A 55615-nucleotide genomic window follows, 5' to 3' on the forward strand; every position below is an offset into this window, starting at 1 on the left:
GTCGGCTGGTCCGGGTGCAGTCCGTGCCGCCGGAGCAACTCGGCCCGCACGTTGACGACGTACGTCCCGTACCAGTGCCCGTCCGGCCGCTTGCCGCAGATCAGGTCGATCCTGACGTCATGCTGGTCGAACAGCGGCCAGTCGATGCCCCTGTCCCGCAGTCAAACCGCCAGCAGGCGGCCCGGCCGCGGGCAGCCGGCCACGTTCTCGTAGTGGAAGAGGCGCACCCACTCGGGGGTCGGGTCATCGCTCATGCCCGCCATCATGCCGCAGCGGGTCGGTCGACGGCCCGTCGATTTCCCGCGGAGGACGGTTCCCCGCTCAGCGGTGCTCGGCCAGCGCGCGCAGCAGCCCCGCGATCAGCTGACGAGCCGCCAGGACGGACGGAACCCCGGCCCCAGCGAGCACAGTTCACGCTCCGTCAGCGGCGGCTCCCCCGGCGGGCCGGCGGGTGCGGGCCCCGGGTGGCGGGGCGGACGGGCGGCCGGTCCGCGGCCGGGCAGCAGGGTGCGCAGCAACGGGCCGGCCAGTTCGCCGGGGCCGCCCTCCAGGGTGCCGAGCCGGATCAGCGCCGCCAGCACCCCGTCCGCCGCGCCGCCACCGCCGTCGGCCCGGGCGGCGGTGGCCAGCAGCCGGTCGGCCAGCCGGGCGCTCAGCCGGTCCGCGCGGGTCGGCAGGGCGCCGCGGACGTCGGGGACGTGGATGTCCTGGGCCGTGGCCAGCGTCCAGGCCGCCCGGGTGCTCCGCAGCAGGGCCCGCTGGGCCTCCCCGCCGAGCGTTCCCGGGTCGGCACCGTCGCGCTCCAACAGCCGGGCGAGGGACTGGAGTCCGGTGGCCGCGACCGACATCCCGTGCCCGTAGGCGGGGTTGGTCCGGGCGACGGCGTCGCCGACCACGACGAATCCCCGGGGCCAGCCCCGCAGCCGGTCGTAGCGCAGCCGGCGGTCGGCGGTGTTGCCGAAGCGGCGCACCTCGCCGAGCGGGCGGGCCGCCGCCAGCAGGTCGGCGATCACCGGGTGCGGCAGGCCGCGGGCGAAGGCCCGGAACTCGGCCAGGTCGGCGGGGGCGGCCCGGCCCCGGGTGGCGGAGAGCGTGACCAGCCACTGACCGTCCTCGATCGGGAAGACGACGCCCGCCCGGCCCGGTCCGGTGCCCGGCACCGGCTGGATCGCCACCGCGGGGAAGTCGGCGACCGGGGCGCGGACGGGCAGCGTCGCGTAGACCAAGCCGCTGTCCACCGTCTCCTCCGCGACCTGCGGCAGGCCGAGCGCGGTCAGCCAGTGGGCCGCGCGCGAGCCGCGCCCGGTGGCGTCGACCACCAGGTCGGCGCGGATCGTGCCGCCGTCCGGGGCGCCGTGGCCGCGCACCTGGACCCCGGTCACCCGGTGGCCGTCACCGCGCAGCCCGTCCACCCGCAGGCCGGGGCGGAGCCGGATCGCGGCGTCGGCCGCCACCCGTCGGCGCAGGGTCCAGTCCAGCAGGTCGCGGCTGAGGCTCCAGCCGTGCGAGGCCTCGCCGGTGCGCGGCAGCCAGCCATGCGGGGTGAGCGTGAGCACGTCGTCCGGCATCGCAAGCCTGCGGGCGCCCGCGGCGGCGAGCGAGTCGGTCAACCCCGGCAGCAGGTCGTCCAGGGCGGCCGCGCCCGCCGCCATCAGCAGGTGCCCGTGGTGGGCCTGCGGCAGGCCGGAGCGCGGTCGTGGCCCGTCCGGGAGGCGGTCGCGCTCCAGGACGACGACCTCCGCCGCGTGGCGGGACAGCACGGTGGCGGCGAGCAGGCCGGCGAAGCCGGCGCCGATCACCACCACACGGCCCTGCCCGGCGGTGCGGGGCGCGTCCGTGCGGTGGTTGTTGTACGGGTGGGTCATCGGGCACCTCCAGAGGTCTCTCGCTCCCGGCGGGCGACGTGAGTCAGGTCCATGCGGGCACCCGCCCGGCGCGCGGGTCGGGCAGGCCGAGCTGGTGCAGCCGGTCCAGCGCGGTGAACGGGCGGATGCCCAGCCCGGCCAGGTTGTAGGTGGCCTGGAAGCGCAGCCGGGGGTTGCGGTCGATCCGTCGCAGCAGCTGACGGCCGATCAGCCGGCCGGTCCAGGACGGGCGGGTCACCATCAGGGTCGCGTCGTGGCTCATCAGGTCGATGTGCCGGACCCAGGACCGGCGCCGGCCGTGGTAGGCCAGCAGCGCGCGGTCGGCGGCGGCCGCCGACGGGCGGTCCGCGAAACCCTGCTCGGCCAGGCAGTCGGCCAGCGCCGCGGCGTCGGCGATCGCGGTGTTCATGCCCTGCGCGGCCATCGGGTGCACGCAGTGCGCCGCCTCGCCGGTCAGCGCGAGGCCCGGCACGGCGAGCCGGGCGACCCGGTAGCGCCACAGGCCGAGCAGTTGGCGGCTGCCGAGACCCGCGCGCACCTGCTCGGCGAGCGGGCGCAGGGCGGGGGTCCCGTCCAGCAGGCCGGACGCCCAGCCGCGCAGCTGCGCCGGGTCGGCGCCGCGCAGCGCGTCGGGCGGCACCTGGGCGTAGAGCCGCAGCCGGTGGCCGGGCAGCGGGTAGGCCAGGCGCAGCCCCTGGTCGGTCAGGTAGCTCGTCACCTCGGGGGCCTGCTCGGGCACGTCGGCGAGCTCCAGCGAGAGCAGGCGGTGCGGGTAGGCGACCGGGCGGGCCTCGATGCCCGCCGCGGCCCGCAGGCGCGAGGAGCGGCCGTCGGCGGCCACCAGCAGTGGCGCGGTCAACTCCCGGACCCGGCCGCCGTGCCGCACCCGCACTCCGGACAGCCGCCCGCCCGCCGGGACGGCCGCCTCGACCAGGGCCCCCGGCCACACCTCGACGCGGTCCCGCAGCGACTCGCGCAGCGCCGCCAGGATCAGCGGGTAGTCCAGCGCGAGCAAGCCGCGGTGCGCTCCGGGCAGCGCCAGGTAGTCGAAGAGCATCAGGCGCCGGCCCGCGCCGTCCCGGACCATCAGCCGCTCCAGCGGGACGGCCCCGCGCTCGGCGAGCCGTGGCAGCACCTGCCAGCGCTCCAGGACGTCCAACGAACTCGGCTGCAGCACCTCGCCCTTGGCGATCGGCGCCGGGGCCCGCTGCTTCTCCAGCACCAGCACCCGCAGGCCGAGCAAGTCCAGGGCGCGGGCGGTGGCGAGCCCGGCCACGCCGGCCCCGCAGACCACGGCGTCCCAGTCCCCGTGCCCGGCGCTCACCGGGCGCCCGCCATCCGCTCGCAGGCCGCGAGCGCCGACAGGGCCAGGCCCTGGGCCATCAGGAAGTCGCTGTAGTGCACGTGGTCGCGGATGTACACGCAGGTCCGGCCGGGCTCCCAACTGCCGTCCGGGCGCTGCCGGTCGACCAGCCACTCGGCGCCGCGCAGGGCCGCCTCGGTGTCCCCGCACTCGGCCAGTGCGCGCACGGCCCGGCCGGTCTCGTCGGCGGTGCCCGGCTCGGTCAGGTCGCCGGTGGACCAGGAGCCGTCGGGGAGTTGGGCCGCGAGCAGCCGGCTGCGGGCCCGGCGGGCCGGGGCCTCGTCCGCGCGGCCGAGCGCGGTCAGCAGCCGCAGCACCGCGGCGGTGCCGGGCACCGCGCCGCGGTGCCACAGCGCGGGGAAGGACCCGTCGGTCCGCTGTCGCCGCAGCAGCCAGCGCAGTCCGCGGACCACCCGGGGGTGGTCCGGCGGCAGGCCGGCGCCGAGCAGGACCTGGAGCGCCCGGGCGGTGATGTAGGGGCAGGGGCCGTCCAGCGGGACCAGCGAGTCGCGCACGAAGGTGCTCCACGAGCCGCGCCGGTCCTGCCGGTTGAGCAGCCAGCCGATGCCGCTGCGCAGCGCCGGGGCCTCGGGCTCGCCCTGGAGCAGCAGGTCCAGGACGGCGAGCGAGTCGAGCACGTTCGGCCACCCCGTGGCGCCGGACCAGGTCCAGCCGCCGGGCGGGCAGGCGTACAGCGGGAACGGCGCGGTCTGCTGGAAGTCGGCCAGCCGGCGCCTGGCGGCGGCCGACTCGCGGTGCCCGGCGAGACCGGCCTCGCCCAGGGCGGCCGCCGCGAAGGCCGGGCCGGTCACCTCCACCCGTTCCACCGCCATGCCGTGGATCATGTGCCAGGAGCCGTCGGGCTGTGCGGTGGTGCGCAGGTAGTCGAGCCCGGCGGCGACCAATCCGCCCGGGCCGGCGCCGGCGGTGGCCAGCGCGCTCACCACCAGCCCGGTCAGCCACGGGTCGCCGCCGTACGACCCGACGCCGCCCTCCTGCCGCTGCACCTCGCCGAGCAACCGCACCGCGGCCGGTCGGGCCACGGCCAGCGCGGCGCGCGAGAGCCGGCCGGGCGCGCCGAGCCGCGATTGCAGCAGGGCGAGGGCGATGAAGGGCGGCGAGAGGTAGGAGAGCACCCGGCGCCGCAGCGCCGCCGGGAGCAAGACGAGTTCGATCGGCACCCGGGGCGCCCGCGACCCGTCGGCCAGTCCGGCCAGGGCCAGGACCAGGCAGCAGAGTTGCCGGACCGTCGGATCGGCGATGGCGGCCGGGCCGCCGTCGGCCCGCAGGCGGGCCAGGGCCGCGGTGACGGCCGGTGCGGCCACAGCGGCCAGCGGGTCGTCGCTCGGCGTCAGCGCGAGCGCGGCGGCGGCCATGCAGCTGGCCACCGTGTCGGAGGGGAAGCCCTCCAGGGTGCCCCAGCCCCCGTCGGCGTTGCGGACCCGCAGCAGCCAGGCCCGGCCGTGGGCGGCCAGCGCCCGGTCGGCCGCGGTGCCCGCGAGGTGGAGGGCGAGCACGGCACCGGCCGTGCCGCTGACCGCTGCGGGGCGGGGGTTGGTCCAGGTGCCGTCGGGCGACTGCGCGGCCAGCAGCTCCTCGCTCGCGGCGGCGATCGCCGCGCGGATCCGGGCCCGGCGGTCGGCGGGAGCGGCGGGGGTGCCGGGGGTGCCGGGGGTGCCGGGGGTGCCGGGATCGAAGGAGTTCGGGTTCGGGTTCGGCAGGAGCGACATCGGTTCTCCCAGGGACGATGCTCGGTGTTCGCGGGCAGGTGGTGCCGACCGGGTGTCAACTCACCCGGGCCAGCAGGGCGTCGGCGAGCGCGGCGTACTGCGCCCGGACGGCGGGCACCATCGGGACGGCGTCAAGCACGGCGCCGGCGCGGGCCAGCGCGGCCGCCGCCTCGCGCTCGCAGGCCTGCCGGCCACCGCACTCCTCGATCAGCTCGGCAGCGGCGCGCAGCCGGGTGTCGGGGGTTTCGGGGCCGCCGGCCAGCAGCTCCGCGAGCCGGCGGGCCGCCGCTGCGGAACCGCTCGCGGCCACCACCACGGGCAGGCTGCGCTTGCGTTCCCGCAGGTCGCCCCAGACCGGCTTGCCGGTGACGGCGGGGTCGCCCCAGATGCCCAGGACGTCGTCGATGCACTGGAAGGCGAGGCCCAACTCCCGCCCCACCGCGTCGAGTGCGGCGGTGGCCGGTTCGGCGGCGCCACCGAGCACGGCACCGGCCGCCCCAGCGGCGGCGAGCAGCGCGCCGGTCTTGCCCGCGGCCATGGCACGGTACTCGGCCACCGTGACCGCACCGGGCCCGGTCCACGGGCGGGTGGCGAAGCGCAGGTCGCGAGCCTGGCCGTCGACGAGTTCGCGCAGCGCCGCCGCGAGCCGGGCGGCGGCGGCCGGGCCGGCCGGACCGCCACGGGAGAGCAGCAGGTCGAAGGCGAGCACCTGGAGGGCGTCGCCCACCAGGATCGCCGCGGTCACGCCGAACTCCCGCCAGACGGTCGGCCTGCCGCGGCGGTGCCGGTCGCCGTCCATCACGTCGTCGTGCACCAGGCTGAAGTTGTGCACCAGTTCGACGGCGACCGCGCCCGGCAGCGCGGCGTCCACGGAGGCACCGACGGCCTCGGCCGCCAGCAGTGCGAGCGCCGGGCGCAGCGCCTTTCCGGAGTCGAAGGTCCCCGGGTTGCCGTCCGCGTCCGCCCAACCGAGGTGGTAGGCGGCGATCCTGGTCATCCAGGGTTCCAGCCGGGCGACGGTCTCGCGCAGCAGCGGCTCGGCGAGTTCGCGGGCCCGGTCCAGGGTGGCCGGGGCCGGGGCGGGCTGGTGGGAGGTGTGTGCGGTGATCGTCATGACGGTCCGTTCCTGCCGCCCAGCGGCGGCTGCGGGGAGAGCGTCGGGTCAGGAGGTCCGGCGCGGCAGGTTGCCGCGCACGGCGCCGGCCAGCCACACCAGGAAAGCGGCGAGCGCCACGCCGTAGACGGCCGGCCAGGCGCCGCGCACGGGCTGCCCGGCGAACAGGCTCAGCGTGATCGCGCAGGTGGTGAGCGGCAGGTGCACGGAGGCCCAGAAGGTGACGGCGTTGGCCGTCTCGCTCCGTTCCAGCGCGCCGGCCAGCAGGCGCCGCGCGACCCAGGCCGCGATCGGCCCGGTCGCGGCGACCGCGAGCGCCCCCGACCAGGGCACGGCCCCGGTCACCGCGAGGGCGAACGCCGTTCCGGCGACGACCAGTTGGCCGACCAGGTAGAGCCTGGTCAGGCCCGGCGGGCGGAGCAGCACGGCGAGGGTGCGCTTGCCGGTGCGCCGGTCACCCTCGATGTCGGCGAGGTTCATCACGGACATCCGCAGGAACTGCAGGGCGCACACGGCGCCGACCCAGACCAGGTCGGCCCCGGTCGGCGCACCGGCCTGCAGCGTCCGGGCCAGCACCGGGCCCAACCCGTAGAGCACCACGGCGCAGGCGGCCTCGCCCAGCGCGCGGTAGTTCAGCCGCAGCGGCGGGGCCGTGTAGAACCAGGAGAGCGCGGTGATCACGGCGGCGACGGCCCGGGCACCCGCCGTCGGCATCGCGGCGATCAGCCCGACGGCGGCGAACAGCAGCACGAAGGCCGCGCCGAGGCTGACCTGCGGGCGCAGCAGCCCGCTCACCAGCACCCGGCTGCCGCCGGTCCACCCGGTGGGCGCGGCGTTCGCCCGGTCCGCCTCCAGGTCGAAGTACTCGTTGCAGTAGTGCGTCATCAGGTGCGTGCACCAGGCGAACAGCAGGGTGAGCACGAAGCGGGCCGGCCGGAACGCGTGGCCGTCGTGCACCGCCAGGGTGACTCCCAGCCCGACCACCATCATGCTCTGCACCAGGAACTTGGGCCGGCCCAGCCGGATGAAGGCGCGGACCCGGCCCGCTGAGCTCTCCACGGGTTCCACGGGTGGTCAACTCCTCGGTCGGTCGGGCGTGGTGACACTGGCTCGGCGCTGCGGCGGCACGGAGGCCGACAGCGCCGGGCGGCGCGGACGGGACCAGCGGCCCATCGCGGGCAGTTCGACATGACGGTGCATCAGGCGCGCGACCAGCAGGGCCAGCAGCAGGAACCCTCCGGTGGCGCCGAACGCGACCGGCGTGCTCCACCGGCCGCCGCCCAGCAGCCAGTGGGCGATCATGATGACCGGCCAGTGCACCACGTAGAAGGCGAAGGACTCGGCGCCGAGCCGGACCAGCCGGGGTCGGGCGAGCCAGGTGCGCCGTCCGGCCCGGTCCGCCGCGGCGGCCGACAGGATCAGCGCGGCGACCGGTACCACCGTGACGGCCGCGGGCAGGAAGGCGAACGGCAGGGTGCCGAGTCCGGCCCCCAGGGCGAGCACCAGGGCCAGCGCCGACCACCCGATCCCGGGCGCCACGGCGCGTCCGCTCCGGGCCAGCCGGGCCAGCAGCATGCCGAGCACGAACTCCGGGAGCCGCCCGAGCGGGAAGAAGTACGGGATCCAGAACTCGTACTGGGAGACGCCGACATCGGGCACGGTGCGCCCGCCGTGGCAGAGCGAGGCGACCACGGCCACCAGCCAGACCGTCAGCACGGCCGCGCCGGCCGCCGCCCACAGCCACCGCTCGGGCAGCCGGCGCACCTGCCGCAGCAGGAACGGGAAGAGCAGGTAGCAGAACGCCTCGACGGCCAGCGACCAGGTGACGATGTTGAGGCCGGCGGTGTAGGCGGGATCGGGTGACCAGGCGTGCAGCAGCAGCAGGTTGGCCAGGGCGGGTAGCCAGGGAACCCCGCTGCCGTGGCCGCCGGTCACCGCCGATCCGGTCACTGCCACGAAGACCAGCAGCACCACCCAGACCACCAGGTGGTTGGGGTAGATCTTGGCCGCCCGGCGCCGCCAGAAGGCCCGCGCCGGCTCCTGCGGGCGCGCCGACCAGGTGAGCACGAAGCCGCTGAGCACGAAGAACACCGACACGCCCACCATGCCCAGCGGGAGCACCGCCTTGACGCCCTGTCGGATCCGGCTGTCCCGGAAGACGTCGGCGACGTACCAGGCGTGCGTGAGGAACACGGCCAGTGCGCAGAGGAACCGCAGGCCGGTGAGCGAGGGGAACTGCTGGACCGGCGCGCTCGACCGGTGGTTGGACCGCTCGTCGATCACGAGCGCTCTCCTTTCGCCGTGCATTCTCAGAAGGGGTTTTGAACTGACGCAGCGTCAGAGGTTGCCGCGGCGCTCCTGCTCGCGCTCGATCGCCTCGAACAGCGCCTTGAAGTTGCCCTTGCCGAAGCCCGCCGAGCCGTGCCGCTCGATCAGCTCGAAGAAGACGGTCGGCTTGTCCTGGACCGGCTTGGTGAAGATCTGCAGCAGGTAGCCGTCCTCGTCCCGGTCGGCGAGGATCTTCAGCTCGCGCAGCTCCTCGATCGGCACCCGGGTCTCGCCGACCCACTCGCCGAGGGTGTCGTAGTAGCTGTCCGGGGTGTCCAGGAACTCGACGCCGGCCGCGCGCATCTGGCGGACCGTGTTGACGATGTCGTCGGTCGCCAGCGCGATGTGCTGCACGCCGGGGCCGCCGTAGAACTCCAGGTACTCGTCGATCTGCGACTTCTTCTTGGCGATGGCCGGCTCGTTGAGCGGGAACTTCACCGTGCGGGTGCCGTCCGCCACGACCTTGGACATCAGCGCCGAGTACTCGGTGGCGATGTCGTCGCCGACGAACTCCTTCATGGTGCTGAAGCCCAACACCCGCTGGTAGAAGGCGACCCACTCGTCCAACCGCCCGAGTTCCACGTTGCCCACGCAGTGGTCGATCCCGGTCACCAGCGGCGGCGCGGTCGGCCCCGGCGGGTCGAGCGGCCGGTAGCCGGGCAGGTAGCGGCCGCGGTAGCCGCCGCGTTCCACGAAGGTGTGCCGGGTGTCGCCGTAGGCCGCGATGGTCGCGGTGCGCACGCTGCCGTGGTCGTCGCGCGCCGTGCTCGGCGCCCGCAGGCCCCGGGCGCCGCGGGCGAGCGCCAGTTGGTAGGCCCGCGCCGCGTCCGGCACCGCGAGCGCGACGTCGAGCACGCCGTCGCCGTGCGCGGCCACGTGCCGCTCCAGGAAGACGGCGTACTCGCTGGACGCCCGCACCACGGAGGTGAGCACGAACCGGACCGAGCCGGCCTCCAGCACGTACGAGGCGGTCTCCGGGGAGCCGGTCTCGGGGCCCCGGTAGGCGACCGGCCGCAGGCCGAACGCTCGGGCGTAGAAGTACGCGGCCTGCCGGGCGTTCCCGACGGCGAACTCGACGGCGTCCACGGCCAGCACCGGGAACGCCTCGACGGGCGTGTCCGGTGCGGCCGCGGACGGCAGGGTGTCGGTCATGGGATCCTCCGCGTTCCGTGAGGCGGTTGCGGTCCCGACCCTGCCCGGTGACACTTACACAGCTGTCACAGTCGTCTTACGTCACGTCAGCTGCCGCTCCTGGAGGCCGAGTTCACGACGGCGTCGAGGGTGGCCGCCGGCGCCGGACCGCCCAGCCGCTCGGTCAGCTCCCGGGCCAGGCGCTGGTGCTCGGCCGCCTGGCGCCGGTCGCCGCCCTCCTGGTGGATCAGGCCGAGCGTGCGGTGCACCGTGGCGCGCAACTCGGGCCGATTCTCCTGAGATCGCATCAGTTCCAGGGCCCGGTTGGCGTGTTCGAGGGCCGCGCCCGGCACCTGGAGGCGGCGCAGGGTCTCCGCCATCTCGACCAGCGCCTCGGTCTCCCCTGCCAGGTCCTTGCACTCCCGCACCGCCGCCAGCCCCTGGCGCAGCCGGTCCAGCGCCTCGCCGAGCCGGTCGAGGGCACCCAGGGTCTGGCCGAGGCCGATCAACGCGTGGCCCTCGCTGCGCCGTTCGCCTGCCTCCCGGGAGACCGCCACGGCCCGGTCCAGCACCTCCAGCGCCTGGTCGTGGCGCCCGACCAGGCCCAGGGTGTAGCCGAGGTTGGCGAGCGCGTTCGCCTCGTCGCGCAGGTCGCCGAGTTCGTGCAGGACCGGCAGCGCCGCGCGGAAGCTCTCGATGGCCCGCTCCGGGTCGCCGCCGGCGGCGTGCACCACGCCGAGCCGGATCAGGCAGGCGGCCTGGCCGCCGGCGTCGCCCAGCTCGACGGCGAGCGCATGACTGCGGGTCAGGGCGTCGGCCGCCTCCGGGTAGCGGCCGGACTGCCAGTACGGCATGGCGAGGTTGGCGAGGCAGACGAACTCCGCCGCCCGGTCACCGAGCCGCCTGGTGGCGGCGACGGCCAGCAGGTGGCTGTCGACGTACTCGTCGACGTGGCCGCCGAGCCGGAAGTACTGCGCCATGTTGCGGGCCAGCTGCCAGGTGAAGGAGTCCAGGCCGAGGTGGGCGGCCTGGCGGCAGGCGGCGAGCAGGTTGGCCCGCTCGCCGTCCAACCAGTGCACCGCGGCCGCCCGGTCGGGGAACGGCAGCCGCTCGGCGGCGCCCCCGCCGCTGCCGCCGCTGCCGTCCTCGTCGTCGGCCGCCAGGTCCTTGCGGCCCGGGTTCAGCTGGGCGGCCGCGGCCGCGGTGGCCCCGCGGAAGAAGCCCAGCAGGCGGTGCACGGCCTCGTCGCGCACCTCGGGGCTCTCCTCCTGGTGCGCCGCGTCCCGGGCGTAGGCCCGCAACAGGTCGTGGAACCGGTAGCGGCCCGGGTGGCCGGCTTCCAGCAGGTGGGCGTCGACCAGCGACTCCAGCGCCTCCTCGACCGTGGCGAGCGGCTGGTCGAGCAGCGCGCCCGCGGTGCTCAGGCCGATGGTCGGGCCGGTCACCAGGCCGAGCAGCCGGAAGGTCCGGGCCAGCCCGGACCCGTGCGCCGCGTCCGCCTCGCGCACCGAGGCGTAGGAGAGCGCGAAACTCGCGGCGACGGCGAGGTCGCCGACGCGCAGCTCGCGCAGGCGGCTGCTCTCGTCGGTCAGCCGCGCCGCCAGGTGGGCCATGCTCCAGCTCGGCCGGGCCGCCAGCCGCGCCCCGACGATCCGCACGGCCAGCGGCAGGCCCGCGCACGCCTCCAGGATCTCCCGCACCGCGTCCGGCTCGGCCTCCACCCGGGCCCGGCCGACCGACTTGGCCAGCAGGGCGCGCGCCTGCTCGGCCGGGAGCACGTCGAGTTCGAGCAGTGCGGCGCCGGCGATGCCCGGGAGCCGGTCCCGGCTGCTGACCAGCACGGCGCAGCCGGGACCGCCCGGCAGCAGCAGCCGCACGTCGGCGATCTCGCGCGCGTCGTCCAGCACCACCAGCACCCGGCGGTCGGCCACCAGGCTACGGAACAGCGCCGCCCGGTCCCCAGCCGCCACCGGCACGGCGGCCTGGTCGAGCCCCAGCGCGAGCAGGAACGAGCCCAGCACTTCGCCGGCCTGGCGCGGCGCGCCGCTGTGCCCGGCGAGCGCGGCGAACAGCTGCCCGTCGGGGTAGTGGTCGCGGACCCGGTGGGCGGCCTGCAGGGCCAGGGCGCTCTTGCCGAGCCCGCCGCAGCCGGAGATCACCGCGACCGCCACGCCGTCCACCGGCGCGGACAGCAGCTCCACCAGTCGCTCCAGCTCCACGTCACGGCCGGTGAAGTCGGTCAGTGCCGAGGGCAGTTGGGCCGGTACGACGGTGCCGACCAGCGCGGGGCGGTCGGCCTGCGGCGGCTGCGCGGACCGGGCGGCCGCCGGCGCCGGCCGTGCGGCGACCACCGCGGGCGCTCCGGCCGGCGGGTCCTGCGCGTGCGCCGGCTGCGGCCCGCCGCCGAGGATCCGGTCGTGCAGGCGGCGCAGCACCGGGCCGGGCTCCACCCCCAACTCCCGTACCAGCGCCTGGCGCGCCGCACGGTAGGCGGCCAGGGCGTCCACCGTGCGGCCGTCCTGGTGCAGCGCGAGCATCAGCCGCTCGTGCAGGCGCTCGTCCAGCGGGTGCTCCTGGCAGAGCCGGGTCAGCCGGGGCAGCAGCTCCACCTGCCGCCCGGCCTGCAATCCGGCGTCCACCAGCTCCAGTTGGACGGCCAGCAGGCGCTGCTCCAGCGGCTCGACCCAGGCCTCGCGCAGTGCCGCCGATGCCACGTCGGCCAGCGGCGCACCGCGGTGCAGTGCGACGGCCTCCGTCAACGCTTGGTAGGCGACCGCCCATTGACCGCGGGCGGCGGACCGGCGGCCGCGTGCCGCGGCCGCCTCGAAGCGTTCCAGGTCGACCTCACCGGGTGCGGTGATCAGCCGGTAACCGGGCGCTCTGGCCACGATCCTGGCGCCGCCGGCCGGTCCGAGCTGGGCCCGCAGCCGGGCCAGGCAGGTGTGCAGGGCGCCGCGCGCCCCGCTCGGCGGCCGGCCGTCCCACACCGCCTCCACCAGCCCGTCGAAGGAGACGGTGTCGCCCCCGTGCACCAGCATCGCCGCCAGCAGGTTGCGCTGCCGCCCGCCCGCTATCGCCACCTCTCGACCTTCGTCGCGCACGAACAACGGTCCCAGGACACCGAATTGCATGCCACACCCCCGTGCCGAGCCCCCGTGACCCGCCGCCCTCCGCAGCGCGGTGACCGCGCGACCCTACCGTTCCCGACCGACAGGCAGAAATGGATTCGGGGCCGGACGATCAGGCGTAGCTACGGTCGACAGCCGTGGCGACCCACAGGTGGTACTGCCCCGGGGCGATCGCGGGCGAGGGGTCGGAGTCGGGGCCGACGGCGCCGAGCGGGAAGAAGGTGACCCCGCAGCCCCGGCAGAGCCAGCCCGACTGCCACACCCGCTGGAGCTGCTGCCAGCGCATCTGCTGACCGTACGTCAGTTGGGCGGCGGCCTGCTGGCCGCGCGCCAGCGACCTCGACCGCAGGACGAGCGCGATCACCAGCAGGATCACGGGCAGCACGAACGGCCCGATGGCGTATCCCGTGCGGTAGGCGTCCGAGTAGCCCGACAGGTCGGCGGAGCTGTTGTGGATCTCGGTGAAGAGCCCGAGGACGCCGAGGGCGCCGCCGATGCTGAAGAGTACGGTCGCCGCGGTGCTCTGGCGGACCGGGTCCTGCTGCGGCGCGGGCGGCGGGGCCAGCGGGGCGCGGGCGTCGGGGGCGATGGACGGGTCCGTGAGGATCTGCGGTACCGGAACGGCGTGGTCCGGCGAGGCGCACTGCGGGCAGGCGGGGGCCATGTGGGGGACTGCTCCTGGTTGTGTTCGAACGGTGAGCAGGTAGTACATCACGTTCCATGATCCGATTGAATGCGTTATCAACGGCCCTTCACCATCCGACGGTGCGGGGCGAGGAGACGGAGGATCAGTGGACGAGCTCGGTGCCGTGCTGGCGGCCAATCAGTACCCGGGGCGCGGCGTGCTCTGGGGCCGCACCGGCGACGGGGCGGTGGTCGGCGCCTACTTCCTGACCGGCCGCAGCCCCGCCTCCAAGGCGCGCGAGCTGCGCCGGGTGGACGGCGAGCTGGTGGTCGCGGCGACGGGCACGGGCGAGCACGACCACCTGCGGCACTACACGGCCGTGCGGCACGGCGGCGAGCTGCTGGTGTACGGCAACGGCGAGCAGGTGGCCACCGTCGCGGGCCGGTTGGACCAGGGCGCGGCCCCGGCGGCTGCCCTGGACGGCCTGGACTACGAGCCCGACCCGCCGATCTTCACCCCCCGCCTGACCGTGGTCGCCGACGGCCGCGGCACCGGCCGGGCCTGGTTCGGCGCCGCCCGCCGCAGCGCCGGCGGCCGCAGCGTGACCGACCGGCTGCAGCTCCAGGTGAGCGCGCCGGACCCGGGCGAGGCCGTGCTGATGACCACCTACCAGTACGACGGCACCGAGCTGCGCACCGGTGCGCCGTTCGTCGAGGTCCGTCTGGAGGCGGCCGACCAGCAGCAGCTGCTGTCCGCGATCTGGGATGCCCTGCCCGCCCAACTGCGGGTGGCCGCAACCGTGTTCGCGCCCGACCGGGTCGACGAGGCGCTGATCGCGATTCCGACTACCGGATGATCCGGCTCTCCCCCAGAATGGGGGCATGACCCGGCGGACCCGGAGGTAGGGTGGCATGACCCGTTACTGCGTCGATCCCGAGCGGCACGAGCTGATCGCCACCTGGAGCACCGGCGGCGGCTCGCTCGCGACGCGGATCACGGGACTGCCCGCCACGGCGGAGCCCACCCTGCTGCTGCGGCTGGCCAGAGCGCTGACCCAGCTGTCGGCGGCGGCCTGGGCCACCTACACCCACCCGGCCTCCTCGGCGGGCTCGTTGGACTCGGAGAGCGAGGGCTGGCGGCGGGAGCAGGAGCGGCAGGCGTTCGCCGAGGTGGCGCGGGCGCTCACCGATCCGCACCTGCCGCAGGACGGCTCGCTGACCGTCTCGTACAGCCCGCTGATCGAGTCCGCGCACCGCGCCGGCCGCGCCCTGCACGTCCTCGCCGAGCGGGAGTTGACGGCGGCGGTGCTGGCCGAGGCGGCCACCGAGCTGGCGGCGGTGGAGCAGGCGGAGCTGGGCGACCTGACCGGGCGGGCCCAGCAGGCCGTGGCGCTCAGCCGGGAGGGCGCCTCGCCGGCCCAGGTCGCGGCGGCGGACCGGCTGTTGGACAAGGACCCGTTCGGGCCGGCCACGATCTTCTCGGTGATCGACCCGACGGCCGCCGCCGTGGCCGCCGCGCACTGGCTGGGCGCGGCGGCCCAGGTGGCGGCCGAGGTCTCCGGCGAGCCGCCGGCCGAGGTGGTGCTGGAGGCGGACGCGATCGAGGAACTGCCGCACGAGACACCGACCTTGGTGCTGGAGCTGCTGGAGGCCGGGGTCTCGCCGTACGACACGGTGACGGGGCTGGTCCGGCACGCCATGCTGGTGGCGGACGGCACGCTGCCCGATCCGTCCGCGCTGCGCGAGCAGTTGGAGGCGCTGGAGGAGGACCTGGCCGACTGCTCCGAGGAGGAGCGCGCCGAGGCGCTCGGCCCGGGGCTGCGGCTGACCCCGCTGGACCCGCGCCGCCCGGCCCGCGACCTGCTGGAGGACCTGCTGGCCGGGATCCACGGCTGCTGGCTGCTCTTCGACGACCACACCGAGCACACCGAGCCGGTGGCGGCGGGCGACGAGGAGGGCGAGCGGGCCGAGCAGTACCGCAGCCGGGAGCGGTTCGCCGGGCTGGTCCGCGAGCGCGCCGCCGCCCACCGCGACCGGCTGATCTGACGATTCCGGGCTGGCGGATCCGAGCTGACACCGCCTCAGCAGCACTGCTAGCGTGCGCCGATGGAGATCCGTGTCGCGACGGCCGAGGACTGGCCGCGCATCTTCCCGTTCTACGCCTCGACCATGGCCGAGGGCCGGACCTACGCGTTCCCGCTCCGGCAGACCCTGGAGGAGGCCCGCTCCTGGTGGATGGAGCAGCCGCCCGGGCGCACCGTGGTCGCGGTCGAGGGCGGCGCGGTGGTCGGCTCGGCCAAGATGGGCCCGAACCGGTCGGGCCACGGCGCGCACATCGGCACCGCCTCCTTCCTGGTCGATCCCGCGCACCGGGGCCGGGGCATCGGCCGGGCGCTGGGCGAGCACGTGATCGACTGGCACCGCGCCGAGGGCTTCCACGGCATCCAGTTCAACGCCGTGGTGGCCGCCAACGCCCCGGCCGTGCACCTGTGGCAGTCGCTGGGCTTCGAGATCCTCGGCACCGTGCCGGAGGCCTTCGCCCACCCGGACCAGGGGCTGGTGGGGCTGCACCTGATGTACCGCAAGCTCTGACGCTCAGTCAGCCGGCCGGAGCAGTCCGGTGCGTTTGACCGAACTGAGGATCGGCGTCACCTCCAAGGCCCGCACATCGTCGAGCGCGCCGACGGTGCCGGTGAGGAAGTCGTAGAGCCCGCCCAGGTCCTCGGCGGCCACGGCGACCAGCAGGTTGGCCGCGCCGGTGGTCGCGGCGGCGAACCGCACCTGCGGGTGCCGGCTGAGCCGCTGCCCGGTGCCGTCCAGGCTGCCGGGTCCGGTGGTGATCCAGAGCAGCGCCTCGCTGCCGACCCCGAGCAGCCGCAGGTCCACCTCGGTGGCCAGGCGCAGCAGGTGCGCGCCGAGCAGCAGGTCCAGGCGGCGGCGCACGGTGGTGGCGGAGCTGCCGAGCCGGGCGGCGAGTTCGGTGCAGCCGGCCCGGGCGTCGGCGGTCAGCTGGTCGATCAGCCGGGCGTCCAGCGGTCCGGGCTCGGGCGCGGGGGCGGGCTCGGGCGGGACTGGGGTGAGTGCGGCGTACTGGTCCTCGGTCAGCAGGCCGGCGCTCCAGCTGAAGCCGGCAGGGTGCACCTTCATCAGGTCGTGGGCGTCCCAGGACAGCACGTCGGCGGTGGCGGGCAGGTCGCGCAGCAGCAGGGCGGTGCGGGCCTGCGGGCCTTCGAGGAAGAGCACGCTGCTGATCTCGTTGCCGCCGCCGAGCACGTCCACCCACACGGTGTCGGGCCGGCGCGCGAGTCCGGCGGCGATCGCCTTGATCCGGCTGGGCCGGCAGCGGATCCGCAGCGCGATCGGCACCAGCCCGGGATGCCGGGCGGGGTTGCGGACGGCGGTCGGGCGCAGCACCCCGGAGTGCAGCAGCGGGGCGGCCCGGCGGACCACGGTGCGTTCGGAGACGCCCAGCACCTCGGCGACGGTGCGCCAGGAGGCCCGGGGCGCGGCCATCAGCACGGCGGCGATCCGGCGGTCGATGGCATCCAGCACGGGCTGCACCTGTCTCACTTCCGTCGGATTTCCATGATCGTTGGCGTACTTCGCGAAGCCGACACCTGGCTCCTCGCCGGTATCCGCCGTCCGACTGTAGACCTGAGGAGTCCCCGGCCAACAGGGCAACGACCAAGAGGGCGAGGACCAACGGGGCTACGACCAGCGGGGCGACGACCAGCGGGACGACAGGAAGGGCGGCAGCGATGAGCACGAACGAACGGCCCGTGGTGGAGACCGAGTCGGGCAGCGTCCGGGGGGTGGTCGAGGGCGCGGTCGCCGCGTTCCGGGGCGTCCCGTACGCGGCCTCCCCGGTGGGCGTGCGGCGGTTCGCCGCGCCCGCGCCGCACCCGGGGTGGCCGGGGGTGCGGGACGCGGCCCGGCCGGGACCGGCCGTCCCGCAGGACCCGTCCCGGCTGGAGGCGGTGATGGGCACCCGGGTGCCGGACTGGGCCGAGGACGGCTCACTGACCGTCAACGTCTGGGCGCCGCGCGGGGCGCAGGACCGGCCGGTGCTGGTCTGGTTCCACGGCGGCGGGTTCACCAGCGGCAGCGGCGGCTGGAGCTGGTACGACGGCGGCCGGCTGGCGGCGGCCGGCGACGTGGTGGTGGTGACCGCCAACTACCGCCTCGGGCCGCTCGGTTACCTGCACCTGCCGGAGGAGGGCGTGGAGAACCTGGGGGTGCGCGACCAGGCGGCGGTGCTCGGCTGGGTGCGGCGCAACATCGCGGCGTTCGGCGGGGACCCGCGCGGCCTGACGGTGGGCGGGCAGTCGGCCGGGGCGTTCTCCGCGCTCTACCTGGCGCTGGATCCGCTGACCGGCCCGCTGGTCGACCGGGTGATCACCCAGAGCGGCCCGTGGGGGCTCGCGCCGCAGGACCCCGGCGAGGCGGCGGAGCGCAGCCGCCGCCTGCTCGCCCTGCTCGGCGTCACCGGTGCGGCCGCGCTGCGCGAGGTGCCGGCGGACCGGTTGCTTGCCGCCTACCGCGAGCTGGCCGGCGAGCTCTCCCGAGCCGGCGACGTGGCGCCGCCGCTCTACCCGGTGCTCGGCGGGTTCGGCGTGCCCGAGCGGTGGGAGCGGGCGGTGGCGGCCGGCCGACTGGACGGCAAGGCGCTGCTGACCGGCACCACCGAGGACGAGATGACGGCCTTCTTCGCCTTCGACCCCCGGGTGCGGGCCCTCACCTTCGAGCAGGCGCGGGCCCTCGCCGGCGACCGGGCGGGCCGGTTCGACCAGTTGGCGGCGGCCGGCCCGGCCGCGGCCCTGACCGGGGTGGCGACCGAGCGCTTCTTCCGCGACGGCACGACGGCCATCGCCGACCACCACGCGGCTGCCGGGCACCCCGCCTACGTCTACCAGTTCGACCGGAGCCCCGACCCGGACCCGCAGCGCCTGGGCGCCGCGCACTGCGCCGAGCTGCCGTTCTTCTTCGACACCCTCGACGCCTACCCCGACAGCCCGATGCTCGGCGCCCCCTCCCCCGCCGCCCGCGAGCTGGCCCGCACCTTCTCCCGGGCGGCCGCCTCCTTCACCGCCACCGGCCGCCCCGAGGCCCCCGACTGGCAGCCGTACCGGCCGGGGGACCAGCTGACGGTGCGTCACTTCGGCTGAGCAGTGATCAACTCCCGCCCTGCGCCTCGCCGATCAGCGGGAGCCGCACCACCAGGTGCGCGCCACGGCCGACGGGCGGCTCCTCGGCCGCCACGCTGCCGCCCAGCGTGCCCGCGATGGTGCGCACCAGGGCCAGGCCCAGGCCGGCGCCGCCGGCGGCCCGGTTGCGGGCGGTGTCCAGCCGGACGAACCGGTCGAAGATCCGCTCGCGGTCGGCGGCCGGGATGCCGGGCCCGTCGTCGTCCACGGTCAGCTCGGCCCAGCCGTCGGCGGTCCGCAGCCGCACCGTCACGGTGCTGCCGGCGTGCCGGGCGGCGTTGTCCAGCAGGTTGCGCACCAGCCGTCCGACCAGCACCTCGCGGCCCGGCACGGTGGCCTCGGCCAGCTCGAACCGGTAGGCCGGCACCCGGTCGAGGTGGGCCCGCTCGGCGAGCTGCTCCGCCACCAGGTCGTGCAGCTCGACGCTCCCCGGCTCCCGCGCGACCGCACCGGCTGCCCCCTGCGCCCCCGCCCGGCCGGCCTCCTCGGTGCGGGCGAGCAGCAGCAGGTCGTCGGCCAGCTCCTGGAGCCGCTCGGTCTCGGCCAGCGCGCCGGCCGCCACGGCCGGCCAGTCGGCCTGCTCCGGGTGGGCGAGCGGCACTTCCAGCGAACTGCGCAGCGCGGCCAGCGGGCTGCGCAGCTCGTGCGAGGCGTCCGCGACCAGTCGGCGCTGCTCGGTGAGCGAGCGTTCCAGCTGGTCCAGCGTGTCGTTGGTGGTCTCGGCCAGCCGGGCGATCCGGTCCCGGCCCGGGGGCACCGGCACCCGCTCGTGGTAGGCGCCGTCGCCGATCTCGGCCATCCGGCGCCGGATCGACTCGACCGGCCGCAGCGCCAGGCCGGTGACCAGCCAGGCGGTGAGCGCGACGCAGAGCGAGGCGGCGGGCGCGAGGTAGCGCAGCAGGCTGGTGACGGCGGCGGCGGTCTTGTCGGCCTCCTGCGGGTCGACCATCACGTAGATGGTGAGCGACTGGTTGGGCAGGCCGACGACCCCGGAGTACTGCGCGATCTGGTCGCTGCTCAGCGGGTTGGTGACGCCCCGGTAGAACTGCAGGGTGCGGCCCTTGAGCGCGCTCGACTCCGGACCGGGTCCGAGGCCGGGCGGGAACGTCGCCGTGATCGGGCCGAAGGGGTTCACCCGGTCGGGGTGTTCCGTCATCTCCTGGTCGAGCGCCACCTCGTCCTGCGGGGTGAACGGCACCAGACCGGTGCGGTAGGCGCCGGTCTCGTACACCTGGAACATCTTGTTGGACCGCAGCCAGCGTCCGTCGACCGTCATCACCACGTAGGTGGCGTCCTGGTAGGACTCGTCGGGGCTGTTCGGGATCTTGGACTGCACGTTCTCCACGGCCGTCCCGGCCCGTTCCCGGGCCCGGCCGAGCAGTTGGCGGTGCACCGAGTCCTCGACCCAGAGCGCGATCACCGAGAAGGCGATCGCCGAGGCGATCAGCGCGCCGAGCGCGGCGCGGGCCCGCACGCCCGGCCAGGGCAGCCAGGACGGTATGCCGAGCGGCCGCCTTCCCATCGGCCTGCGGTCACCGCTCATGCCGCACCAGCCGGTAGCCGATCCCGCGCACGGTCTCGATCAGGCAGCCCGCGCCGGCCCGGTCCAACTTGCGCCGCAGCGCGGCCACGTAGACCTCCACGATGTTGACGTCGCCGCGGAACGCCGAGTCCCACACGGCGTCCAGGATCTCGGTCTTCGGCACCGCCTGGTCCGGCCGCCGGGCCAGGCACTCCAGCACGCCGAACTCCTTCCCGGTCAGCGGCAGCAACCGGTCGGCCACGGTGCAGCGGTGGGCCACCGGGTCGATCCGCAGGTCGGCCACCGACAGCACGCTGGGCCGGGTGGCCCCGCCCCGGCGCAGCAGGGCGCGCAGCCGGGCCGTCAGCACGACGTAGGAGAACGGCTTGGCGAGGAAGTCGTCCGCACCGCAGTCCAGCGCCTCGGCCTCGTCGTACTCGCCGTTCTTCGCGGTCAGGATCAGAATCGGCACCGCATTGCCCTCGTTGCGCAGTTCGCGGCAGACCCGGAATCCGTTGAGGCCGGGCAGCATCAGATCGAGCACGATCGCCGCGTAGTCGCCCTCGCGGGCCCGGGCCAACCCGTGCAGGCCGTCGCCGACCACGTCGACCGCGTAGCCCTCGGCCCGCAGGCCCTGGCCGAGCGACTGCGCGAGCCGCTCTTCGTCTTCCACCATCAAGAGGCGCATTCCCGCATCGTAGGTCAATTCCGCATTCCCGTGGAATCCCCTTGACCGATCCGCCGGGAAGGTCCGTCCTGAAAAATCCTCAGGTTCTTTCAGAATCCCTTCAGCGGCCTTTTCCTAATGTCGTCCGGGTGACTCGTGAACAGCCCGACGACAACTCCTGGCCGGTTTCCCTGATTTCCCCGTTCCGCCGAACGGCACGGACTTCTCCAGCATCCTGGAACTCCCTGATCCCGTGGCTGGGCGCACTCCCGATCGGCCTGTACTTCCTGGCGCTCGCACTGCCGCGCCAATGGCGGATGCAGACCACCGGGTTCGACCTCGGGATATTCGAGGAGGCGGTGCGCGGCTACGCCTCGGGCCACGCACCGGTGGTGGCGCTCAAGGGCGCCGGATTCGACCAGCTGGGCGACCACTTCAGTCCACTGCTCGCGGTGCTCGCCCCGGTCTACCGGCTCTTCCCGGGCGCGCAGACCCTGTTGGTCGCCCAGGCCGTGCTGTTCGCCCTCTCGACCGTGCCGGTCACCCGGACCGCCGTCGAACTTCTCGGCCGCGCGAGGGGCTTGGCCGTCGGTCTGGCGTACGGGCTGTCCTGGGGCCTGTGCCGGGCCGACCTGTTCGACTTCCACGAGGTGGCGCTGGCCGTGCCGTTGGCCGCCTGGTCGGTGGCGGCGCTGGTCCGGGGACAGCACCGGGCGGCGGTCTGCTGGGCGCTGCCGCTGCTGCTGGTCAAGGAGGACCAGGGGCTGCTGGTGGCCGGGATCGGCGTGCTGGTCTGGTGGCGCGGCGGGCGCCGGCTCGGCGCGGCCACCGTGCTCGCGGCGGTCGCGGGCACGCTGCTCGCGGTGCTCGTGCTGGTGCCGGCGTTCAACCCGGGCGGCAGCTACACCTACGCCGCCAACGGCGCCTGGCACGGCGACCCGCTGAACCGGCTGCTGCTGCCCGAAGCCAAGTGGCACACCGTCAAGCTGCTGCTGGCACCGACCCTCTTCGTCGCGCTGCGCTCCCCGCTCTGCCTGCTGACGGTGCTGCCGCTGGCGGCCCGGTTCTGGACGACCAACCCCACCTACTGGAGCACCGGGCTGCACTACAACGCCGTGCTGATGCCGGTGCTCTTCCTGGCCCTGGCGGACGGGCTGCGCCGACTGCCCCGGTGGACGGGCCCGGCGGCCCGCGCGATACCGGCGCTCGCCTTGGTGCTCGCCCTGGCGCACGCGCCGCGCCCCGACCTGTCCGGGCCCGACCCGCAGGTGCGCCAGGCCCGGCAGGTGCTCGCGGTGATCCCGGACGGCGCGACGGTGGCCGCCGCCAACCAGCTGGCGCCGCAACTCACCGACCGCTGCACGGTCTCGCTCTTCCCCTACCTGACCTACCCCAACGCCGCCGGATCGGTCGGACGCCCGGTGGCCCGCTGGGTGGCGGCGCTCGACCGCCCGGGCGACTTCCCGGTACCGGAGCCCGACCAGCTCACCGCGCTGGCCGCACTGCCGACGGCCGGCTACCGGGTGGTGGCGGCGGGCGGCGGCGTGACGGTGTACCAGTGGAACGGGAATTGACGACCAGTCAACTGCCGTCAAGGGTTGAGGGCGTAGAGCTTCCCGTCCCGACTGCCCGCGTAGAGCACGCTGTCGGCGAGCAGCAAGTGGCCCTGCACGGCGCCGCCGGTGGCGGCGGACCAGCGCTTCGCACCGTTCGCCGTGCCGACGGCGTACACGCTGTGGTCGTCGCTGCCGACGTAGACGGTGCCGCGACCCACCGTCGGCGAGGAGTCGATCGGCCCGCCCGTGGCGAAGGTCCACCGCAGGTGGCCGGTGGCGGCGTCGACGGCGTACAGGCTGTGGTCCTGGCTGCCCACGTAGACCGTTCCGTCGGCCACCGCCGGCGAGGAGGCGCCCATCGGCCCGGTGGTGTAGGCCCACTTCTGACTGCCCGTCGCCGCGTCCAGCGCGAACACCTTTCCGGCGTTCGCCGCGACGTACACCGTGCCGCCGTCGACGGCGGGCTGGTCGAGGACCGGGCTCGCCAGGTCGGCGGACCAGACGAGCACGCCGATCGGCGCCTCGAAGCAGTACACCTCGCCGTCGGTGCCGCCGAGGTACAGGTAGCCGCCGACCACCGTCGGCGACGCGGTCAGCTGGTCGTTGGTGCTGTAGGTCCAGTCCTGGCTGCCGGTGCCCGCGTCCAGCGCGTAGAGGACGCCGCTGCGGGCGCCGACGTAGACGAGTCCGCCGGCCGCCGTCAGCGCACCGGTGAGGGAGCGGCCGGTGAACGACCACTTCGTCACGCCGGTGGCCGGGTCGAGCGCCCGGAGGTCGCCGTCGGCCACCTCGTAGACGCTGTCGCCGTCCCGCGCGACGGCGGACTCCGCCTGGGACGCGGAGGCCACGTGCTCGGCCCACCGCTGGTGGCCGACGGTGTCCAACGCGTAGGCCGTGCCGTCCTCCCCGGCGGCGTACACGGTGCTCGGGGAGACCGCGGTGGTGAGCCCGGGGCCGCCCTTGGTGACGAAGGACCAGCGCACCCTCGGGGCCGTCCCGTTGGCCAGCGCCGCGACGGTGCCGCCCGCCACGGCCAGCGCCGCGACCACGGCGGCGAGGACCAGCAGCGGGCGGCGACCGCCCCGCGCCGGGCGGGCGCTCCGCCGGAGCCTGACGGTCGGTTCGGCCCGCTCGACGGCCGCGCGCCCCACCACCACGGTCGGCGGGTGCGCGGGCGCCGGCGGCGCGGCGAGCACGGCCCGCAGTCGCGCCGCGACCTGCGCCGCCCCGGCCGGCCGGTCCGCCGGATCCTTCGCCAGCAGTTGCGCCACCAGCGCGTCCAGCCCGGCCGGCACGCCGGGGCGGCGCGCGCTCGGCGGCTCGGGGGTGCGCCGCAGGTGGGCGAACATCAGCGCGCTGGCCTCGACGTCGGCGAACGGGCCGGCGCCGGTGAGCAGTTCGTGCAGCAGGCAGCCGAGCGAGTAGAGGTCGCCGCGGGTGTCCTGGCGGCCGGACTCGAAGCGCTCCGGCGGCATGTAGGCCAGGGTGCCCATGATGGTGGTGCTGGTGGTGCCGCCGCCCGCCAACGGCCGGGCGATGCCGAAGTCCAGCACCTTCACCGCCCCGGACGGGGTCAGCATCACGTTGCCGGGCTTGAGGTCCCGGTGCACGATGCCGGCGCCGTGGGCGGCCTCCAGGGCGTCGGCGATCAGCGCGGCCCACTCCACGGCCGGCTCGACCGGCGGCGGGCCGTCCTCCCGGAGCACCTGGGCCAGGGTCCGCCCGTGCACCAACTCCATGACCAGGAAGAGCGTTTCGTCGCCGTCCCGGCCCAGGTCGTGCACCGTGACCACGCCGGGATGGTTGAGCGCGCCCGCCGTCCGGGCCTCGCGGAAGAAGAGCTGGGCGGCGCCCGCGTCGTCCACCGGCGAGCGCAGCAGCTTCACCGCGACCTCGCGCCCGAGCATGGTGTCCAGGGCCGACCACACCTCGCCCATCCCGCCCCGACCGAGCAGCGCGCGCAGCTCGTAACGGTCCGCCAGGACCCGCCCCATTCGTCCCCCGTGGTGTGCTTGCCGCCTCATCGTCCGTCAGATCCGGCACATCCTAGGAAGCCTGCGGCGCCGGGCGCCTCAACCCTCGGGTTGAAAGATCGTGACAGCTGTACCTACTAGTATGTACAGTGATGCGGCAGGCCACCCACCCAGAGAGAGCGAGACGACACGTGCCCACCTCCCCCCGGTCGACCGCCGGTGCCCCGAACATCCCCGGCCGCACCGCGGCCGTCCTGCTGGACCAGCCGCTGCCCGCCCCGGTCACGGCGCACCGGGTGCAGATCCGCCGGATCACCCTCGCCCCGGGCACGGCCGCCGGGCTGCACGTCCACAACACCCCGGTCTTCGGCAACATCGAGACCGGCTCGGCCGTCTACCAGCTCGAAGGCGGACCGGCCGTGGTGCTGACGGCGGGCGACGTGTTCTACGAGCCGGAGGGCGCCCGGGTCGCCCGCTTCGACGCGCAGGACGCCGGGGTCACCTTCCTCGGCTACTTCCTCCTCGACACCGACCAGCAGCCCGAGATCGAGCAGCCCGAACAGTGACCTGGTGAGTCGTCTCTTGAACCGGCGAGCCGTCAGGCCGCCAGCCGGGCCTGGCGCCGGTAGCTGCCCGGCGCCTGGCCGTACTCCCGCTTGAACGCCTTGCCGAGCGCGTACTCCGAGCCGTAGCCGGTCTGTTCGGCCACGGTGCTCAGCGGGATGTCGCCCTCGCGCAGCAGCTTGGCGGCGGTGGTCATCCGCCAGCGGGTCAGGTAGGCGAGCGGGGGCTCGCCGACCAACTCGGCGAACCGGCGGGCGAACCCGGCCCGGGAGAGGCCCGCCTCGGCCGCCAGCGAGGCGACGGTCCACTGGGCGGCGGGTTCGGCGTGGATCGCGGTGAGGGCGGCCGCCGTGGCCGGGTCGCGCAGCGCGCCCGCCCAGCCGCCGGCGCTGCTCACCGGCTGGTCCTCCAGCCAGGCCCGCAGGATGTAGAGCAGCAGCGAGTCGATCAACAGCGGCACGATCCCGTGCGAGCCGGCCCGCGGGTTCTCCAGTTCGCCGCCCAGCAGCTGGACGGCGGCGGTGAGTTCGGGGTGCGCCCCGGGCCGGGCGGGCAGGTGGATCAGCGCCGGCAGCTGGGTGAAGAGCGGGTGCGGGCTGCGCCCGGTGTCCAGGTGGTAGGCGCCGCAGAGCAGGTCGGCCGCCACCCCGTCACCGCCCAGGGTGATCCGGGCGATCGGCCCGTCCTGCGTCTTCTCGTACCCTTCGGGCCCGACGGCGGGCGTGCCGGGGTGGTCCGCGAGCACGTGGCCGCGCCCGTCCCGCAGGAAGACCACGTCGCCGGGGCCGAGCGCGAGTCTGGTGCCGCCGCCCCCTTCGCTGTCGTCGAGCAGCCAGCAGGTGCCGCGCAGCACCACGTGGAAGCTCGCCCCCGGCACCGGCGCGAGTTGCAGCCCCCAGGGCGCCCGGCCGGCGGTGCGGGCGGACACCGGCGAGCCGGTGCGCATGGCGGCGAGCGCCTCGGTCAGGACGTCCATCGTGCCTCCCCAGGATGGGTGCCGGGCGGGCCGCTCGGCGCGGCCCGCCCGGCTGTTGCCGTTGTCGGTGCTGTCGTCAGTCGGTGCTGTCGTCAGTGTGGCTGTCGTCAGTGTGGCTGTCGCGGGTCAGACCGTCAGCACGATCTTGCCCTGCACGTGGCCGTCCTCGACCAGCGCGTGCGCCTTGCCCGCCTCGTCGAGCGGGAAGGTCTGCTCGACGAAGGGGCGGATCTTGCCCTCGTCGACCAGGGCGGCGATCGCCTCCAGCCCCGCGTAGTCGGGCTCCACCGAGACCCCGACGAACCGCCGCCCGGCCGCCCTGACCTTGGCGGCCAGCTCCTCGTCGCGGTGCTCCAGGATGGTGACCAGGGTGCCGCCCTCGCGCAGCACGGCCAGCGAGCGCTCGCCCTCGGCGTTCGAGTCGAAGACCACGTCGACGTCCTTGAGCACCGAAGTGAAGTCCACCGCACGGGAGTCGATCACCTCGTCGGCGCCCAGGCCCCGGACGAACTCCTCGCGGGCCGCGCTGGCCAGCGCGATCACGTACGCCCCACGGGCCTTGGCGATCTGCACCGCGAGGTGGCCGACGCCGCCGGCCGCGCGGTGCACCACCACCTTGTCGCCCTCGCCGATCTTCGCCAGGTCGACCAGGCCCTGCCAGGCGGTGAGCGCGGCGAGCGGCAGCGCGGCGGCGTGCACGTGGTCCAGCGAGGCGGGCTTGAGGGCGAACTGCCGTGACGGGGCGGCGACGTACTCCGCGTAGCCACCCGCCTGGCGGGGGAAGAACGGCATCCCGTAGACCTCGTCGCCCACCTCGTAGCGGGCGCCGCCGGCGGCCTCCACGACCACACCGGAGACGTCCCAGCCGAGCACGAACGGCGGCTCGCCGAGCAGCGGGAAGGCACCGGAGCGGACGAAGGTGTCCACCGGGTTGATCGCACTGGCGTGCACCTTGACCAGGACCTCGCCGGGCAGCGGGGTGGGACGCTCGGTCTCCACGACCTCCAGCACCTCGGGGCCGCCGAAGGTCTTCTGGGTGACAGCGCGCATGGTGTCCACTTCCTTCTCGGATCAGGGGAGTTGGTACGGCTGCGGTTCGTTGCCGCAGTTCGTCAGCTCGTCGTTGCTGCGGTTCGTCCGCTTGACGTGGTCAACATTAGGCCGGGGCCCGTGGACGGAAAATGGCCTCGGGTCCAGGTTTCATGTCCGAGCGTCTAGGCGACTGCGGGCCTTGGCCATCCCGCTCGCGCATGCTGACAGTTCGTCAACTCTGGCGCAGTGAAATATCACATGGTAGACATGTTCCCATCAATGCCCGCCCCGTCGTCTCCACCCTCCCGAAAGGACCAGGCCGTCATGCTCCGTTCCGTTCTGCTCGCCGCCGGCGCCGCCTCGATCGCGCTGCTCGGAGCCGCTCCCGCCATCGCCTCGCCGGTGGTGCCGGCCTCCCCCGTGGTGCCCGCGTCCCCCGTGGTCCCGGCCTCGCCGGTCGTGCCCGCGTCCCCGGTCGTGCCCGCGTCCCCCGTGGTCCCGGCGTCACCGGTCGTGCCGGCCAGCCCGGTCGTGCCGGCGATCCGCTACTGACGCCGACAGCACCGCCGTTGACCGGGGAGCGGCAGCACCGCTCCCCGGTTCCTCGACAGTTCGGCAACCGAACCGTCGCGACCGGCCCCGCTCCCCCACCCCTCGGCTACGATCCGGCCCGTGGACTCCCTGATCGGCAGTCAGACCGCGGCCTTCCCACCGCTGTTGCCCGAGGACCCGGCGGAGATCGGCCGCTACCGGCTGCTCGCCCGGCTCGGCGCCGGCGGGATGGGCCGCGTCTACCTGGCCCGCTCCGCCACCGGCCACACCGTCGCCCTCAAGGTGATCCGCGCCGAGTTCGCCGAGGACCCGGAATTCCGCCGCCGGTTCCGCCGCGAGGTGGCGGCCGCCCGCGCGGTCGGCGGGGCCTACACCGCCGCCGTGGTGGACGCCGACACCGAGGGCCCGCTCCCCTGGCTCGCCACCGCCTACCTGCCCGGCCCCAGCCTGGCCGGCGTGGTGCGCAGGTCCGGCCCGCTGCCGGAGCACACCGTCCGGGCGCTCGCCGCCGGGCTGGGCGAGGCGCTCGGGGCGATCCACCGGTGCGGCCTGATCCACCGCGACCTCAAGCCCTCCAACGTGCTGCTCGCCGTGCCCGGGCCGCAGGTGATCGACTTCGGGATCGCCCGCGCCGTCGAGGGCAGTGACCTGACCTCCACCGGGATCGTCATCGGCACGCCCGCCTACATGTCCCCCGAGCAGGCCGCCGACCAGGTGCTGACACCGGCCTCCGACGTCTACTCGCTCGGCTCGGTGCTGGCCTTCGCCGCGACCGGCGCGAGCCCGCACGGCAACGCGGGCCACGGCGCCGCCACGCTCTACAAGGTGATCCACGAGGACCCCGACCTCGGCGACGTCCCGCCCCCGCTGCGGGAGTTGATCGGCGCGCTGATGTCCAAGCGGCCGGCCGACCGGCCCGACCCGCGCGCCGCCGCCCGCCTGCTGGCACCCGACGGCGCGGCCGCCCTCTTCACCCGGGCCTGGCTGCCGACCGAGGTCGCGGGCGAGCTCGCCCGCCACGCCGCCGTCGCGCTCGACCTGGCCGCCCCGCTGCGCGCACCGGCGGACGCCGAGCCAGGCGCACCGGCGGACGAACCCGCTGCCCCGCCCGCCGACGCCGCTCCCCTGGTGAAGTCGGCCCCACCGCCCCGCCCCCGCCCCGCCGTGCCGCAGTCGCTGCCCCGCCGACTGCTCGTCAGGACGGGCTTCCTGGCCGCAGTGGGCGGAGCCGGCTGGCTGGCCATCAGGATGAACGCGCCCTCCGCGCCGTCCCCGGGCCCCTCCAGCAGCCCCGACGCCTCCCCACTGCCGGCCCCCGAGTCGGGCGGCACCCCGCCGGCGCCGCTCTGGCACCAGGCCCGCGACAGCCTCGCCACCGTGCTGGTCGCCCCGGCCGACAAGACCGTCGCCGTGCTGCTCGGCACCGTCGAGGCGCTCGACTCCACCGACGGCACCACCCGGTGGCACTCCGGCCTGAGCCCCGACTCCTCTGCGGTGGTGGACGGTTCCGCGCTCTACGTCTGCGACGGCGAGACCGGCGAGACCCGGGCCTTCGACCTGACGACCGGTCAGCAGCTGGAGAAGCTGGTCCGGGGCGAGGGCGAACTGCTGGCCGTGGACGGCGATGTGGCCTGCTTCCGCGCCGCCGCGTCCGCCGACCGGAAGACCTACCGGCTGACCGGGCACTCCTTCAGCAGCTCCCGGACCTGGCAGAGCGAGCCGCTCGACGGCACCGTCTACCCGAGCGCCGGCACCCTGATCACCAACCGGACCGGCAAGGTCGTCGCCCTCAACGAGCTGGACGGGTCGGTGAAGTGGTCCACCGCCACGGTGGACGCCGGGGTCCAGGTGCTCGCCGCCGACTCCGGCACCTACTTCACCGCCGACCCGCTGCCCGACGCCACGCTGACCGCCTACGACCTGGCCTCCGGCACCGTGCACTGGTCCACGGCGGCGCCGGGCGTCTCCGGCCGGATCACCGGCGCGGGCGCGGCGAACGGCATGGTGTACGCCGTCCTGCAGTTGGACGATCCCTACGGTGCGGGCGCCGTGTTCGCCATGCGCACCTCCGACGGCTCGCCGCAGTGGCTCTGGACCTCCCCCGTGCGGCTCGCGGCCGCCGCGCCCGTGGTGGTCGGCGACAAGCTGATGGTGCTCGCCGCCGGCACCGACGGCGCGAGCGTGGTCGCCGTCGGCCTCGCCGACCACCGCACCGCCTGGGTCCACCGCAGCCCCGCCGAGGGCAGCGCGACGCCGCTCGGCCAGCCGAACGCCCGTGGCCTGAGCACCGACGGGAGCGCGGCGATCTTCTGGAACAACGGCTACATCACTGCCCTGCCCGCCTGAACTACCCTGCCGGCCTGAACTACCCTGCCGGCCTGAGCCGCGCCGCGTGCACCCGCACCGGCAGCCCCGAGCGGCTGACCGCCGTCCGCTCGAAGCCCAGCCCGATCTTCTCGGCGACCCGTTGGGAGGGCAGGTTGTCGGGGTGGATGAGGGCGATCAGGCGGCTCACCCCGAGCACTTCGCGGGCATGGTCCCGGCAGGCGGCCGCGGCCTCGGTCGCGTAGCCGCGCCCCTGCCGATCGGCCCGGACGTGGTAGCCGACCTCGATCTCGGTGACGCCCTCGACGAGTTGCGGCGTCAGGCCGCAGTCGCCCAGGTACTCCCCGGTCGCCGTCAGGCGCACCGTCCAGAGCCCGAACCCGCGCTCCGCGTAGAGCCCTCGGTTCCATTCGAGCCAACCGCGCGCCTCCTCCCGGGTCTTGGGACGCGGGTAGTACCGCATCACCTCGGGGTCGGCGAGCAGCGCGGCCAGGTCGTCGAGGTCGCCCTCGACGATCTGACTGAACGTCAGCCGTTCGGTGGGAGGCGGGAACCGGGTCGCAGCGATCACGACCGGCCAGCCTACGCGGCCGCTCAGCCCACCGTCTCCTCGCGCACCCACTCCAGGTACCCGGGCGCTCCGGCCACCACCGGCACGGCGATCACCTCCGGCACCTCGTAGCCGTGCCGCTCGCCGATGAACCCGGTCAGCGGGCCGGCCAGGTCGGCCCTGGTCTTGAAGTCGATCCGCCACTCCCCGGCCTCCTGCACCTCCCCCTCCCACCAGTACACCGACCGCACCGGGTACACCTGCGCGCAGGCCGCCAGCCGCGCCTCCACCACCTGCCGGGCGAGCGCCCGCGCCTTCGGCTCGTCCTCGTGGGTAGTGGTCACCACGACCAGATCGGCGTTCGTCGTCATGGGGCGCAGGCTACTCGGGCCGGGCTGCTGACGGTCGATTTGTGGCCCCGTCGGCGCTTCCGCCATGATCCCGGACGTGCGAATACCCATGTCTCTCCGGATCACCGCCGTCGCCGTCGCCCTGGCGGGCGCGCTGACGGCGTGCGGGCCGGACCGGTCGGCCTCGCCGGTCGTCGCGTCCTCCGCCGCGCCGAGCGTGTCGGCCACGGCGGCGCAGCCGTCCGCCCCGTCGGCGCCATCGACCTCCGCCTCCGCTTCGGCCACTCCCAGCATTGACCCGAGCTCCAACCCGGCGGGTGCGGCCCTGACGGCGAGTCTGCTGCCGCTGCCGGCCGGGGCGCACGAGTGGCCGGACCAGACCGGACTCCAGGACGTCGACGGCTTCGTCAAGCTCCTGTACGCGCCGTCCGCCCAGCAGGGCGAGCTGCCGATCATGACCCGGCGCGGCTTCGTGGTCGCGGCCACCAGGGCCTGGCGGGCCCAGGACGGCACCCAGGTGCACGCCTACCTGGTCAAGTTCACCGCCCCCACCGGCGCGGCGAGCTGGTACGACGGGATGACCGCCTCCTGGCGGGACAACCCCGACGAGGGCACCGTCTTCGAGGACTCGGCCGACCAGGCCACCGGTCTGTCCGTCACCAAGCTGGACAAGCTCGGCAACGCCGGCGCGATCCTGATGGCCCACCAGGGCGACACCGGGATCTACCTCCACTACTTCACGGCCGCCACCCCCGACCAGGCCGGTGTGAGCGCCCTGATGCACCAGCAGCTCAACCTGCTCGCCCACCCGGCGGCACCCCCGGCCGCCTGAGCAGCGCCAATCGCCCCTCAGCCGGCCTGGTCGAGCGTCAGCCGGCTCCGCACCGGCCGACTGCGCCACATCGCCACCAGCTGCGGGTACCCATGGACCAAGGCGCGCGCCCCGGCCAGCGCGGCGGCGCGCGCCGGGCCGGTCGCGGGGAAGTCGAAGCCGGTGTCCTGGACTTCGAGCGCGCCCACTCCGGCGAGGTCGGGGCGGGCGGCGAAGCAGAGCTCCAGGTCGACCCGCCAGTACTGCGGCTGCCCGCCCGCCTCCCGGTCGGGCACGGCGAACTGCCGCCCGAAGCAGAGCGAGGGCAGGCCGTCGTTCCAGGAGTAGCTGCCCCACTCGGCGATGAACCCGTCGCCGTCGTCCGCAACGTCGGCCACGCCGACGACCGGCACCTGGGCGAACTCCTCGAACGCCGCCCAGGCCGCCTCGACATCGTCGACCGCCTCCGGATCGAGCCCGTGGCGGCGCAGGATCCCCGCGAACAGCGCACGACTGGCGCGCCAGTCGACGGGCCCGGCGGTCACTCCTCCTCCGGCAGCAGCGGGAAGACCCGGGACACCACGGCCACCGGCCGGGCCCGCCCCGGCCGCCGGGCCGGGTCGCCCTCGCGGCCCGCGTACGGGGTGAGCAGGCGGCGCACCTCCCCCGAGACCAGGGCCATCTCCTCCGGCGTCAGGTAGAGCACCGCGCTGAACGCCTCGTCCTGCCGCCACTCGGGCTCGGCCGCCGCGCGGCGGGCCAGCCAGCGCCGGTAGCTCTCGTCCTCCAGCCCACGGGCCAGCTCGCCGAACTCCCCGCTCGCATCCCCCGCCGCCGCTTCGCCCTCGGGGCGCCGCAGCCGCCAGGGCCGGGCCCGCCCGTCCGGGGCCGGCGCCTCCTCGATCAGCCCGTACCGCGCGAGCCGGCGCAGGTGGAAGGAGCAGAGCCCCGAGCTGTAGCCGAGCCGGGCGGCGGCCGTGCTGGACGTGGCGGTCCCCTCCTCCGCGAGCAGGCGCAGCAGGGCGGTGCGCACCTCGTGCTCGGGCAGTTCTTCGACTGCGGGAACCTGCTGATCTTCAGTCACTTTGCAAAGTCTGCTACTTTGCAAAGCCGATAGCAAGCAATCGCAGGCGATCGCAAGCAGTGGAAGCCGCCCGAAAGGCCGTCAGATGTCGAGCCCCACCCCGTCCCGCCCCACCGTGCTGCTCCAGGGCTCCCCCGTCCCGGACCACCCGGTCGTCCCGCCCACCGGCGAGGTGCTGCGGATCACCGAGGTCGGCGAGCAGGTGCTGCACCGCCGGTGCCGCGAGGCCGGCCCCGCCGACTTCGGCAGCCCCGAGCTGGCCAAGCTGGTCGACGACATGTTCGCCACCATGTACGTCGCCGAGGGCGTCGGCCTGGCCGCCAACCAGGTCGGCGTCGACCTGCGGCTCTTCGTCTACGACTGCTACGACGAGGAGGGCGTGCGGCACGTCGGCCACGTGCTCAACCCGGTGCTGGAGCCGACCCCGCTGCACCGCCGCCGCCTGGTCGAGGAGCAGGAGGGCTGCCTCTCCGTGCCGGGCGCCAACCGCCCGCTGGTCCGCCCGGACCACAGCGTGCTGCACGGCGTGGACCAGCACGGCCAGCCCGTCACCATCGAGGGCACCGGCTACTTCGCCCGCTGCCTCCAGCACGAGACCGACCACCTGCTCGGCCGGCTCTACCTGGACCGCCTCGGCAAGCGCGACCGGCTGAAGGCCATGCGCCAGTGCTCCGAGAACCGCGAGACGGTCTTCGCCGAACGCGCCGCCCGGGCCGACCAGCTGGACCTCGACCGGCGCTGACCGCTGTCCCGGCCCGGGGCCTGCGGACCCCCGCGTCCCGGCGGTCCGACCGCGCGACATACTGTCGTTACCATCGGCCGGGCCCACCGGTGCACGAAGGGCCCGGGCGGGCAGACGGGAAAGAAGCGGGAAAGAAAGCGGAGAAGGCGGAGATGGCGGAGCAGCGGCCCCCGAGCGGGCGCAGAGCGTCCGGGGAGCTGGAGGGCAGCGTCCTGGCGGTGCTCTGGGCGGCCCCGGGCCCGCTGACGGCTGCTCAGGTGAACGAGCGCCTGCCCGGCCGCCTCGCCTACACCACCGTGGTGACGATCATGTCCCGGCTGCACGAGAAGGGCACGCTGCGCCGCGAGCGGATCGGCCGCTCCTTCGCCTACGCTCCGGTGCGCGACGAGGCCGCGCACACCGCGCGGCAGATGCACTCGCTGCTGCAGCGCGGCTCGGACCGGGAGGCGGTGCTGGCCAGGTTCGTCTCGGACCTGACCGACGAGGACGAGGAGCTGGTGCAGCGGCTGCTGGCCGGCCACCCCCCGGTCCCGCCGCCGGTCGAGCGAGAGGACCGCTGACGCGTGGGCCCGAGCTTCCTCACCCCCCTGGTGGTCAGCGGTGCGCTGGCCCTCGCCGCGCCGCGGCTGACCCGGTCGATGGCGCCGGCCCCGGCCGCCCGGGTGCTGGCCGCGGCCGGGGTGGTCGCGGCCACCTCCTGGCTCGGCGCGCTCGGGCTGCTGGCCTTCACCGGGCTGGGGCAGCTCCGGGTGGTGGCCGACGCGGAGCTCTGGTCGGTCTGGTACCTGCACTCGCAGGAGCCGTTCGGGCTGCTGCTGGCGACGCTGTGCGGGCTGGCCCTGGTGGTCGGCACGGCGCGGGCGGCGCGGCTGGCCCGGCGGCGCGGCGGCGTGCTGTTCCAGGCGTGGCGCCGGTGCCGTGCGCTGCCGCGCTCCGGCGGCGACCTGACGGTGGTGGAGGATCCCCTGCCGGAGGCGTTCGCGCTGCCGAACCTGCCCGGCCTGCGGGGCCGGGTGGTGGTCTCGACCGGGATGCTGCACGCCGTCGAGGGGGCGGAGCTGGCCGCGCTGCTCGCGCACGAGCGGGCGCACCTGCGCCACCGTCACCACGTCTTCCTGCTGGCGCTGCAGCTCTCGGCCGCCGCCTGTCCGCTGCTGGGCCCGCTGGCCCGGGAGGGCGGGTACGCGATCGAGCGCTGGGCGGACGAGGAGGGCGCGCGCGAGGTCGGGGACCGGGCCGTGATGGCCCGGGCGCTCGGCCGGGCCGCGCTGGCCCGCAAGTCCGGTGACCGCTCCGGTGACCGCTCCGGGGATGGTCCGCCGGGTGCCCGGCCGCCGTCGGCCGGGCCGCCCCGGGGACGGCCGGAGCCGCTGCTGCCGGCCACCGGCGGTCCGGTGCCGCGGCGGATCCGGGCGCTGCTGGCGCCGCCCGCGGCGACCCGGCGGGCTCCGCTGGTGGCCGCGGCGCTGCTGACGGCGGCCTGCTGGACCAGCCTCGGGTTCGCGGCGAGTTCCACCCACGACCTGTTCCACACCGCGAAGCAGGTCTACGTGCTGCGGCACCCGACCGCCCCGCACGGCTAGCGGGGTCGGGCCTCGGGGGTTCCCCCTAGATCGGCCCCGAGCTCTCCCGGATTTCCGGGTGCGGGCCCGGAGCCGAACTACTACACGTTGTAGATTGACCAACGGCCCCGCGATCTCCGACCGACCGCACCACGCGCACGCGCACCTGCCACGCGCACCTGCCCCCGTCCACCGACCCCAGGACCAGTCCATGACGCTCACACCCACCCACCGGCCACCGACCACGGCGGCGGATCCGGTCGGCCGGCGCGCCGGGCGCGGCCTGCTCCCCGCGAGCTGGCTCCGGGTCGGCCGGCCCGCCTGGTGGGCCGAGCTGCTCCTGATCGGCGCCGGCTGGATGCTCTACAACGCGACCCGCAACGCCGTCCCCACCCACAAGGACGCCGCGCTGCAGCGCGCGAGCGACCTGCTGAGCCTGGAACGCCACCTGCACATCAGCTTCGAGCTGTCGGCGAACCACGCGGCGAACAAGATCACCTGGCTGATCGTCGGGATGAACTACTACTACGCGACGCTCTACATGGTCGGCCTGGTCGGCGTGCTGCTGTGGCTCTACGTCCGCCGGCCCGAGCAGTACCGGTCGGCGCGGACGGCGCTGTGCGTGGCCTCGTTCAGCGCGCTGGTCGGCTTCTACTGCTTCGCGCTGGCCCCGCCGCGCTTCCTGACCGGCGAGGGGTTCATCGACACCACCGTGGTCCACCACACCTGGGGCTCCTGGGCCTCCAGCTCGGTCTCCAGCGTCTCCAACCAGTACGCGGCGATGCCCTCGATCCACATCGCCTGGTCCACCTGGTGCGGCGTGGTGATGTTCAAGCTGGCGAAGAGCCGGATCATGCGCACGCTCGGCGTGCTCTTCCCGTTCTGCACCTTCGCGGTGATCATCTGCACCGGCAACCACTACGAGGCCGACGCCGTCATGGGCGCGCTGATCGTCGTGGTCGGCTTCCTGGTCCAGCGCCTGCTGACCGGGCGCCCGGCCTTCCCACCACGCGACTGACACCCGGTCACCACACGACACGAACGGCCCGACGCACCCCGCGCGGGCCGTTCGCCGTTGTGTCCCGTGGCAAGCTGGCCCTGCCCTGTCAACCCACCAAGGAGCACCATGACCTCGGTCAAGCTGCAGACCAACCACGGCGACATCGTCCTCGAACTGGACGAGGAGAAGGCGCCGCAGACCGTCGCCAACTTCCTGGAGTACGTGAACGCCGGGCACTACGACGGCACGATCTTCCACCGGGTGATCAACGGCTTCATGATCCAGGGCGGCGGCTTCACCCCCGACATGCGGCAGAAGCCGACGAAGCCGCCGGTCCAGAACGAGGCGAACAACGGCCTGAAGAACCAGGCCTACACCGTCGCGATGGCCCGCACCAACGACCCGCACTCGGCCACCGCGCAGTTCTTCATCAACGTCGGCGACAACGAGTTCCTCAACCACACCGCGCCGAACCCGACCGGCTGGGGCTACGCCGTCTTCGGCCGGGTCACCGAGGGCCAGGACGTGGTGGACGCGATCAAGGGCGTCCGCACCGGCTCGGCCGGCGGGCACGCGGACGTGCCGAAGGACGCCGTGGTGATCGAGAAGGCCACCGTCGTCGGCTGACCCACCGTCATCGGCCGACCCGACGCCGCCGATGGCCCGGTCGCCGGATTCCGGTTGCCGGGCCATCGGAAATGAGAAATTCCGATTTCCCAATACCGGGGCCCTGACTCCTCGCTACCCTCTGGGCGCATGGAGGACGACAGAACGGCAACTGAGTTCGGCGGCATGCTGATCGGTGCGGCGCTCCTGGCCGTCGCCCTGTTCCTCCCGGTCCTGAGTTTTCGTTACGCACCGCCCGGCGGCGCGGGAATCGTGGCCGGCCATTCGATCAAGGCCTTCACCGACCCCATCACCGGGTGGCAGCTCGCCCAGCAGAGCTGGTCGCACATCCGGCTGTTCTTCGGATTCGTGATCGTTCGCCTGCTCCTCCCGATCGCCCCGGGGCTGGCGGCGCAGGTGCGCCGGAAACTCCAGGTCAGCGCCTCCTACTCGCACGCGCTGGTGCACATCCTCTTCGTCGTCGCGCTGCTCGCGATGATCGGCCTCGCCGTCGCCGTCGGCACCGTCGTCATGCCCGCCAACGGCGAGGCCGGAATCGCGGACTCGCTGCACAACACCAAGTCGATCATTCCGGGCGACTCGGTGCCGGCGGACGCCAACGATCCCGGAACTCCCTACCTGGCCGCCTCGCTGGGCGCGGGCTTCTACTTCCTGGCGGCGGGAATGCTGGTGAGTGCGGTCAGCATGTGGCGCAAGGTCGTGCTCGCGTTCGTCGCCCTGATCGCCGTCATCATCGTGCTGAGTTTCATCGACGGGATCGCCGGCGCCCGGCTCAACGAGTCCTTCCTCCACCATCTCGACGGATTCCGCTGATCCGGCTGGATCAGCGGAGTCCGACCGCACGTCAGGAGTCGAAGCCCAGCCCGAACCGGTCCAGGGTGCGCAGCCACAGGTTGCGCCGGCCGGCGCTGCGGTCGGCCAGGTCCAGGGAACGCTTCGTCAGCTCGATGCCGATCCAGCGCACCGGCTCGGGCGGGAACGGCAGCGGCTTGCGGCGCACCATCTCCAGCGCGGTGCGCTCGGTGCGCCCGCCGGCCAGCAGGTCGAGCATCACCTCGGCGCCGAAGCGGGTGGCGCCCACGCCGAGGCCGGTGTAGCCGGCGGCCAGCGCGACCTTGCCCCGGTAGGCGGTGTCGAAGAAGGCCGAGAACCGGGTGCAGGTGTCGATCGCGCCGCCCCAGCTGTGGGTGAAGCGCAGGCCCTCCAGCTGCGGGAAGGTCTGGAAGAAGTGGGTGGCCAGGGTGCGGTAGGTGCGCGGTCGGTGGTCGTACTCGGCGCGCACCCGGCCGCCGTAGTGGTAGACGGCGTCGTAGCCGCCCCACAGGATCCGGTTGTCGGCGGAGAGCCGGTAGTAGTGGAACTGGTTGGCGCTGTCGCCCAGGCCCTGGCGGCCCTGCCAGCCGATCGAGGCGAGCTGCTCGGCGCTGAGCGGCTCGGTCATCAGCGCGTAGTCGTAGACCGGGACGGTGTGCGCGCGGGTCCGCTTGACCAGCGAGGGGAAGACGTTGGTGCCCAGCGCCACCTTGCCGGCGAAGATCCGGCCGTAGGGGGTGCGCACGGCCATGCCGTGGCCGTGTTCGGCCAGGTCGGTGGCCCGGGTGTGCTCGAAGATCCGCACGCCCTGCTCGGCGCAGGCCCGCTTGAGGCCCCAGGCGAGCTTGGCCGGGTTGACCATGGCGACGCCCTCCTTGTCCCAGAGGCCGCCGAGGTAGGTCGGGGAGTCGACCTCGGCGCGCATCGCGTCGCGGTCCAGGAAGGTCAGTTCGCTGCCGAGGCCGGCGGCCAGTTCGGCGACCTCGTGCAGGTCGTCCAGCTGGTAGGGCTCGGTGGCGACGTCGATCTCGCCGGTGCGCTCCCAGTCGCAGTCGATCGCGTAGCGCTTGACGCTGTCCTCCATCTCCTGGAGGTTGCGCTCGCCGAGCCGCTCCAGCCGGGCCAGCTCGTCGGGCCAGCGCTGCTGGCCGTTGCCCAGGCCGTGGGTGAGGCTGGCGGCGCAGAACCCGCCGTTGCGGCCGGAGGCGGCCCAGCCGACCTCCTGACCCTCGATCAGCACCACGTCCAGGCCGGGGTCGCGCTCCTTGGCGATCAGCGCCGTCCACAGTCCGCTGTAGCCGCCGCCGACCACCAGCAGGTCGCACTTCACGTCGCCGACCAGGGCGGAGAGCGCCTGCGGCCGCCCGGGGTCGTCCAGCCAGAACGGGGTGGGCTTGGCGTCCTGGAGGGAGCGGACGGGATCCATGGTGTTCCTTCGCTGCCGTGCGGGGGTGGGGGTGGGCCTGGTGGGGGGTCAGGCCGGGTCGTCGGTCTCGGGCAGGGTGAGGGCGTAGGCCTTGCGGAGGGTCTCGTGCACTGTCCAGACCGTCCGGTCGCCCTGGTGCAGGACGCCGGCGTCGCCGGGGCCGACTTCCAGGGTGGGGCCGCCGGCCACCTCGATGGTGGCCCGGCCGCTGAGCACCACGAAGAGTTCGTCGGTCTCGGTGTCGGTCACCACGCCCGGGGTGATCTGCCAGATCCCGCGCAGCTGGCGGCCGTCGGCGGACTCCCAGAGCACCCGGCCGGTCACCTCGGGGGTGCCGGAGACGATCTGCGCGGGGTCGAGCGGCTCGGGTTCGAGCTCGGCGTCGGGGATGTACAGGGCGAAACTGTTGCTCATGGTTGCGACGCTATCCACCGCCGCGCCGGGCGGCAGGAGGCACACTGTGTGGCTGACGGCGCGGTGGCTGACATGCCGTAAGCGCACCGGCGCCGGGCCCGGACGCGCCGGTGCCGCGCCCGGCCCCGATGGGGGGCGGTTCCGGACGCGGCACCAGGTCAGTGGGGTACTGCGGGGTTACGGGGTTACGGGGTTACGGGGTTACTGGGCGACGGTGGCCGGGTCGGGGACCGGCGCGGCCACGGCCCGGCGGGCGTTGCGGGCCCGGCGGTAGGCCAGCGGGAAGTAGAGCACCACGGTGCCGGCGACGATGCCGACCGCGTAGAGCACCGCCTTGCTGCCGTTCTCGCTGTACTGCTGCCAGGCCGCCCAGGAGCAGACGCTGGTGAGCAGCAGCACGATCGCCGCGATGCTGAACCAGCCGCCGGGGATCCGGTAGGGGCGCTCCAGCTGCGGCTCGCGGATCCGCAGCGCGATCAGCGCGGCCACCTCCAGCAGGATGCCGAGGTTGGTGAGGAAGACGTCGAAGATCACCAGGTTGGTGAAGCTGTTCAGGCAGAACAGCGCGTAGATCACCGAGGAGCCGATGATCGAGACGATCGGCACCTGGTAGCGCCGGCTCTCCTTGGCCACCCAGGACGGGAAGTAGCCGTCCTGGGCCAGCACCAGCGGCAGCCGGGAGTTGGAGGCGAGCAGCGCGGAGAACATCGCGACGGCCGCGAACATCCCGCCGACCGTCACGGTCACCTGGAGCCAGGGGCCGGCCAGCACCTTGGCCACGTCGGAGAACGACCCGGCGGCCCAGCCCTGCCAGCCGGCGTCGCCGCCGGCGCCGACCGAGAGCGCGGCGAGCGAGGGCAGCAGGTAGCCGACCACGATCAGCGTCACGGCCATGCCGAGCGCCTTGGGCAGGTGCTTGCGCGGGTTCTCCATCTCCCCGGCCACGTTGGACACGCTGTCCCAGCCGGAGTAGTTCCACATCACGATGAACAACCCGGCCCCGAAGGCGTGCCACATCGACTGGTTGGAGGCGGTCATCGTGCTCACCGGGTTGATCCCGTGGCCGATCAGGTGGGAGACGCCGACCACGGTGAGGATCAGCATCGGGGTCAGGCAGATGATCGCGAAGAGCACCGAGGACTCGCCGACCCAGCCGGCGCCGAGCAGGTTGAGCAGGGTGAAGACCACGATCACCGCGAGGCAGATGAACCAGCTCAGGTCGAACCGCAGGTGCCCGAGGCTGAACAGCACGTGCTTGCCCGGCGCGACCGCGCCGACCAGGCTCTGCAGGTAGGTGGTGAAGAGCACCGGGTAGAGCGCCATGTCGACGAAGCTGCAGATCCACTGCAGCACGCCCTGCTGGAAGCCCCAGAACTTGCCCAGGCCGCGCTTGACCCAGTGGTAGTAGCCGCCTTCCACCGGTATCGCGGTGCCGAGCTCGGCGACCACCAGCGAGTGCGGGATGCTGTAGATCAGCGGGGTGACGATGATCAGCACGATCGCCATGCCCGGCCCGGACGCCGAGAAGAGGCCCTCGATGCCGTAGGCGCCGCCGGAGACGCTGAAGAAGATCAGCGCGACCAGTGGCATCAGGCGAACGCGCTTGGGTGCCGACAGGCGGCCCAGCGGGCGGTCCACGGGCGTCGCAGTCAATTCTCACCTCTCGGGGGTTCGGTCCCGCCGCCGACCGTCCCCGGGGGGAGACGGGGGCGGGCGGGTGTGGCGGGACCGGGTTGGTGGGGGACGGTCAGGGGCGAACGGGTGCTGCGGGAGGAGCCCGGGCGCGGTCGGAAAGGGCCTCCGAGCTAGGGTTTTGTCAATCTCCCTGTGGGCCTAGAGTCTCCGGGCTGCTCCCCGGCCCGGCAATCAAGCACTCTGTCAACGGTCCCCGGCACTCCTTGACACCATGGTGACGAGTCGGGATTGACACCCTGTTAACGCACCGTGCTCCCCGCCGGATCGGCGGGGAGCACGGGTGGCGCGGCGAACGGGGACGGCGAACGGGGACGGCGGCCGGGGCGCCGGGCGAGGTGGCCGGGCGTCACCGACCCAGGATCACCTGATCCCGCGCCAGGTCCGCGAGCAGCGCGTCCAGCTTGGCCCGGTCGACCGACGGCATCACGAACACGTGCACGTAGCTGCGCCGGGTGGACTCGTCGCCCGGCACCATCAGCACGTCCTGCGAGGAGAGCGACCACTTGGCGACCAGCTCGGCGCTGGGCTTGCGGAAGCGCACGGTGACGGCGCCGGGGGTGCGGGCGGGCCACAGCTCGACGCCGAGCTGCTGCTCCATGGCGAGCAGCCGGCGCTCCAGGTAGCCGGCCAGCTCCTGGGCGCCGCGGATCCGGTCCACCTGGTCCTGGTAGGAGTGGCGGGACAGGTGGTCCCAGATCACCAGCGGCGAGAAGCCGTTGCGGGAGCCGGCGAAGGTGGTGTCGGGGGCGCCGGTGTAGTCCGGCTGGGAGGGCGGGGAGATCTGGTACTTGACCTTGGTCATGTAGATCCCGCACGGCCACGGGGCGCCGGCCCACTTGTGGCCGCTCATCGCGATCGAGGAGACCATGTCCAGCTCGCCGTGCTGACGGGTCGCCAGCCGCAGGCCGAAGTCGTACTCGGGCAGCTCGGTCTCGGGCGTCCAGCCGTAGGCCGGGTCCTGCGCGGCCAGCCGGACGAACGGCGCGTAGCCGGCACCGAGCGCGCCGTCGACGTGGATCCAGAAGCCGCGCCGCAGGTCGACCAGCGGTTCGCCGGTGCGCGGGTCGGTGCCGTACACCACCTGGCGCTGGATCAGCCCGTGCTCCTCGAAGATCGGCAGCAGCCGCTCGCAGACCGCCCGCACGTCGTCGTGCGCGCCCTTGAAGGTGCTGCCGAGGTTGAGGTTGACGAAGACCGGGTGGCCGTGGGCGGCGAAGAACTCGACCAGGGCGGCGAGCGCCTCGACGTCGATCGAACCGGGGCCGTCCCAGGGCAGGCCCGAGGGTCCGGCGGCGGAGGGCACCTCGGTGGGCCACTCGCGGCGGCCGGTGACCGGGTCGGTCAGCGGGCACTGGTCGGGGTAGAGCTCCTGCCCGACGGCGTGGAAGGTCTCCACGCCCAGCACCCGCACGGCCTTGGCGAAGGAGTAGTGGGTGTCCTCGGAGTAGAAGGCGACGGGGCGGTGGGCGTTCGGGTTGGCCCGGTCCGGGCGGGCCTTGACGTAGCGCAGCGCGTCGAACGGCGCGGTCGGCGGCTGGATCAGCGCCTTGCCGCTCAGGTAGTCGCGGGCGTTCCAGAGCGCGTACATGTTGCCCTCGGTCGAGCCCATGGACAGCATGTAGCCCCAGTAGGACTCGGGGTCGGCCGGGTCGTGCGGGCCGTTCGCGTTCCACAGCGCCGCGTAGTAGTCGAGCACCGCGCGCTCGACCACCTTGGTGTTCGGCTTGTAGCCGCCGCTCTGGAACGGGTCGCCGAGGTTGTTGATGTTGTTCGGCATGAACCGGGCCAGGTCGAGCGCGGTGCCCTGGATGTCCTGGGTGGCCTGGTAGCCCATCAGGTGCTTGCGCTTGCGGGTCAGGTACTCGTCGACGGTGTCCAGGGCGCGCAGCCGCTCGGCGTCGTCCAGTCCGCGGGCCGGCAGCACGAAGTCGCGGACCTCCAGCTCGGGCCCGGGGTCGCAGACCGGCGCGGTGGCGAGGTCGGCGGCGGTGGGCGCGGCGGGGAGGTCGGCTATCGGGCTGACGGACACGGGTGCTCCGGGGTGGCTGGTCGCGGGAGGGGCGTTCGCCGCCCGCGGCCAGAATGGAACCTTGCGCCGATCCGGGGAAGACAGTCCGAAGATAATTCGGAAACCGGGTGATCGGGTTTGCACATCGGCGGAAACGGTCGCGACCATGGGCCCTGTGCCGAACAATCCGCAGCCCCGCCGCTCCCCGGTCGACGACGTGGACCGGGCGATCCTGCGCGCCCTCGCCGACAACGCCCGGCTGCCGAACAATGCGCTGGCCGAGGCGGTCGGCATCGCGCCCTCGACCTGCCTGGCCCGCACCCGGGTGCTCCAGGAGCGCGGCATCATCCGCGGTTTCCGGGCCGAGGTGGACCCGGCCGCGATCGGGCTGCCGCTGCAGGCGATGATCTCGGTGCGGCTGCGGGCGCACACCCGGGAGCAGAACGAGAGCTTCCGCAGCGCCGCGCCCGACCTGCCCGGCGTGCTCGCGGTCTTCCACATGGCGGGCTCCGACGACTACCTGCTGCACATCGGCGTGGCCGGTCCGGAGGCGCTGCGCGACTTCGTGGTGGACCACCTCACCACCCACCCGGCGGTGGCGCAGACCCGGACCAACCTGATCTTCGAGCAGATAGCGGGGCGCCGGTACCTCGGCGGGTGACCGACCCGGAGCCGGTCACCCGCGTGGCATCCGGGGATCAGACCTCCAGGTCGACCTCGATCCGCTTCAGCTGGTGCCGGGCCATCGCCAGGTTGGCGCGCTGCCGGTCCAGCGCCAGGTAGAGGAAGAGGCCCTTGCCGGTGCGGCCGGTGAGCGGCCGGATCAGGTGGTACTGCTCGGTCAGGGTGATCAGGATGTCGTCGATCGCCGAGTTGAGGTTCAGCAGGTCGATCGCGCGGACCTTGGCCCGCACCACGTCGGTGTTGGCGGCCGCCGCCACGTTGAGGTCGAGTTCGGGGCCGCCGCCGAGGGTGCCCAGGGCCATGCCGCTGTTGTAGTCGACCAGGGCCACCCCGATCACTCCCTCGATGCTGCTCATCGCGTCCTTGAGGGCGAGGTCGGTGCTGCTCATGGCTTCTCCTTCGAGTCGTTCGGGGAACGGGACGGTGGTCAGGCGCCGGCGCTGCGGCGCAGCGCGGCGTCGGTGTACTGGGCGATCCGGGTGCCGGCCCGGCGGGCCTCGAAGTGCAGCAGGCCGACGTTGACGTCGGGGCCGGCGAACAGGGTGAGCACGGTGAAGGCGCCGGCCGCGTAGGTGGCGATGTAGCCGTGTTCGCCCCGGGTGAGCAGTTCCAGGAAGTTGCCCTGGCCGGTGGCCTCGGCGAGTCTGGCGCCGACCCCGAGCGCGGCGGCGGTGAGCGCGGCGACGCCCTCCGGCTCGACGCCGTCGGTGTCGTGCGCGATCACCAGGCCGTCGATGGTCGCGACCAGTCCGCCGCTGAGCTGCGGGAGTCTGGCCCGCAGCTCCATGAGTTCGCCGAGGATGTCCGGCGTGACGGCCAACTCGCTGGTGGTCGGCACGGATTGCTTCCTTCCGGAGAGTGTGCGCAGGACGCGTTTCATGACGGGCCACCGCTGGGGTCAGCGGCCGGCGTGGGCCTCACAGGCGGGCCTCCAGTGCGGAGCGGAGCCGGAGCAGCAGGGCCACCTCCGGGTCCGACGGGTCGAGTCGGTCGAGCGGCCTGCGCGCGGCGGCATCCCCGGCGCCGGGCGGCAGGTGGAGCAGGCCGGCCGCGGCGAGCAGCCGGACGTCGAGGAGCACGCCGAAGGTGGAACGGCCCAGCCGGCGGGCGAGTTGGTGCGGCACCAGTTCGCCGTCGGCGGCGGCGAGCAGCTCGCTCAGCCGACGGGCGGGGTGGGCCGGCGGGTGGCTCGGGGCGTCCTCCCGGGCCACGGCGGCGGTGTCGAGCTCGGGGTGCGGGCAGACCTGGTTCAGCAGGGCCCGCCGGCAGCGCACCGCGCGGCCGAGCCGCTCGCAGGACAGGGCGCGCTGCCGGTCGTCCCCGGGGGGCGGCCCCGGCTCGAAGCCGAGGGCGCCGCCGGGTTGGCCGAAGGCGAAGTAGGCGGCGTCCAGCAGCAGGCCGTACCAGGCCAACTCGCCTTCGGCGCACGGGTCCGGGGCGGCGTAGGGGCTGCGCACCCGGACCACGGCGCCGTCGGCGAGCCAGGCGGTGCCGGCGGCTCCGTGCAGGGCGCCGGTGGCGCGCCGGGCGGCGAGTTCGCCGAGCGCGGCCTCGAAGGGGCCGGCCTCGGCCTTGGCCCGGCGCCGCGGCAGGGTACCGGTCGGAGTGCTCATCGGTCCACCAATCCCTGGCCGATCGAGTGGAGTTGACGTCGCGCCAGGGCCAGGTTGGCGCCGCCCCGGTCGAGTCGCAGGTGGAGCAGCAGGGTGGCGTCGAGCAGCGCGGGCAGGAAGCGGATCAGGTGGTAGCAGCCGGGCGTGCTGAGGATCAGGTCCTCGGGTGCCGACTCGCTGCCGACCGGGTCGGCGAAGGACCGGTGCAGCAGCACCACCCTTGCCAGCTCGGCGACTTCGACCGCGCCGGCCTCGTGGTCACCGCCCGGGCCGGCGCCGGCCGTCGCCACCGCGAGCCCACTGGTCCAGTCCACCAGGGCGACTCCGAGAGCCCCGGAAATCGCCATGGCCTCGACAAGAAACTCGTCGATACCCGACACCGCACTTCCCTCCGGCGGATGGCGCGACCGCGCCCACGGCCACCGACCCACCCGGTAACCTCTGGAGCCGCCACGGTACCCGGATGTCCGCTCGAACGGGTGAGGATTGGACTAATCCCCTGGCATATGCCATAACTGTCCGTCAGCGGTCCCGCACAGTGGCCGCGGCCCCTGCCCCCGTGCGACCGGCCAGCCGCACGGGGGCAGTTGATCATCTATCAGGCACCGCGCTGACCTGCGGCGATCTACTGACGGAGCGTCAAACGGAGCCGGCCCCGTCAGTGCGAGAAGGTGATCTCCGGCAGCACCCGCCGCAACCACGCGGGGGTGTGCCAGGCGGCGTGCCCGGCCAGGCGGAGCATCACCGGCAGCAGCACCAGCCGGATCAGCGCCGCGTCCAGCAGCACCGCCACGCCCAGCACGATGCCCATCTCCTTGGGCGGCAGCGGCCCGGACAGCGCGAAGGTGAAGAAGACCGCCACCATCACGGCCGCCGCGGCGAAGACCACCCGGCCCGACCTCGCCAGCGCCCCCACCATGGCCCGGTGCGGATCGCCGGTGCGCTCGTACTGCTCCTTGGCGGAGGCCAGCAGGAAGACGGTGTAGTCCATTGCGATCGCGAAGATCATCGCGAAGAAGAACACCGGCGCCCAGCCGTCCAGGAAGCCCTGGGGGTGGAAGCCCAGCAACCCGGCACCGTGCCCGTCCTGGAAGACCAGCCGGGCCGTGCCGAAGGCCGCGCCGGTGGACAGCAGGCTCGCGGCCGTGCCGAGCGCGGCGATCAGCGGCGCCCGCAGCGCGACCAGCAGCAGCACGAACCCGAGGCCGAGCACCACGCCGATCACCAGCGGGGTCTTCTCGGTCAGCAGGTGCTGGAGGTCCAGGTTCTCCACCGCCGCGCCGCCGACCAGTGAGCCGTGCGGCAGTTCGGCGCGCAGCGCGTGCACCGTGCCGCTCAGAGCCGGGTCGGAGGGATCCACGGTGGGCACGGCCTGGATCATCGCCCAGCCGGTGCCGTCGGCGGCGGGCTGGGCCGGCAGCACACCCGCGATGCCGGGCGTGCCGGCGACCTTCGCGGCGGCCTCGGCCGCCTGCCCGGCCGGGGTGAGGATCTGCAATGTGCCGGGCGCGCCGGCCCCGAACGCCTGCTGCACGGCGGTGTAGCCGGCCCGCGCGCTGGCGTCGCCGGGCAGCACGGTGATCGACGGCATCGCGGTGCGCAGCCCGATCACCGGCGCGGCGAGGGCGAGCAGGGCGACCAGCGCGAGGGCGCCGTGGCGCAGCGGTTGCCGCCACAGCCGCTCGCCCCAGGCGGCGAACCGCGCCGACTCGTGCTCGCCGCGCCGGGCCCACGGCAGCGCCAGCGCGTCGATCCGGTGGCCGAGCCGGCCGAGCAGGGCGGGCAGCAGGGTCAGCGTGGCGCCGAGCACGAAGAGCACGGCGAGCATGATGCCGCCCGCCATCGAGCGGAACGCGGGGGACGGCACCAGCATCACCGCGGAGAGGCTGACCAGCACGGTCGCCCCCGAGAGCAGCACGGCTTTGCCCGCGGTGTCCATGGTCTCGGCGACCGCCCGCGCGGTGTCGCGTTCCCTGCCGGCCCGCGCGGCCCGGAAGCGGACCACCAGGAAGAGCGCGTAGTCGATGCCGAGGGCGAGCGCGAACATCATCGCGAAGTTCATCGCCCAGACCGAGACCGGGAAGAGGTGGCTGATCAGCACCAGCGACCCGGCCGAGGCGGCCAGCCCCGCCATGGTGAGCAGCAGCGGCAGCCCGGCGGCGACCAGCGAGCCGAAGGCGAGCACCAGGATGCCGAGGGTCACCGGCCAGGACATGAACTCGGACTTCATCATCGCGTCGTGGTTGGCGGTGTTGAAGTCGCTCCAGAGCACGGAGGCGCCGGTCGCGTGCACCTGGATCCCGTCGCCGGAGAGCGCGGCCAGCGGCCCCTTGAGGTCGTCGGCGGCGCGCACCATGTCGTCCGGGCTCGCCTTGGCGCCGGCCAGCAGGACGGCGGTGCGGCCGTCGGGGCTGATCGTCGCGCCGGGCTGCGGGGCGAGGACGCCGGAGACGCGCGGGTCGGCGGCGGCCAGCCGCTCGGCCCGGTCGATCACCTGGGCCACGGGCGCGTCGGTGACCGGCCGGTCGGCGCTCACCACGATCTGCAGGGCGGAGGAGGCGTTCCCGGCGAAGTGCTGCTCGGCGAGCTGGCGCACCTTCACCGAGTCGGACCCGTCGGCCTGCCAGCCGGCGCCGGAGAGCGCGCTGGTCACCTTGGGGGCGAACGCCCCGAGGCCGATCACCACGATCAGCCAGCCGATCAGCACGGCCTTGGTGTGCCGCACCGCCCAGAGCCCCAGGCGCCCGAGTGCGCCGGGGCGGTGCTGGATCGGCTTGCTGGGCTTGACGGTTGCTGCGGAGCTGCTCACCGGGACACCTCGCCGGCCGACTCGTTCCCCGCCTGCGTCCAGGCCGCGTACCCGCCCAGCAGGTCCGCCACCCGGGGGAATCCGGCGCGGCGCAGCAGGCTGGCGGCAACCGAGGACCGGTTGCCGCCCGCGCAGTGTGCGACGATCAGCCGGTCGGCGGGCAACTCGGCCATCCGTTCCGGCAGTTCGGCCAGTGGAAGGGAGACCGAGCCGGGGATCGCCCCGGCCGCCCGCTCCCCGGGCGTGCGGACGTCCAGCACCAGCGGCGCCTCGGCCCGGGCCAGTTCCGCCACGGTCAACCGTGCGGCGGGCGCGAAGAGTTCGGGTGCGGTGCGGACCAACTCCGCCGGTTCGCCCAGGTATCCGGCCGCGCGGTCGAAGCCGATCCGGGCCAGCCGGGTGACCAGTTCGGCCCCGCGCCCGTCCGACGCGAGGACCAGGACCGGCTGCTCCGGCCGGAGCACCGTCCCGGCCTGCTCGGCGAACCGCCCGTCGGCCGGCAGGTTGATCGAGCCCGCGAGGTGTCCGGCGGCGAACTCCTGCGGGTCGCGCCCGTCCACCACCACCGCGCCCTCGGCCCGCAGGTGGCGGAACCGCTCGGCCGTCAGGGCGACGGGCGGCTCAAGCAGCGCCCGGTCGCGGCGGTTGAGGTCGGCGTCGTAGCCGAAGTAGCCGGGCGCGCTCGACTGCCCTTCGGTGACCAGCGCCACGAAGGCCTCCCGCTCCATCGGCGCGCACGCGGGGTTGGTGGCGCGCTCGCGCCCGATGGTGGACTGCCGGTCGGTGGAGAGGTTCTTGCCGCAGGCCGAGCCGGCCCCGTGCGCGGGGAAGACCCGCACCTCGTCGGGCAGCGCGAGCAGCTTGCGGTGCACGCTGTCGTGGAGCATCCCGCCGAGCTCCTCGGCGCTCACGCCGACCGAGGCGAGCAGGTCGGGCCGGCCGACGTCGCCGACGAACAGCGTGTCGCCGGTGAGCACGCCGTACGGCACGGTGTCCTCGGCCCGCGCGAAGACCAGCACGCTGATCGACTCGGGGGTGTGCCCGGGGGTTTCGACGATCTGCAGGGTGACCTGGCCCAGGCTGATCCGCTCGCCGTCGGCGAGCCTGCGGATCGGGTACTCGGTCTCGGCCCGGCGGCCGTAGCCGATCCAGGCGCCGGTGCGGTCGGCCAGCTCCAGGTGGCCGGCCAGGAAGTCGGCGTGGAAGTGCGTGTTGATCACCGCCTCGACGGTGAAGCCGGCGGCCCCGGCGTCGGCCAGGTACTCGTCGACGTCGCGGCGCGGGTCCACCACGACGGCGCGGCCGGTGGTCTCGTCGGCGATCAGGTAGGAGGCGTGGGAGAGGCAGTCCAGGTAGTACTGGGCGAAGTGCATGCGGATCCTCGGGTGGAGACAGCTGGAGACAGCTGGCGACGGCTGGAGGCAGCCTGGCGCAATACCGGTGGGGGTATACGCTGGGGACATCGACCAACATACCCCCACCGGTATCCAAACGCCCAGGAGCCGCCATGCGCCACCATCCGGACCGTCCCCCTCGGCACCGCTCTGACCAGCCAGGACGTTCGACATGACGGCCCTGCTGCCCGCCCTGTTGCCGGCCCTGGCGGCCGGTGCGGTGGTCGGGCTGGCGCTCGGCGGACTCGGTGGCGGCGGCAGCATGCTGGCCGTCCCGGCGCTGGTCTACCTGCTCGGCTTCTCCCCCGCCGGCGCCGGCACCGCGAGCCTGCTGATCGTCGCGGTCACCTCGCTGACCGGCCTGCTGGCGCACGCGAAGGGGGGCCGGGTGCGCTGGCGCACCGGCGCGCTGTTCGCCGCCGCCGGACTGCCCGCCGCCGCGGCGGGCGGCGCACTCTCCGCGCACGTGCCCGCGGGCCTGCTCACCGCGGCGTTCGCCCTGCTCGCGGCCACCGCCGCCGGGCGGATGCTGCGGCCCGCCCGCGGCCGCGCGCCGGCCCGGCACTCCCCCGCCCGGGCCGCCGCGGCCGGCGCCGGGCTCGGCGCGGTCACCGGGCTGCTCGGGGTCGGCGGCGGCTTCCTCGCCGTCCCCGCCCTGGTCTCCGCGCTCGGCTTCACCATGGCCGAAGCGGTCGGCACCAGCCTGCTGGTGATCTGCGCCAACTCGCTCGCCGCGCTCGTCCCACGCCTCGGCACCACCGGCGGACTCGACTGGGCCGTGGTCGCCCCGTTCACCGCCGCCGCCGTGCTCGGCGCCTGGGACGGGAAGCGGCTGGCCGACCGGTTCGCCGGTCGCACCCTGCAACGCGCCTTCGCCGCAGCCCTGTTGGCGGTCGCCGCACTGATGGGCGCGGGCGCGCTGCTCTCCTGACCCGTCGTCAGACCACCTGGCGCAGCACCGGGATCGACTCCAGCAGCCCCGCCGTCTCCGCGTCCACCAGGCGGTAGCGGACGATCCGGCCGTCCTTCTCGGCGGCCACCGTGCCGGAGACCCGCAGCAACCGCAGGATCTGCGAGACGGCGGTCTCGTTGATCCCGGTGGCCAGCGCCAGGTCGGTCACCGCGATCGGACCGGCGCGGTGAACGGCCATCAGCACCGAGAGCCGGTTGGGATCGGAGAGCAGCGAGAACCGGGCGGCCCAGCCGCGCACGGTCTCCGGCTCGGCGATGCCGGCGATGGCGTCGCAGACGGTGTGCTCGTCGATGGCGCGCCGGTGCGCGCGGTCCTCGGGAACCAGGTGCATGCCGACATCATCCACCATCGTGCGCCGGTGATCTGCAACACATGCACAGGTATGCAGGCTTGTGGCTGACCAGCCCGGACGTCTACGGTGTGCGCTGCCGTGGTGTTCGGGAAGACCGGTGCACCGTGCTCAGGCACGGGAATTCCGGAGCGGCCCTCGCCACTGTGATCGGGAAGTCTCCGCCACCACCCCCGTCGGCCCGCCGACGGGTGGTCACTGGGCGCACAGCGCCTGGGAAGGCCAGGTGCGGGGACGTTCGCACCTCCCCCCGTGGGAGGGGCGGCCACCCGTAAGCCAGGAGACCGGCCACGGCACCGCACGAGAACTGTCCACGAGGTGCTGGAGAGGCTGCCCCGGTATGACCATGCCCGAAACCACTGCCCTGCCGTCCGCGGCACGGGCCGCATCACTACGCTGGGAACGCAAGGACTGGGTCCGCACCGGCGGCCTGATGGCGGTGATCGCCGGGATGCACGTGGCCGCCTTCGGCATACTGATCGCCCTGGTCGTCCCGCACCACTACGCCGTCGGCACCCAGGCCTTCGGCCTCGGACTCGGCGTCACCGCCTACACCCTCGGCATGCGGCACGCCTTCGACGCCGACCACATCGCCGCCATCGACAACACCACCAGGAAGCTGATGGCGGACGGCAAGCGGCCGATCTCGGTCGGCTTCTGGTTCGCCCTCGGCCACTCCAGCATCGTGGTCGTGCTGGCCACCCTGGTCGCCGCCGGCGCCAAGGTGGTCGGCACCCTGACCGACGACAACTCGGGTGCGCACAAGCTGCTCGGCCTGGTCTCCACCAGCGTCTCCGGCGGCTTCCTCTACCTGATCGCCGCGCTCAACCTGGTCTCGCTGGCCGGGATCTACCGCGTCTTCAAGGCGATGCGGGCCGGCCAGTTCGACGAGCACGAGCTGGAGAAGCACCTGGACGGGCGCGGGTTCATGAACCGCATCCTCGGCCGGCTGACCAAGTCGATCACCCGCCCCGGCCAGATGTACCTGATCGGCCTGCTCTTCGGCATCGGCTTCGACACCGCCACCGAGGTCACCCTGATGGTGATGGCCGGTTCGGGCGCGGCGGCCGGCCTGCCCTGGTACGCGATCCTCTGCCTGCCGCTGCTCTTCGCCGCCGGGATGAGCCTGTTCGACACCCTCGACGGCACCTTCATGAACTTCGCCTACCACTGGGCGTTCTCGAACCCGGCCCGCAAGGTCTACTACAACCTCACCATCACCGGCCTGTCGATCGCGGTCGCCTTCCTGATCGGCACGATCGAGCTGGTCGGCGTGCTGCACGACCAGTTGGACCTGCACGACCCGGTGACCGGCTGGATCTCCGGGGTCGACCTGAACAACGTCGGCTTCATCATCGTCGGGCTGTTCGTGGTGGTCTGGGCCGCCGCGCTCGCCTACTGGCGGTTCGCCAAGGTGGAGAACCGCTGGGGAGCGGCCAAGTCCTGACGGTGCGTCAGCGTCAGCATGGTTGAAGTCCCGGTGCCGCGCGGGCGCAGGTTCGCGCGGCACCGGGACTTCAGGCTTGGGGTCAACCGGCGTCGGGATCCGCTTCGCCGTTCAAGACCGCGTCACGCAGCTCGGCCCAGCGCAGCGAGTCGCGGATGCCCTGTTCGACGGTGAACTGCGGCTCCCAGTCGAGCAGTTCGCGCGCCCGGGCGGAGTCCGGGCGACTGCCGGCCGGGTCGCCCGGGCGGGCCGGGGCCTCGACGACGGGCAGCTGCTCGCCGGTCACCGACTCGAAGGCGCCCAGCAGTTCGCGCACCGTGGTGCCGGTGCCGCTGCCGAGGTTGATCACCTGGTGGCCGTGCCCGGCGGTGATCGCGTCGAACCGGTGCAGCGCCCTGAGGTGGGCCTCGGCCAGGTCCCAGACGTGCACGTAGTCGCGGATGCCGGAGCCGTCCCTGGTCGGGTAGTCGGTGCCGGTGATGGCGAACGGCCGCCCGCCGGCCCGGCTGTCGATCATCCGCCCGAGCGCGTGGGTGGGCGTGCGGATCTGCAGGCCGGTCCGCAACTGCGGGTCGGCGCCGATCGGGTTGAAGTAGCGCAGCGAGACGACGCCCAGCTGCCCGGCCGCCGCCACGTCCCGCAGCACCAGCTCGAACACCGCCTTGCTGGTGGCGTACGGGCTGAGCGGGGCGATCGGGGAGGACTCGTCGACGGTCGGTTCGCTGTCGCCGTAGATCGAGGCCGAGCTGGAGAACACCAGCCGGGTGCACCCGTTGCGCACCAGGTGGCGCAGGAAGGTGACGCCCTTGGCGACGTTGGCCTCGTAGTAGCCGAGCGGATCGGCCACCGACTCGGGCACGACGATCAGCGCCGCGCAGTGCACCACGGCCTCGATGTCCGGGTGTTCGGCGAAGATCCGGTCGATCAGCGCCCCGTCGGCGATGTCGCCCTGGTAGAACGGGCGGCCCTCGGTGAACTCGCGGCGGCCGGTCACCAGGCTGTCCAGCACCACGGGCTGGTCGCCGTGGTCGGCGAGCCGGGAGGCGACGGTGCTGCCGATGAACCCGGCGCCACCGGCGATGAGGATTTTCATGCGGCCCAAGGTAACAAGCCACGTTTCAACAAACAACACCAGTTTCCAACATTCTCGAACGGAATTGGTCGCCCTGCCGCGCCTTGCCTGACACGGCCGTCACTTGAAGTCCCCGAGCCGCCACGTTCGGTAGTGCAGACTGGGCCGCGCGGCTTGAGCCGGTGTCACCACCCGGGCCCGGCCGCGCTACTGATGTCCTGCCCAGAAGGGATCCCCCGCCGTGCTCTCCGACGACCTGAAGAACTTCATCGACGACAGCCACGCCTTCGCCGTCGTCGCCACCGTCCAGCCGGACGGCAGCCCGCAGCTCTCGGTCACCTGGATCAAGCACGACGGCGACGACCTGCTGTTCTCCACCACCGTGGGGCGCCAGAAGGAGAAGAACCTGCGCCGCGACCCTCGGGTCACGGTGATGATCAACCCCGCGAACTCCCCCTACACCTACGCCGAGGTGCGCGGCACCGCCCAGTTGACCACCGAGGGCGGGCCGGAGCTGATCGACGAGCTGTCGCGCAAGTACACCGGGAAGAGCTACGCCGAGTTCAACCCCAGCTCCGCCGACGACGCCCAGCGCGTGGTCGTCCGGATCACCCCGCGCAAGGTCGTCGGCTCCCTCTGAGTCGGCTCCCTCTGAGCCAGCCTGCTTTTGAGCCCGCCTGTTTCTTTGGCCCGCCCGTTCTTCGAGCCCGCCTACTGCTCGGCCGCCGGCCGCTCCACCGGGATCTCCACGTACCACTCGCTGCCGAGCAGCCCGGCGAAGACCGGGAGCGGCAGCCGGGTCAGGGCACGGAGGGCGGGCGCGATGCGCCCGCCGCCGTTGAGTTGGGAGCGGTGCGCGGCCAGCGCGGCCTGCTTCTGGCGGGCGTAGCCGCGCACGTCGATCCGGTGGGTGATCGCCGCGCGCGGCGCGTAGGAGCGGGCCAGCTCCTCGTGGTCGTAGCGCAGCGGGATCCGCAGCGCGCGGACCGCCGACACCAGCCGCTTGACCCGTTCGCGCGGCAGGGTGGCCTCCAGCAGCCGCACACCGGGCACCAGTTCGGCCGCCCGACGGGCCACCTGGTGGACCTTGCGGTGATCCCGGTGCCCGTAGCCGCCGTTGGCGTCGTAGCCGAGCAGCACCTGCGCCCCCTCCTCGCGGATCAGCTCGGCCAGCTTCGCCGCCGCCTCCTCCGTCTCCGCCCGGACGAACCGGACGCTGCCCGGCGGGTCCGGGTAGAGCTCCGCGCCGTGCCCGCTGTCCGCGTACCCCAGGTGCACCACCCGGCCGATGCCCAACACCGCCGCACTGGTGCGCAGTTCGGCGAGCCGCTCGGAGTCATCGGGGCCCGCCTCGCCGTCCATCGAGGTCGTGGCGACGACGATCACCACCCGGTGCCCCTCCGCCGCCGCCCTGGCCAGGGTGCCGCCGGTCAGCAGGACTTCGTCATCGGGGTGCGCATGGAACGCCAGCAGGGTAGCCATGAGCCTCATCCTAGGCGGCCGGAGCAGGCTCATCTGACGGCCAGTCACTTGAACGGGCGGCCCGGGTGTGACACTTTCGCCGCTCGACCGCAATCAGAGGTGTGAGCGAAACGACGACCCGAGCCAGAGCAGAGTCACCGAGCCCACCGCCCCCGGCGCGGCTCGACCCGGCGGCCGCCTTCGAGCAGCTCTACCGCGCCCAGGTGCACGCCGTGACCGCCTACTTCGCCCGCCGCAGCGCCGATCCGCACACCGTCGCCGACCTCACCGCGGACACCTTCGTCGAGGTGATCACCTCCTTCGCCGCCTTCGACCCGCGCAAGGGCACCGCCCGTTCCTGGGTCTTCGGCATCGCCCGGCACGTCTACGCGGCGCACTGCGCCGCCGACAGCCGCCGCCAGGAGAAGGCGGAGCGGCTGGCGGGCCGGCGGGAGCTGGACGCCGACCAGGTCGAGGAACTGCTCGACCGGATCGACGCCGAGCGAGCCGGCCGACAGCTGGTCAACGAGCTGACCGCGCTGCCCGCACCCGATCGGGCGGTCGTGGAACTGGTCGACCTCGCCGGCCTGACCACCCGGGAGGCGGCGGACGTGCTCGGCAGCTCCCCGGGCGCGCTGCGGATGCGGCTGATGCGGGCCCGGGCCCGGCTGCGGCGCACCGCCCCCGGCCTTCCGACGATCGAGGGGTGAGCGGGATGACCGAGAAGTTCGCCGACGCGCTCTTCACGGAGCTGATGGCGGAGCACGCTTCCGCCCTGGACGGCATCGCGCTCCCGCCCCCGGCCCGCGCCCGGCGCGCGGGCCGGCCGCTGCTGCTGACCGCCGCCGCGTTCGCCCTGCTGGCCGCGACGACGGCCGGGGCGATGCTGACCGGCGGCTCCGGCACCGCCGACGCCGTCACCGTGAACTCCGACGGCACCGTGGTGATCTCGGTGAAGGACGGCCACGGCATCGACGCGGCCAGCCGGGAGGTGCACCGGCTCGGCCTCAGCTCGCTCGCGGTGCTGGAGGCCCGCCCCGGCTGCCCGTCGTTCTTCACGCTGCCACCCGACCGGTC

The 55615-nt window shown here is 74.1% G+C and carries 53 protein-coding genes and 1 riboswitch (1 of these 54 cut by a window edge); of the genes, 21 read left to right on the forward strand and 32 right to left on the reverse strand.

Going from position 1 to position 55615, the window contains the following annotated elements:
* Window positions 1-359 precede the first annotated feature (359 nt).
* The 9 genes from FHX73_RS45730 to FHX73_RS35325 form a co-directional block, all read right to left on the reverse strand.
* Window positions 360-1865 (reverse strand): NAD(P)/FAD-dependent oxidoreductase, encoded by a 1506-nt coding sequence (locus FHX73_RS45730; RefSeq protein ID WP_145910083.1) that lies wholly within the window; start codon window positions 1863-1865, stop codon window positions 360-362.
* A gap of 43 nt (window positions 1866-1908) precedes the next feature.
* Complete coding sequence (locus FHX73_RS35290; protein ID WP_145910084.1) at window positions 1909-3189, reverse strand: FAD-dependent oxidoreductase; 1281 nt, start codon at window positions 3187-3189, stop codon at window positions 1909-1911.
* Window positions 3186-4958, reverse strand: a complete 1773-nt coding sequence (locus FHX73_RS35295; RefSeq protein WP_145910085.1) for a prenyltransferase/squalene oxidase repeat-containing protein — start codon at window positions 4956-4958, stop codon at window positions 3186-3188. The genes FHX73_RS35290 and FHX73_RS35295 overlap by 4 nt, the downstream gene beginning before the upstream one ends.
* 55 nt (window positions 4959-5013) lie before the next feature.
* Entirely contained in the window at window positions 5014-6072 is a 1059-nt protein-coding gene (locus FHX73_RS35300; protein WP_145910086.1) for a polyprenyl synthetase family protein, read from the reverse strand.
* Between the two features lie 48 nt (window positions 6073-6120).
* Window positions 6121-7140, reverse strand: coding sequence for a prenyltransferase (locus tag FHX73_RS35305; RefSeq protein WP_246214084.1), 1020 nt, complete (start codon window positions 7138-7140; stop codon window positions 6121-6123).
* A 6-nt stretch (window positions 7141-7146) separates the two neighbouring features.
* Entirely contained in the window at window positions 7147-8355 is a 1209-nt protein-coding gene (locus FHX73_RS35310; RefSeq protein ID WP_170305224.1) for an acyltransferase family protein, read from the reverse strand.
* Between the two features lie 54 nt (window positions 8356-8409).
* Entirely contained in the window at window positions 8410-9552 is a 1143-nt protein-coding gene (gene hppD, locus FHX73_RS35315; protein WP_145910088.1) for a 4-hydroxyphenylpyruvate dioxygenase, read from the reverse strand.
* A gap of 86 nt (window positions 9553-9638) precedes the next feature.
* A complete protein-coding gene (locus tag FHX73_RS35320) occupies window positions 9639-12611 on the reverse strand; it encodes an AfsR/SARP family transcriptional regulator (protein ID WP_170305225.1) in 2973 nt (990 codons plus the stop codon).
* 160 nt (window positions 12612-12771) lie between these two features.
* The gene (locus FHX73_RS35325) at window positions 12772-13323 is read right to left on the reverse strand and encodes a hypothetical protein (RefSeq protein ID WP_145910090.1); all 552 of its coding nucleotides are present in this window, start codon (window positions 13321-13323) and stop codon (window positions 12772-12774) included.
* 127 nt (window positions 13324-13450) lie between these two features.
* On the opposite strand from FHX73_RS35325, the gene FHX73_RS35330 reads away from it, so the two are divergent.
* From FHX73_RS35330 to FHX73_RS35340, 3 genes are read left to right on the forward strand one after another with little or no spacing between them, the layout of a single operon-like run.
* A complete protein-coding gene (locus FHX73_RS35330; RefSeq protein WP_145910091.1) occupies window positions 13451-14140 on the forward strand; it encodes an IMP cyclohydrolase in 690 nt (229 codons plus the stop codon).
* Between the two features lie 55 nt (window positions 14141-14195).
* Window positions 14196-15329, forward strand: coding sequence for a hypothetical protein (locus FHX73_RS35335; RefSeq protein ID WP_145910092.1), 1134 nt, complete (start codon window positions 14196-14198; stop codon window positions 15327-15329).
* A 60-nt stretch (window positions 15330-15389) separates the two neighbouring features.
* Window positions 15390-15875: a GNAT family N-acetyltransferase gene (locus FHX73_RS35340; RefSeq protein ID WP_145910093.1), complete on the forward strand. Its 486-nt coding sequence runs from the start codon at window positions 15390-15392 to the stop codon at window positions 15873-15875.
* 3 nt (window positions 15876-15878) lie between these two features.
* Here the strand turns inward: FHX73_RS35340 and FHX73_RS35345 are convergent, their stop codons facing one another.
* A complete protein-coding gene (locus tag FHX73_RS35345; RefSeq protein WP_342795349.1) occupies window positions 15879-16835 on the reverse strand; it encodes an Lrp/AsnC family transcriptional regulator in 957 nt (318 codons plus the stop codon).
* Between the two features lie 206 nt (window positions 16836-17041).
* Here FHX73_RS35345 and FHX73_RS35350 point away from each other — a divergent pair, with 206 nt between their 5' ends.
* Window positions 17042-18448, forward strand: a complete 1407-nt coding sequence (locus FHX73_RS35350) for a carboxylesterase/lipase family protein (RefSeq protein ID WP_145910094.1) — start codon at window positions 17042-17044, stop codon at window positions 18446-18448.
* Between the two features lie 7 nt (window positions 18449-18455).
* Here FHX73_RS35350 and FHX73_RS35355 read toward each other — a convergent pair whose 3' ends face one another.
* Window positions 18456-20009 (reverse strand): sensor histidine kinase, encoded by a 1554-nt coding sequence (locus tag FHX73_RS35355; protein WP_170305226.1) that lies wholly within the window; start codon window positions 20007-20009, stop codon window positions 18456-18458.
* 10 nt (window positions 20010-20019) lie between these two features.
* A complete protein-coding gene (locus FHX73_RS35360; protein ID WP_145910096.1) occupies window positions 20020-20697 on the reverse strand; it encodes a response regulator transcription factor in 678 nt (225 codons plus the stop codon).
* 128 nt (window positions 20698-20825) lie between these two features.
* On the opposite strand from FHX73_RS35360, the gene FHX73_RS35365 reads away from it, so the two are divergent.
* Window positions 20826-22250 (forward strand): DUF2079 domain-containing protein, encoded by a 1425-nt coding sequence (locus FHX73_RS35365; RefSeq protein ID WP_211786430.1) that lies wholly within the window; start codon window positions 20826-20828, stop codon window positions 22248-22250.
* Window positions 22251-22267: 17 nt separating this feature from the next.
* On the opposite strand, the gene FHX73_RS35370 is transcribed toward FHX73_RS35365, so the two are convergent.
* On the reverse strand, window positions 22268-24226 hold the full coding sequence (locus FHX73_RS35370) for a serine/threonine-protein kinase (protein WP_145910097.1): 1959 nt from the start codon (window positions 24224-24226) through the stop codon (window positions 22268-22270).
* A 170-nt stretch (window positions 24227-24396) separates the two neighbouring features.
* Here FHX73_RS35370 and FHX73_RS35375 point away from each other — a divergent pair, with 170 nt between their 5' ends.
* A complete protein-coding gene (locus FHX73_RS35375) occupies window positions 24397-24771 on the forward strand; it encodes a cupin domain-containing protein (RefSeq protein WP_211786431.1) in 375 nt (124 codons plus the stop codon).
* 32 nt (window positions 24772-24803) lie between these two features.
* On the opposite strand, the gene FHX73_RS35380 is transcribed toward FHX73_RS35375, so the two are convergent.
* Together FHX73_RS35380 and FHX73_RS35385 are read right to left on the reverse strand one after the other, a co-directional pair.
* Window positions 24804-25745: an AraC family transcriptional regulator gene (locus FHX73_RS35380; protein WP_145910099.1), complete on the reverse strand. Its 942-nt coding sequence runs from the start codon at window positions 25743-25745 to the stop codon at window positions 24804-24806.
* Between the two features lie 126 nt (window positions 25746-25871).
* Window positions 25872-26795, reverse strand: a complete 924-nt coding sequence (locus FHX73_RS35385; protein ID WP_145910100.1) for an NADP-dependent oxidoreductase — start codon at window positions 26793-26795, stop codon at window positions 25872-25874.
* Between the two features lie 306 nt (window positions 26796-27101).
* Between FHX73_RS35385 and FHX73_RS46770 the strand changes: the two genes are divergently transcribed.
* Together FHX73_RS46770 and FHX73_RS35395 are read left to right on the forward strand one after the other, a co-directional pair.
* Entirely contained in the window at window positions 27102-27329 is a 228-nt protein-coding gene (locus FHX73_RS46770; protein WP_145910101.1) for a hypothetical protein, read from the forward strand.
* A gap of 120 nt (window positions 27330-27449) precedes the next feature.
* A complete protein-coding gene (locus FHX73_RS35395) occupies window positions 27450-29675 on the forward strand; it encodes a protein kinase domain-containing protein (RefSeq protein ID WP_145910102.1) in 2226 nt (741 codons plus the stop codon).
* Between the two features lie 19 nt (window positions 29676-29694).
* Here FHX73_RS35395 and FHX73_RS35400 read toward each other — a convergent pair whose 3' ends face one another.
* A complete protein-coding gene (locus tag FHX73_RS35400; protein ID WP_211786432.1) occupies window positions 29695-30225 on the reverse strand; it encodes a GNAT family N-acetyltransferase in 531 nt (176 codons plus the stop codon).
* Window positions 30226-30248: 23 nt separating this feature from the next.
* Window positions 30249-30575 (reverse strand): divalent-cation tolerance protein CutA, encoded by a 327-nt coding sequence (cutA, locus tag FHX73_RS35405; RefSeq protein WP_145910103.1) that lies wholly within the window; start codon window positions 30573-30575, stop codon window positions 30249-30251.
* A gap of 88 nt (window positions 30576-30663) precedes the next feature.
* Between cutA and FHX73_RS35410 the strand changes: the two genes are divergently transcribed.
* Window positions 30664-31386: a hypothetical protein gene (locus tag FHX73_RS35410; RefSeq protein ID WP_145910104.1), complete on the forward strand. Its 723-nt coding sequence runs from the start codon at window positions 30664-30666 to the stop codon at window positions 31384-31386.
* A 17-nt stretch (window positions 31387-31403) separates the two neighbouring features.
* On the opposite strand, the gene FHX73_RS35415 is transcribed toward FHX73_RS35410, so the two are convergent.
* Entirely contained in the window at window positions 31404-31910 is a 507-nt protein-coding gene (locus tag FHX73_RS35415) for a hypothetical protein (RefSeq protein ID WP_145910105.1), read from the reverse strand.
* Entirely contained in the window at window positions 31907-32449 is a 543-nt protein-coding gene (locus FHX73_RS35420; protein ID WP_246214085.1) for an ArsR/SmtB family transcription factor, read from the reverse strand. Before FHX73_RS35420 ends, FHX73_RS35415 begins: the two co-directional genes overlap by 4 nt.
* A gap of 85 nt (window positions 32450-32534) precedes the next feature.
* On the opposite strand from FHX73_RS35420, the gene def reads away from it, so the two are divergent.
* The 6 genes from def (at window position 32535) to FHX73_RS35450 (ending at window position 37193) form a co-directional block, all read left to right on the forward strand.
* Complete coding sequence (gene def / locus FHX73_RS35425; protein WP_145910107.1) at window positions 32535-33191, forward strand: peptide deformylase; 657 nt, start codon at window positions 32535-32537, stop codon at window positions 33189-33191.
* A gap of 152 nt (window positions 33192-33343) precedes the next feature.
* Entirely contained in the window at window positions 33344-33751 is a 408-nt protein-coding gene (locus FHX73_RS35430) for a BlaI/MecI/CopY family transcriptional regulator (RefSeq protein ID WP_145910108.1), read from the forward strand.
* Between the two features lie 3 nt (window positions 33752-33754).
* Window positions 33755-34774 carry a M56 family metallopeptidase gene (locus FHX73_RS35435; protein ID WP_211786433.1) on the forward strand — a complete coding sequence of 340 codons (1020 nt, stop codon included), beginning with the start codon at window positions 33755-33757 and terminating at the stop codon, window positions 34772-34774.
* A gap of 190 nt (window positions 34775-34964) precedes the next feature.
* Window positions 34965-35771: a phosphatase PAP2 family protein gene (locus tag FHX73_RS35440; RefSeq protein WP_145910109.1), complete on the forward strand. Its 807-nt coding sequence runs from the start codon at window positions 34965-34967 to the stop codon at window positions 35769-35771.
* A gap of 108 nt (window positions 35772-35879) precedes the next feature.
* Window positions 35880-36380 carry a peptidylprolyl isomerase gene (locus tag FHX73_RS35445; RefSeq protein ID WP_145910110.1) on the forward strand — a complete coding sequence of 167 codons (501 nt, stop codon included), beginning with the start codon at window positions 35880-35882 and terminating at the stop codon, window positions 36378-36380.
* 129 nt (window positions 36381-36509) lie between these two features.
* A complete protein-coding gene (locus tag FHX73_RS35450; RefSeq protein ID WP_145910111.1) occupies window positions 36510-37193 on the forward strand; it encodes a hypothetical protein in 684 nt (227 codons plus the stop codon).
* A gap of 31 nt (window positions 37194-37224) precedes the next feature.
* On the opposite strand, the gene FHX73_RS35455 is transcribed toward FHX73_RS35450, so the two are convergent.
* The 4 genes from FHX73_RS35455 to FHX73_RS35470 all read right to left on the reverse strand — a co-directional run bounded on the left by FHX73_RS35455 (window position 37225) and on the right by FHX73_RS35470 (window position 42757).
* Window positions 37225-38619, reverse strand: a complete 1395-nt coding sequence (locus tag FHX73_RS35455) for an NAD(P)/FAD-dependent oxidoreductase (RefSeq protein WP_145910112.1) — start codon at window positions 38617-38619, stop codon at window positions 37225-37227.
* A gap of 48 nt (window positions 38620-38667) precedes the next feature.
* Window positions 38668-39033: a cupin domain-containing protein gene (locus FHX73_RS35460; protein ID WP_145910113.1), complete on the reverse strand. Its 366-nt coding sequence runs from the start codon at window positions 39031-39033 to the stop codon at window positions 38668-38670.
* 201 nt (window positions 39034-39234) lie between these two features.
* Entirely contained in the window at window positions 39235-40686 is a 1452-nt protein-coding gene (locus FHX73_RS35465; RefSeq protein WP_246214086.1) for an APC family permease, read from the reverse strand.
* Window positions 40687-41074: 388 nt separating this feature from the next.
* Window positions 41075-42757 carry a PLP-dependent aminotransferase family protein gene (locus FHX73_RS35470; protein ID WP_145910114.1) on the reverse strand — a complete coding sequence of 561 codons (1683 nt, stop codon included), beginning with the start codon at window positions 42755-42757 and terminating at the stop codon, window positions 41075-41077.
* 145 nt (window positions 42758-42902) lie between these two features.
* Here FHX73_RS35470 and FHX73_RS35475 point away from each other — a divergent pair, with 145 nt between their 5' ends.
* Complete coding sequence (locus FHX73_RS35475; RefSeq protein WP_145910115.1) at window positions 42903-43397, forward strand: Lrp/AsnC family transcriptional regulator; 495 nt, start codon at window positions 42903-42905, stop codon at window positions 43395-43397.
* A gap of 37 nt (window positions 43398-43434) precedes the next feature.
* On the opposite strand, the gene FHX73_RS35480 is transcribed toward FHX73_RS35475, so the two are convergent.
* The 6 genes from FHX73_RS35480 to FHX73_RS35505 all read right to left on the reverse strand — a co-directional run bounded on the left by FHX73_RS35480 (window position 43435) and on the right by FHX73_RS35505 (window position 49215).
* Window positions 43435-43809: a roadblock/LC7 domain-containing protein gene (locus FHX73_RS35480; protein ID WP_145910116.1), complete on the reverse strand. Its 375-nt coding sequence runs from the start codon at window positions 43807-43809 to the stop codon at window positions 43435-43437.
* 38 nt (window positions 43810-43847) lie between these two features.
* On the reverse strand, window positions 43848-44258 hold the full coding sequence (locus FHX73_RS35485; protein WP_425461467.1) for a roadblock/LC7 domain-containing protein: 411 nt from the start codon (window positions 44256-44258) through the stop codon (window positions 43848-43850).
* 79 nt (window positions 44259-44337) lie between these two features.
* Entirely contained in the window at window positions 44338-45033 is a 696-nt protein-coding gene (locus FHX73_RS35490; RefSeq protein ID WP_145910118.1) for a hypothetical protein, read from the reverse strand.
* Window positions 45030-45380 (reverse strand): hypothetical protein, encoded by a 351-nt coding sequence (locus tag FHX73_RS35495; protein WP_425461468.1) that lies wholly within the window; start codon window positions 45378-45380, stop codon window positions 45030-45032. Before FHX73_RS35495 ends, FHX73_RS35490 begins: the two co-directional genes overlap by 4 nt.
* Window positions 45381-45691: 311 nt before the next feature.
* Entirely contained in the window at window positions 45692-47842 is a 2151-nt protein-coding gene (locus FHX73_RS35500; RefSeq protein ID WP_145910120.1) for an MMPL family transporter, read from the reverse strand.
* Complete coding sequence (locus tag FHX73_RS35505) at window positions 47839-49215, reverse strand: MBL fold metallo-hydrolase (protein WP_145910121.1); 1377 nt, start codon at window positions 49213-49215, stop codon at window positions 47839-47841. The genes FHX73_RS35500 and FHX73_RS35505 overlap by 4 nt, the downstream gene beginning before the upstream one ends.
* A gap of 205 nt (window positions 49216-49420) precedes the next feature.
* On the opposite strand from FHX73_RS35505, the gene FHX73_RS35510 reads away from it, so the two are divergent.
* Entirely contained in the window at window positions 49421-50167 is a 747-nt protein-coding gene (locus tag FHX73_RS35510; RefSeq protein WP_145910356.1) for a sulfite exporter TauE/SafE family protein, read from the forward strand.
* 7 nt (window positions 50168-50174) lie between these two features.
* Here the strand turns inward: FHX73_RS35510 and FHX73_RS35515 are convergent, their stop codons facing one another.
* A complete protein-coding gene (locus tag FHX73_RS35515) occupies window positions 50175-50540 on the reverse strand; it encodes an ArsR/SmtB family transcription factor (RefSeq protein ID WP_145910122.1) in 366 nt (121 codons plus the stop codon).
* Window positions 50541-50623: 83 nt separating this feature from the next.
* Window positions 50624-50865: riboswitch (cobalamin riboswitch) on the forward strand.
* A gap of 33 nt (window positions 50866-50898) precedes the next feature.
* On the opposite strand from FHX73_RS35515, the gene nicT reads away from it, so the two are divergent.
* A complete protein-coding gene (gene nicT, locus FHX73_RS35520; RefSeq protein ID WP_145910123.1) occupies window positions 50899-52005 on the forward strand; it encodes a Nickel transporter NicT in 1107 nt (368 codons plus the stop codon).
* A gap of 82 nt (window positions 52006-52087) precedes the next feature.
* On the opposite strand, the gene galE is transcribed toward nicT, so the two are convergent.
* Window positions 52088-53098, reverse strand: coding sequence for a UDP-glucose 4-epimerase GalE (galE, locus tag FHX73_RS35525; RefSeq protein ID WP_145910124.1), 1011 nt, complete (start codon window positions 53096-53098; stop codon window positions 52088-52090).
* 220 nt (window positions 53099-53318) lie between these two features.
* Here galE and FHX73_RS35530 point away from each other — a divergent pair, with 220 nt between their 5' ends.
* Window positions 53319-53717, forward strand: a complete 399-nt coding sequence (locus FHX73_RS35530) for a PPOX class F420-dependent oxidoreductase (protein ID WP_145910125.1) — start codon at window positions 53319-53321, stop codon at window positions 53715-53717.
* A gap of 71 nt (window positions 53718-53788) precedes the next feature.
* Here the strand turns inward: FHX73_RS35530 and FHX73_RS35535 are convergent, their stop codons facing one another.
* Window positions 53789-54559 carry a PIG-L deacetylase family protein gene (locus FHX73_RS35535; protein ID WP_145910126.1) on the reverse strand — a complete coding sequence of 257 codons (771 nt, stop codon included), beginning with the start codon at window positions 54557-54559 and terminating at the stop codon, window positions 53789-53791.
* Between the two features lie 101 nt (window positions 54560-54660).
* Between FHX73_RS35535 and FHX73_RS35540 the strand changes: the two genes are divergently transcribed.
* Both FHX73_RS35540 and FHX73_RS35545 read left to right on the forward strand, forming a co-directional pair.
* Entirely contained in the window at window positions 54661-55248 is a 588-nt protein-coding gene (locus FHX73_RS35540; RefSeq protein WP_145910127.1) for an RNA polymerase sigma factor, read from the forward strand.
* Window positions 55249-55253: 5 nt separating this feature from the next.
* A protein-coding gene (locus FHX73_RS35545) for a hypothetical protein (RefSeq protein ID WP_145910128.1) crosses the window boundary here: on the forward strand, window positions 55254-55615 show its 5' portion. 253 nt of this gene lie beyond the right edge of the window; 362 of the gene's 615 nt are visible here — the first part of the coding sequence; the start codon lies at window positions 55254-55256; its stop codon lies beyond the right edge, outside the window.

This window comes from Kitasatospora viridis, assembly GCF_007829815.1.
In the GTDB taxonomy this organism is placed as follows: Bacteria; Actinomycetota; Actinomycetes; order Streptomycetales; family Streptomycetaceae; genus Kitasatospora; species Kitasatospora viridis.

Coding starts and splice junctions, on each gene's coding strand:
- FHX73_RS35440 (WP_145910109.1), top strand. CDS start 34,965: ATGACGCTCACACCCACCCACCGGCCACCGACCACGGCGGCGGATCCG.
- FHX73_RS35495 (WP_425461468.1), bottom strand. CDS start 45,380: ATGGCGATTTCCGGGGCTCTCGGAGTCGCCCTGGTGGACTGGACCAGT.
- FHX73_RS35475 (WP_145910115.1), top strand. CDS start 42,903: ATGGGCCCTGTGCCGAACAATCCGCAGCCCCGCCGCTCCCCGGTCGAC.
- FHX73_RS35335 (WP_145910092.1), top strand. CDS start 14,196: ATGACCCGTTACTGCGTCGATCCCGAGCGGCACGAGCTGATCGCCACC.
- FHX73_RS35480 (WP_145910116.1), bottom strand. CDS start 43,809: ATGAGCAGCACCGACCTCGCCCTCAAGGACGCGATGAGCAGCATCGAG.
- def (WP_145910107.1), top strand. CDS start 32,535: ATGTCGAGCCCCACCCCGTCCCGCCCCACCGTGCTGCTCCAGGGCTCC.
- FHX73_RS35370 (WP_145910097.1), bottom strand. CDS start 24,226: ATGGGGCGGGTCCTGGCGGACCGTTACGAGCTGCGCGCGCTGCTCGGT.
- FHX73_RS35445 (WP_145910110.1), top strand. CDS start 35,880: ATGACCTCGGTCAAGCTGCAGACCAACCACGGCGACATCGTCCTCGAA.
- FHX73_RS35460 (WP_145910113.1), bottom strand. CDS start 39,033: ATGAGCAACAGTTTCGCCCTGTACATCCCCGACGCCGAGCTCGAACCC.
- FHX73_RS35535 (WP_145910126.1), bottom strand. CDS start 54,559: ATGGCTACCCTGCTGGCGTTCCATGCGCACCCCGATGACGAAGTCCTG.
- FHX73_RS35350 (WP_145910094.1), top strand. CDS start 17,042: ATGAGCACGAACGAACGGCCCGTGGTGGAGACCGAGTCGGGCAGCGTC.
- FHX73_RS35295 (WP_145910085.1), bottom strand. CDS start 4,958: ATGTCGCTCCTGCCGAACCCGAACCCGAACTCCTTCGATCCCGGCACC.
- FHX73_RS35340 (WP_145910093.1), top strand. CDS start 15,390: ATGGAGATCCGTGTCGCGACGGCCGAGGACTGGCCGCGCATCTTCCCG.
- FHX73_RS35300 (WP_145910086.1), bottom strand. CDS start 6,072: ATGACGATCACCGCACACACCTCCCACCAGCCCGCCCCGGCCCCGGCC.
- hppD (WP_145910088.1), bottom strand. CDS start 9,552: ATGACCGACACCCTGCCGTCCGCGGCCGCACCGGACACGCCCGTCGAG.
- FHX73_RS35355 (WP_170305226.1), bottom strand. CDS start 20,009: ATGGGAAGGCGGCCGCTCGGCATACCGTCCTGGCTGCCCTGGCCGGGC.
- cutA (WP_145910103.1), bottom strand. CDS start 30,575: ATGACGACGAACGCCGATCTGGTCGTGGTGACCACTACCCACGAGGAC.
- FHX73_RS46770 (WP_145910101.1), top strand. CDS start 27,102: ATGCTCCGTTCCGTTCTGCTCGCCGCCGGCGCCGCCTCGATCGCGCTG.
- FHX73_RS35360 (WP_145910096.1), bottom strand. CDS start 20,697: ATGCGCCTCTTGATGGTGGAAGACGAAGAGCGGCTCGCGCAGTCGCTC.
- FHX73_RS35380 (WP_145910099.1), bottom strand. CDS start 25,745: ATGGACGTCCTGACCGAGGCGCTCGCCGCCATGCGCACCGGCTCGCCG.
- FHX73_RS35515 (WP_145910122.1), bottom strand. CDS start 50,540: ATGCACCTGGTTCCCGAGGACCGCGCGCACCGGCGCGCCATCGACGAG.
- FHX73_RS45730 (WP_145910083.1), bottom strand. CDS start 1,865: ATGACCCACCCGTACAACAACCACCGCACGGACGCGCCCCGCACCGCC.
- FHX73_RS35410 (WP_145910104.1), top strand. CDS start 30,664: ATGTCTCTCCGGATCACCGCCGTCGCCGTCGCCCTGGCGGGCGCGCTG.
- nicT (WP_145910123.1), top strand. CDS start 50,899: ATGACCATGCCCGAAACCACTGCCCTGCCGTCCGCGGCACGGGCCGCA.
- galE (WP_145910124.1), bottom strand. CDS start 53,098: ATGAAAATCCTCATCGCCGGTGGCGCCGGGTTCATCGGCAGCACCGTC.
- FHX73_RS35490 (WP_145910118.1), bottom strand. CDS start 45,033: ATGAGCACTCCGACCGGTACCCTGCCGCGGCGCCGGGCCAAGGCCGAG.
- FHX73_RS35430 (WP_145910108.1), top strand. CDS start 33,344: ATGGCGGAGCAGCGGCCCCCGAGCGGGCGCAGAGCGTCCGGGGAGCTG.
- FHX73_RS35505 (WP_145910121.1), bottom strand. CDS start 49,215: ATGCACTTCGCCCAGTACTACCTGGACTGCCTCTCCCACGCCTCCTAC.
- FHX73_RS35455 (WP_145910112.1), bottom strand. CDS start 38,619: ATGGATCCCGTCCGCTCCCTCCAGGACGCCAAGCCCACCCCGTTCTGG.
- FHX73_RS35385 (WP_145910100.1), bottom strand. CDS start 26,795: ATGCGCGCTGTCACCCAGAAGACCTTCGGCGGCCCCGAGGTGCTGGAG.
- FHX73_RS35450 (WP_145910111.1), top strand. CDS start 36,510: ATGGAGGACGACAGAACGGCAACTGAGTTCGGCGGCATGCTGATCGGT.
- FHX73_RS35325 (WP_145910090.1), bottom strand. CDS start 13,323: ATGGCCCCCGCCTGCCCGCAGTGCGCCTCGCCGGACCACGCCGTTCCG.